Consider the following 57,671-nt stretch of genomic DNA (forward strand, 5'->3'; position numbering starts at 1 on the left):
ATTCAATACTAGCGCCTTCGTCACCTTGTAACCTGTGTACAAAGATCTGCTGGTCTTTTGCAACCTTGAATTGCTGTCCGGCTATACTTACTATTGCGTACATGTTTGTTAATTATTGTTTTAAAATTCGAGGTGCAAATATAGGGATTGATTATTTAATAAACAACATACCTATACTTTATTTTTTCAGCCTATTTTCGGCTGTTGTTAAACTTTGATCTATCTCCTTGATCAATTGTTTGTTGGCATCAATTAATTTAGGGTCGCCGGCAAAATTTGAATCAAAGGTAACCTTCTTGGTTTTGGTTTTATATTTAAACTCAATAACATAACGCGTAGGTTTATCTGCAGATGTAGTATCACCTCTTTCATTTGCCGGGAAGTCCCAAAAGCCCAGATCTGCCGCTTTGTGGTGCAGGTATAACAAATCATCGTCAGTAAGTCTGATATGTACTTTCACCAACGAGTCCCTTTTGTTAAGGTATTGATAATCTCCTGTCTTTGAACTGAATTGATTGATCAAACTATCCTTAGGACCATACTTAATAGATATCGACTGAAAATCAGAATATCTGTATGGTGCGTTCTTAATCATCATACCATAATAGTAAAAACAGTATAACAGGAACGGAACTACAATTGTAAAAATTAAAAATATTTTTTTAGTACGACTGGTCATATATCAATTAGTGAATTTGCGAGTTAGTGAATTAGTGATTTTAGAATTATTTATTATATAGTTATTTATTTAAACCGTCATTGCTTCGTGTATACCTATGTCGTTTTTTGTAAAAAGAACTTTTTGTCATCCTGAACGTAGTGAAGGATCTATTATTCGCCATACTTCTTCGCCCTGTAAGGTCTGCGAATAGATCCTTCACTACGTTCAGGATGACAAACCTTTTAAAACGTCAATTCTCCTTCAGCGTCTCCGGATTTTACACCTCGCAATGACGCTTTATTATTTGCGTTGCGGGTATTATTCCAGCTCTCCCTCCCATTTACTTACCACTGCCGTTGCCATCGCATTGCCCAGCACATTTGTAGCCGATCTGCCCATATCCAATAGTGGATCAATGCCTATCAGCAGGAACAACCCAGCTTCCGGTATATTAAACATCGATAGGGTGCCCGCAATAACCACCAGCGACGCCCTGGGCACGCCAGCTACACCTTTACTGGTAAGCATGAGTACCAACAGCATAGATAATTGGTTCCCCAACGACAAGTCAATATCGTAAGACTGCGCCAAAAACAACGAGGCAAAGGTCATATACATCATTGAACCATCAAGGTTAAATGAATAACCCAATGGCAAAACAAAACTTACAATTTTATTGCTGCATCCAAAGCGCTCCAGTTCAAGCAAAACCTTGGGATAGGCAGCCTCACTGGTTGAGGTACTAAAAGCAACCAGCATGGCATCCTTAATATTATTTATCAACCTAAAAACCGGCCTGCGTAATACTACAAAGCCAGCCAATATAATGATCAGCCAAAGTAACACCAGCGAAAAATAAAATTCACCAATAAAAATACCATAGGTTGATAACACACCAAGTCCCTGTTTAGCTATTACTACCGTAATAGCACCAAATACAGCAACGGGCGCCAGCTTCATTACATAACCTGTTATTTTTAAAATAACATGGGCAATGGCATCCATGGCTTTGATCACTATTTTCCCCTGTTCGCCAATAGCAGCGGTAGCAACACCAAAAAACAGTGAGAACACTACTATTTGCAGTATTTCATTATCGGCCAAAGCTTTAATAAAACTTTGAGGAAATACGTGCCCTATAAATTCGGTTAATGACAATGCCGATTTTTTTATACCGGTAGTTAAATGACTATCGGGCAATGGCAGGTGCATGGCTTTACCGGGTTGAAACAAGTTTACCAGTAACATACCCAATAACAACGAAACCAGGGTAGCGCTAACAAACCAAAGCATGGTTTTACCGCCAATACGGCCAACCGCCTTTATATCCCCTACCTTGGCAACACCAACAACCAATGTGGTAAACACCAACGGCGCTACAACCATTTTAATAAGATTAAGGAAAATCTTACTTAAAATAGTGTACAGTTCCAGCTTGTCCTCGCGCAAGTTATTGTTATCCAGTTGTATTTTTGTCTGTGACTTTCTTTGTAGCTTTAAGCTTTTAAAAACTTCGGTTGTTGTATCTGTAGATGCAAGCAGGTTTTTATCGATGGTTTTTATAGCAGCATCTGCAGTACTGATGTTGGCATTGATGGTATTAATTACATTTGTATTGTAAATATATCCCATTACAACACCAGAAATAAGAGCTATAAAAATATAGAGCGTTAGTTTGCTTTTTTTTTGCATCGATTTTATTGAGGGTGTAAAAGTACAAAATTTACTGTTTTAAGAGTTATGAATCAGGACACAAGAATCAAAGCTTTTAAATTAAGCCGGTTTGCTCGGGAAAAACTTGTCCGTGGCTTAATTCTTGTCTCTTGATTCTAATTAGTATTTTGCCCAACTTTTAACACAGTATGACGGTTACCACTTACGGATTACAGCACATAAAAAAAGAAATTCAGCACATGCCGCTTGAGCAGTTGTCTGAGTTAATTCTTCGTTTGGCCCGTTATAAAAAAGAAAACAAAGAGTTGCTGGCTTATTTATTATTTGAGGCATATGACGAAACCGCCTTTCTTGAAAAAGTGAAAGCTGAGGCTGGGTTTATGTTTAGCCAGTTACCGGCTTTAAGTTACCATGCAGCTAAGGGCATGCGTAAAATTTTACGGTTACTCAGCAAATACACTAAATTTACAGGATCAAAAGGGGCCGAAATAGAATTGTTACTGAACTTTTGCAGCAATTACCTTGAATATGCCGATAGGCGTACATCCTACAAACCTATCCGCTTAATTTTGACAAGAACAGTAGAGAAAATAAAAACGCTGATAAACAAGTTGCATGAAGATCTTCAATTTGATTACGCTGAGAATTACAACAATTTAATCACCGATGCAGAAAAAAAACTTTCCTGGTTTAAAAAGAGTGATTACTTGTTGTAACATATTTAACCATCGTCAATCTAAACTATAAAAAATCTATTAATTGTGGCCAACAAAGAAGCAGCGTTCAAGCAAATATATGAAGCTAATTCTAAAAAGATATTCCATTTGTGCTATGGTTATACCGGCGATGATGATGCCGCGAATGATCTTTTACAGGAAACCTTTTTAAAAGTATGGCAAAACCTCGACAAATTCCGCAACCAGGCCATGATCTCCACCTGGATATATCGCATTGCTGTAAACACGTGTTTAACCTACCTGCGATCGGAAAAGCGACAGGCAAAAGACGAACTTACTGATCAAATAGCTGAAACTAAGCGAGAGGAATTTTCTGAAAAGAATGAGCAGGTTGCTTTACTATATAAGTGTATATCAAAATTAGAAGAATCAGAAAGAATAATCATAACATTGGTACTCGACGAAGTACCCTACCCCGAAATAGCAGATGTTTCGGGCATATCGGAAGGAAATTTGAGGGTGAAAATTTATCGTATAAAACAAAAGTTAACAGAATTATATAACCAGTATGAAAGACTTTGATCATTTGATGTCGGTTTGGCAGGGACAGCCAAAGCAAGATCAGCTTTCAGTGGATGAGGTGCTGAAGCAGGTAAAGAAGGGGATTCGCAGCATAACTAATAAGTTGTACTGGACTATAGTGGCTATGGTGGCTATCACCATATTTGCAGCCATTGTTACATTTTTTCTGGCATTTAAGTCGGGAGTTACTACGGCGGGTATATTAATTGTATTGGTTACCATGCTCATGTACCTTTCATTAACTGTAAGGCATTATCATATACTCAGCAAGCGCGATGCAACAATAAATCCAGCTGAGTACCTTGAAAGCTTAAAGGAATACCAAAAAAACCGGTCGAAAGTTATCGGCTGGTTCTATTACATTTATATATTGATGATAAGTGCCGGGCTTGCGCTTTACTTTATTGAAGTATTGGAAAGTTCATCGCTGATATTTAAAATAGTCACTTATGGCTCCATTATCATTTGGTTTTTATTCACTACGTTTTATTTAAAGCCAAGAATGTTTAAGAACGAGGAAGAAAAACTTAACCTGATGATAGATCGCCTGGTACGCCTGAAAGAACAATTTGATTAATTATTATTGTACCGAAATTTTCATTTTAAAATGACGGACAATTCTATTACACTTCAAAAAGTAACCGCGGCTGATGTTGACACCTTGCTGACCATTAGCAGGGATACATTCTTCTATTTTTTTGCTCCGCTGAATAAGGCTGACGATATGGAAGCCTATGCAGTTAAAGCATTTACTACAGAACGAATACGCGCCGAGATCGAAAACTCCGGCTCTCAATTTTACTTTGCGCTGTTTAACGGCCAAATAGCCGGTTACCTTAAATTGAATTTTGGCGATGCCCAAACTGAATTTAAAGAGCCCGATGCCCTTGAAGTAGAACGCATTTATGTATCAAAAGAGTTTCATGGTAAAAAGATTGGCCAGGTGCTTTTAAATTTCGCTATTAAAACGGCAGTTGATCATCATTTTAAATACATCTGGCTTGGTGTTTGGGAACACAATCATAACGCCATCGGCTTTTATGAACACCATGGCTTTAAGGTATTTAGCAATCATGAGTTTTTATTAGGAAATGATTTGCAGAACGACCTGTTAATGAAGAAGGAATTAGCCTGAAAAGCATTTTACTTCCCCTGATTGATCAACATATACATTACCTGCTCCCTTAATTGCCTGCTAATAGGGATTTGGTATTGCCCAACATTTAAAGTATTCCCCTCAATGGAGCTAACCTTATTGTAAGCAACGATATAGGATTTATGTGTTTGCAGAAACCTGCTTTGTGGCAGCTTATCGGCAAACGCTTTTAACGTACTATGGGTGATGATCTTTTTATTAAGGGTTTGTATCACCACATAATTTTCCATGCCCTGCACAAAAAACACTTCATCAAAAATAACTTTCTCCAGTTTGCCTTCGCTTTTTACAAACAGGTAACCAGCCTCGCTCCCATTACTTTTTTGGTCAAAATAATCTTTAGCCTTAAAGGCAGCCTTCATGAAGCGTTCAAAAGAAATAGGCTTAAGCAGGTAATCCAGTATATCCAGGTCGAAACCATCGGTGGCATATTCTTTAAAAGCGGTAGTAAATATCACCTTTGGCGGATTTTGAAGTGACTTTAAAAAATCCACACCCGTTAAATGCGGCATTTGGATATCCAGAAAAAGCAGGTCGACCGGTTGTTGCTTCAACACATTGCTCAGCTCCATGGCATCTTCGCATTGGGCTTTCAGATCAAAAAAGCCTGCTTTTTCTATATATCCCTGCAGGCCTTTTCTTGCAAAAGGTTCATCATCGGTTATAATACAATTAATCCGGCCCATCCTATTAAAATTTCAATTCAACTTCGGCTATAAACCTATTTTCATGCCGGTTAACAACCAGCTTATTTTTATCGGGATAAAGTAATTGCAGGCGTCTTTTCAAATTTTCCAGCCCTATACCGGTATAATTATCTTTGGCTTGTATTTGTGCCGGCACGTCATTATCAACAACAAAAATAAATACGCCATCTGTAATTTTTGCCGTGATATTAATTTCGTAGTCGCCGCCTGCATACTTAAACGCATTCTCAACCAATGGCAATAACAGCAATGGATATATTGACTGATCGGTCAGCTTCGTATCAAAACAAACATTTAAGCACAGCTTATTGCTTGCCCTTATTTTTTGAAACTCAATATAATTTTGCAGGTATTCCAATTCCTGCCTTATGGGTACCTGCTGTTGCTGATCATAAAGTTGATACCTAAGCAAACTGGAAAGCAATTCGGTACTCTTTTTGGCCGCCGGCACATCCTCATCCATCTGAAAATAAATGGTATTTAAAGCATTAAACAAAAAGTGCGGATGATATTGGGCTTTCAAAAACTTAAGTTCGGTTTCCAACTGATCGGTAGTCAACTTTTCCAGTTGTACCTTGTTGGCAATGTAGGCCTTTAACCATGTGCTGCTACGCGCTATGCCATAATAAATAATGGCATATAAGGTTGGTATCATGGTGAGGTCTGCCAGATCACCCCAGGATAGGCCGTCGTCAGTCAATGCAGCCATTGGAGTAAATATCAGGTTCACCAAAACCAGGTTAGCAAACACCAGTATAATTAATTCTCTTACTACTCCCCTATAATTAAATTGCAGTGGCCAGCGCCTGTCATAAAACCGAAAGAGCCACTCAAATATATATATGCCTGCATAGCCCACCAATACACTGCAACTCATTTCAAGAACATTTAAACCCCAGTCTCTTTTCCAAAACATTTCATCATGTTCAGTGTCATGCAGCAGCCTTACGGTAAAATATACCAGCAGGCCATACAACGCGGGGGAAATATATTTCCGAAAGAATTTCATATCATTAAATTACAAGTCACATGCAGCAAGCGTTACAACCGGTTTTACTTCTTTAAGATCCATTTTCGTTACAGAATCGGCTTTATCCTTTGGTTTCATGCCGAATAAAAAACGGGTTAAAGCATAGGGGCGTACCAATAAATGATAAATAAGAACCGTTATAAAAAAGGTGATCCCAACGGTATAAATATACTTAGATAGGATGCTTTCGTTAGGTACCTGCACAATATAATAAACTATTAAAACTATTACCGTTTGGTGCAGAATATAAAAAGGATAAACGGCCTGGTTTAAATAGTTTAATGCTTTATGCGTACGGTTAAGGTATTGCTTGCCATAGCCAACCAGTGCCAACACCCATCCCCATGCAATTATTGGCCTTAAAGCAGTAAAAGCATAGCTAAAGAGCACATTTTGAAAAGGCCAGCGGGCCTCACCGGGTTCAATTCCATTCCACCTTAAACATTCCCATAACATCAGGCTCAAAAAGCCAATGGTTAAAGCAAAGCGGCGGTTTCGTTGCAGGCTATCCATCAGTTTCGGCTGCACAATGCATATGAAACCCGCCAAAACAAAAAACAACCAGTAAACAAAATAGCAGCCATCATGTACCAGGTCATTGGTTTCGGGCAATTGCCAGCTCAATAAGGTAAACCAGACTACACCGGGCAGCATTAAAAGGTAAACCCATTTTCCGTTGGCTAATACAGCAAGCTTTTGTTTAAAACCATCACTTTTAGCTGATACCATCCAGGCAAATAGAGGGGCAAACATTAAATCGTAAATAAGCAGATATGCGATAAACCACAGGTGATGCCAGCTAAAACTGCCTTTAGGATAAGGTATAAAATTAAATACCGTTGGATAAAAATCCAAAAAGCTTCCTTTGTATCCATGCGCCAGCCGCTCCATATAGATCTGGGGTGGCACAATGATAAACATGCCCACCAAAAGCGGTATGAACAGCCTGCGGAAGCGTAAACCGATGAAGTTTAAAGTAGATCGCCGCTGCATCATGTAGTAACTCACAGTACCAGAAATAAAAAAGAGCAGCGGCATGCGAAAAAGGTGCAAAAAATGATTTGATTCCATCAGTAAGTTACTGGTCTCCGCATTTTTAATATGCCATCCATCTTCGGCAACATAAGGCATGGCCGAGTGAAAAAATAATACCCCCAGTATGGATAAGATCCTTAACCAATCCAGGTAAGTTTGACGTTGTGTGGTTTCCATAAAGTTTTTCTTTTTTTATCAAAAGAAACAACTCAAACTGCCGCTATAAAATTAGTTTGACCAATGGTATTAATGCTTTGACCAATGGTAAAAATTCCACTGAGGCAACCAATCGCAAAGCCGGCCTCCTCCCGCTTTCTCTATCAAAACAACAGCGGAGGCAGGTTAGTATTCAGTCTTTCAAAAACGGATTGAAATTCCTTGTGCCAATTTCCATTCCGGCTGCCCGGCAAACTGTTTTATCGCCAAACTTAAAGTTGATATTATCCATAGCCTGGTAAAGCCTGATGCGCTCTTCATTATCCTCAAACAGGTTAATCTGGTATTTCCCGGTACATAAATCACTTAATTTAATCCCTATCAACCTGATGGGCCGGTGTTGATTCCAGGCTTTTTTAAGTAGATTTTTTACGCCGGGCAGTAATATATGCTCGGCTGCAGTAAAGGCTATTTTTTGTTGTTGCGTGTGTGTTTCAAAATTAGCATAACGGATCTTGATGGCTACGCACGAAGCGAGCTTATCCTCCCGGCGCAGTTTGGATGATAATTCTTCTGTCATAGATACCAGGATGGTTTCTAACGTACGCAGGTCATTCACATTTACATCAAATGTGTGCTCGATAGATATAGATTTACGATCGCTATGCGGAATGATCTCACTGTGATCAATACCATGGGCCTTTTCCCACAGATAAGTGCCCGCTTTACCAAAAACCGTTTCCAGGAAACGAATATTGGTACGTTGCAGGTCGCCAATTTTTTCAATGCCGTACTGATACAATTTTTGGCTGGTGCTTTCACCCAGGCCGGGGATTTTGCCGATTGGCAGCGGGGCCAGAAATTGTATTTCTTCCCCGTGTTTAATATAAAGCTGGCCGTTAGGTTTAGAGGCATTAGTAGCCATTTTAGCTACCGTTTTGCCAGATGCCATACCAAATGAGATAGGTAACCCTGTTTCCCTGATCACCCTTTGGCGCAGATTACACGCTATCTGGTAACAATCATAAAAACGATCCATCCCGGTGAGGTCGATATAAAACTCATCAACGGACGACTTTTGGTAAAGCGGCACCGAGTCCCGGATAATCTCCGTTACCTCACGTGATGCCTCTGAATAGCGCCCATGCGTACCATGAACTATAATAGCATGCGGACAAAGCTTCATAGCCTGTTTCATAGGCATGGCAGAGTGAATACCAAATTTACGCGCCTCATAACTGCATGAAGCCACTACTCCCCTTTCTGCCGAGCCGCCAATAAGCACAGGCTTGCCAATGAGCGCCGGATTAAATTTGCGCTCCACAGATACAAAAAATGAATCTAGATCGATATGTACGATATGCCGCTTTTGATCCATGAAACAAAAATGCTAATAAATTTTGCATTTTACTAATTTAATTAGCATTTTTGAAAACACAAAAACACATGATTATGCGGATGTATGAGGACTATCTGATGCTGCTATCACCGCCCGAAACGGTGAAACAGGAAATTGCCCGCTACAAAAAAGCATCGGCAAAACTTATAGGTGATTTCAAGAGCATGGATTCGCCGGCACATATCTCTATTATGCACATGGAACGCCAGAAGCCGTTTATGGAAGATAGAAGTATGCAGATGATGGAAAGCAGCTTAGCGGCACTCCCTCCTGTGCTGCTGCATGTAGATGGGTTTAACTATTTCCCTCACCTGCATAACAAAATGACCATTTACGCCCATATCCGTTCTACACCATCGGTTGAGCAGTGGTTCAGGCATTTAAAGGCCGTTCTGAAGATTAAAAAAACACTTTTGCCCCATATTACTATTGCCAGGAATATCCCGGAGGATGACTTTAATATCCTTTGGCCAAACTTTAGGCAAAGGCACATGGTAGAACCATTTTGGATCAACGAATTAAAAGTTAAAAAACGCGAAACTTTTGGCTATTCGCCCAAATGGGAAGATTTTAAAACATTCCGATTTAAAAACCCCATTGGGTTTGAGCATCAAATTGATACACTTATTAAAAAACATATTCAACCGGGAAATCAAAATCAAATCAATCTTTTTTAAACCTAAACCTTATTACTACCATTTAAACCTTATCCCTACCATTATTTATTTTATTACTTAACCCTAAAATCACAAAATGAAAAAAGTTCACTTAACACTGATGTTATTAGCCGGCCTTACAACATCAGTACTGGCCCAAAAATTAGAGAAACCTGAAATTGACAAGATCAAAGGCGATACAACCTGGAGAACTTCAGATGAGCGTATCTATACCCAGCTTGGCCTTGTTACGGGGCGCTTGCTTTACGTGTACACACAAAAAATAGGCAAAAGCTATGTGCTTGCATTCAGATTAGATAATGTGAACGGCCCGCGTGTATTTTCGATAGGTCCGGCTGACATAACCAACATTAAATTTACCGATAACAGCGTTCTTGACCTTTCACCAACTGTTGGCGGCGATCCTCATGTAAGTTATAATACGGAGGCCAACCGGGTTATTACCCTGATATATTACGATCTGGCAAAAGAAGATATAGAGACTTTAAAAACAAAGTCGATATCAATTATCCGGATTGCGACCGAAGGCGCCGGAAACTTCGATTATGAGATAAAACCTAAAAATTCAAATCTGGTAAAAAAAGATCTGGAGTTAATATTGACAAAGTAAAGCAATCAGCCACAATGATGGCTTTGAAATCGTAGGTGTTTGGAAGATATAAAAAGGCGGGGCAATGTGCGATTCCTTCCTCGGGGGAAGGAGGAGGTAGGGGTTAAATCAGGCGTTCAAGCACCGTTGTATGAGGCATGTCGCCCCCCTCCCTACCATTGTGCACTTTTTAACCCCACCCTGCCATTTGGAGAGAATTAAAGGACTGTTAACAAACCTTACGAACACTGATGATTTGAAATCCATCCTTATGAAAAATATTGCCCTCGTATTTTAAAACGTTTTCACATATATACAATAACAAATGCGGCTGAAATAAGCCGCATTTGTTATCATCTTTTCTCTTTGTTCACACCGGATTCTCTCCAAGTAAATCATCCTAATCATACAAAGGCTCCTAAATAATCCCAGAAATGGAGTTTAAGGAAATAATAAAACATGATACACTTTCATCAAATGGTATTTTATTGGCGCAATTGAAAAACTATCAGCTTCACTATCAGTAGCTAAGCTTTTTTTAACAATTTATTAACCAAAAACGTATCATTTTTCTATATTTGCGCCGGGGTAAGTCTTTTACGGCCAGCTCCTCTTGAACTCCCCCAGGGTGGGAACACAGCAAGGGTAGAGAGTTGAGCGGCGCGATAAAAGTAGCTTACCCTTTTTTATTTTTCTATTTTTGCCAATTGGCAACAGGCTTAAAACCTTTCCACAGGTTTTGCATTCTATCAAAGTCTTAATATAAATTAAATGCTCGATATACTCATCATAGGTGGTGGCCCTATAGGCTTAGCTTGCGGACTTGCAGCACAAAAAGAAGGTTTAAGTTTTGTTATTATTGAAAAAGGCTGCCTGGTCAACTCACTGTACAATTACCCTTCAACCATGACATTCTTCTCCACATCAGAAAAACTGGAGATTGGCGGAGTGCCATTTGTAACTGTACATAATAAACCAACCCGTAATGATGCACTTGAATATTATCGCAGGGTGGCCCTATCAAACCACTTACCCCTTAATTTATTTGAAGAAGTTACCAATGTAAAAGCCGAAGACAGCGGTTATACCATCACCACCAGCAAAGCAACTTACCATGCAAAAAAAGTGATTGTATCAACCGGCTTTTATGATATCCCTGTTAAGCTCAACATTACAGGTGAAGACCTGCCCAAAGTGAAACATTATTACTACGATCCGCATTATTACACATCGCAAAAAGTAGTGGTTGTGGGTTCAAGCAATTCAGCAATAGATGTGGCTTTAGAAACCTACCGCAAGGGTGCCGAAGTAACGCTTGTAGTGCGTGGCCCGGAGATCAGCAGCAGGGTTAAATACTGGGTAAGGCCAGATATCATTAACCGGATAAAGGAAGGTAGCATCAAAGCATACTTTCACTCCAACCTGGAAGCGGTACGGGAGCACGAGGTGGATATAAATACACCCGATGGCCTGATCACCATTCCTAATGATTTTGTGATGGCCATGACAGGTTATAAACCCAATTTTGATTTCCTAAAAAAGTTGGGCATCATTTTATCCGAAGACAAGTGCATCCCACAATATAATCACCAAACTATGGAAACCAATTTACCGGGCCTATACCTTGCCGGTGTAGTTTGTGGTGGAATGGATACTCATTTATGGTTTATTGAAAACTCGCGCATTCATGCGGATATGATCCTGAATGATATTGTGCAAAAAGTGAATAGTTGATTAAGTGAAGCTTATTTCAGTTGTTTGCAGTTGCATTTGCAGCATTAAAGAGTCTTCTTAAAATGCCGTAATTAATCTTCAAACTTTCAAATTCTCAAACCTTCAAATTAACTTCCATCAACTAAATCATTTTTTTCTTGTATAAGTAAAAATTTATGCGATAATTTGCACCCAAATTAAAAACACAGTAATACAATCGAAAAAATGAATCAACCAAGCTTAAATAAGCCCGCAATAAGAGCAACATTTGCTCCGGTTGCCGCTGCTTTGGGTTCAACTGTTTTTTTATGCTGCCCTCCCCGACGAAGGCCCTATATGCCACGGGTTTGAATTAATTTCTCGCACTAAGCCCTCACAAAAGAGTTATTAAACTTCTTTTAAGAAAAGCCATCTAATTATTAAGGCCTTTAAAAGCCAATTAATTTAACGGTAATCATCTATTTAAATGACCATACAAGATTTTGATATTCAGGTTGCTACAGCACAGCATGTAGATTTTGCCCCAATGATATGTGATGAAATGGCCGAATCGGCCAAAGCGCGCGGAACGGGTATTGCACAACGTTCACCAGAATATGTTGCCAATAAAATGCTGGAAGGCAAAGCAGTTATTGCCTTACATAAAGACGGTACCTGGGCCGGTTTCTGTTATATAGAAACCTGGAGCCATGGCGACTTTGTGGCCAATTCCGGTCTTATTGTAAACCCGCAGTTTCGTAAAGTAGGTTTGGCGAAAGCCATTAAACATGCCATTTTCCAGCTTTCACGCAAAAAATATCCCAACGCTAAAATATTTGGATTGACCACAGGTTTGGCGGTAATGCGTATCAACTCAGAAATTGGGTATGAACCTGTTACCTATTCTGAACTTACCCAGGATGAAAATTTTTGGGCCGGCTGCAAAAGCTGCGTTAACTACGATATCCTGATGAGCAAAGATCGTAAGAATTGCATGTGCACCGCCATGCTGTTTGATCCCGCCGAAAAACAAAAACAGGACGAGGAGAAAATGAAAAGAATTACGCACAAAGCTACCTTGCTTGAGCGAATTGAAAATGCCATTAAAAAGCGGATGGGGCAAGATTAGGTGAAAGGGCGATAAGCCAGGTTGATAAATAAACTAATAAAAAGCACATACAAATTGAAAACATAAAAAGCTTTAAGCCTTTCGCTTTTAGCTTTAAGCCCACAAAAAATGAAAAAGAAAGTAGTATTAGCATACAGCGGCGGATTAGACACCTCATTTTGCTGTATATATTTAACACAGGACCTTGGTTACGAAGTTCACTCGGTAATTGTTAACACGGGCGGCTTTAGCGACGAAGAGTTAAAAGGGGTTGAAGAACGCGCTTACCAAATGGGCGTTACATCGCACCACGTAGTAGATGAAACTACTAATTTTTACAATACCTGTGTTCGTTTTTTGATTTATGGCAATGTTTTAAAGAACAACACTTACCCACTTTCTGTAAGTGCCGAGCGTGTGAGCCAGGCAACCGCAATTGCCAACTACGCAAAAGAAATTGGTGCTGAATTTGTAGCACACGGCAGTACCGGCGCCGGTAACGACCAGGTGCGTTTTGATATGATCTTTAATATCCTGGTTCCGGAAGTAAAGATCATCACCCCTATCCGCGACTTGAAATTAAGCCGCGAAGCGGAGATCCAATACCTGAAAGATCATGGTGTGGAGATGAACTTCGAAAAAGCAAAATACTCTATCAATAAAGGAATCTGGGGTACGTCAGTTGGTGGTAAAGAAACGCTTACTTCAAACTTAGGTTTACCGGAAGAAGCATGGCCTACACAAGTTACCGAATCGGAAGTTAAAAACCTGGAATTGGTGTTTGAAAAAGGCGAGCTGGTTGGCATTGATAATGAAAAATATGATCATCCAACCAAGGCAATCCAGGCATTACAGGCTATTGCGCAGCCTTATGGTATTGGTCGTGATATTCATGTTGGCGATACTATTATAGGCATTAAAGGCAGGGTTGGTTTTGAGGCAGCCGCGCCGATGCTTATTATCAAAGCCCATCATACTTTAGAGAAACATGTGCTTACCAAATGGCAGCTTTCATGGAAAGACCAGCTATCTGCATTTTATGGCAACTGGTTGCATGAAGGTCAGTTTCATGACCCAATTATGCGCAACATAGAAGCATTCCTGAGCGATACTCAGCTAAATGTAACTGGCAAAGTGTTTGTACAATTGCACCCTTATCGCTTTCAGGTAATCGGTATTGAGTCTACTCATGACCTGATGTCGAATAAATTTGGCAGCTATGGCGAAATGAACAATTCATGGTCTGGTGAAGATGTTAAAGGTTTCTCTAAAATATTTGGCAACCAGGTGATGATCTATCACAAGGTTAATCAAGATGCGAAATGATAAACACCATCTTTTCAAAAGGCGAATGTTTAAAGCATTATAAATGGGGCGACGACTGCTACGGGTGGACATTTATTGATACCGAAGAGCTATCTGTAAAACAGGAGTTGATGCCGCCTGATACTGCCGAGCAATTGCACTACCATGAAAAGGCTAAGCAGGTATTTTTCATTTTAAAGGGACGAGCGACGCTCCATATCAACGGGGAAACAACCGTTTTAAAGCCAGAGCAAGGCATCGAAATATTACCGGGTCAAAAACACTTCATCAGTAATAACGACAGAAGTGACCTGGAATTTATTCTATATTCTTATCCATCAACAAATAATGACAGGATCAACATTAAATAAAGTACGGGCAGGTATCATTGGCGGGGCAGGTTATACTGGTGGCGAAATGCTGCGCATTCTTATCAACCATCCCAATGTAGATATTGCTTTTATTCATAGTAACAGCAATGCAGGCAATTACGTTTACGAGGTACATACCGATCTTTTTGGTGATACCGACTTAAAATTCGCGGCTGAGTTTTTTACCGATGTTGATGTGCTTTTTCTTTGCGTTGGTCATGGTGATGCTAAAAAGTTTTTAGAAGCGAATGACATCCCCGATGCAGTTAAGATCATTGACTTAAGCCAGGACTTTAGGTTAAGTCAAAATTCAAAATTTAAAACTAAAAACTTTGTATATGGCTTGCCCGAATTAAATCGGGAGGCGATTAAAACAGCTGATAACATTGCCAATCCGGGTTGTTTTGCTACCTGCTTACAATTAGGATTGCTTCCTTTAGCATCTAAAGGATTGCTGAATAACGAAGTTCATATCACAGCAACAACGGGCTCAACTGGTGCCGGCCAAAGTTTGGCCGCTACCTCGCATTTTACATGGAGAAACGATAACCTTTCTGTTTACAAGGCCTTTAGTCACCAGCATTTAAATGAGATTGGGCAGTCATTAAAACAATTACAACCTGATTTTGGTAAAGCGATTAATTTTATTCCATATCGGGGCGATTTTACCCGTGGAATCATAGCTTCCATGTATACAGAAAGTGATTTGAGCGAAGAAGAAGCTTTATCACTTTACCAGGGTTATTACGACGGGCATCCATTTACACATGTTACTAACCGCAATATTGATTTAAAGCAAATTGTAAATACCAATAAATGCTTTATTCAAGTTAAAAAACACGATAATAAAATATTTATTATCAGCATAATGGACAACTTACTTAAAGGCGCTTCGGGCCAGGCTGTACAGAACATGAATTTATTGTTCGGTTTGGACGAGCGCACAGGACTACGACTTAAGGCGACCGCTTTTTAGCTAAAAGCCGAAGGCTGAAAGCAAAAAGCTGTTGCCCTGAAAAATAACTATGAGGGATTACAAAAAGTATGAAGTATGGAAAAAAGCACATGAACTTAATATGTTCATTTACCTAACAGTACTTCCAAAATTCCCTAAAAGTGAACAATATGATTTAATGAGTCAAACAAAACGAGCTTCGTATTCAATTCCCTTAAATATAGTTGAAGGGTGCGGAAGAAATACAGAGCGTGATTTTGCTCATTTTTTAGATCAGTCGTTAGGTTCGGCACATGAACTTGAATATTGCTGTTTAATGTGCAAAGATCTCTCGTACATCACTGAAGATTTGTTTCAGCAAACAAATAAGTCAATAAACGAAGTTAAGGCAATGCTGATAGGCCTGATTAAAATACTTAGAAAATAAAGCTTTATGCCTTTGGCCTTTAGCTTTCAGCTTAAATGATATGAAACTATTTGACGTATATCCAATCAATCCAATAAATATAGTAAGAGGGCTGGGCAGCCTTGTTTATGATGCCCAGGATAATGAATATCTTGATATGTATGGCGGTCATGCCGTTATATCTATCGGCCATACCCATCCTCATTATGTAAAACGACTGGAAGATCAATTACATCAATTAGGGTTTTATTCAAACTCCATTGAGATCCCTATTCAAAAAGAGCTGGCGCAGAAACTGGGTAAGGTATCCGGTAAAGAAGATTACCAGTTATTTTTATGTAACTCAGGTGCAGAAGCTAATGAGAATGCTTTAAAACTGGCGTCTTTTTACAACGGCAAAAAGAAAGTTATCGCGTTTACAAAAGCCTTCCATGGCCGTACATCGTTAGCTGTGGCCGTTACAGACAATCCCAAGATTGTTGCGCCCATCAACCAAACCGACAACGTAATCTTTTTACCATGGGCCGATGAAGCCGCTTTAGCGCAGGCTTTTGCCGATAACGAAATTTCGTCTGTAATTATCGAAGGTATCCAGGGCGTTGGTGGTATCCAGGTAGCCCCTGAAAGCTTCCTGCAAAAGATCCGTTCGCTTTGTGACGAATGTAATGCTGTTTTTATTGCCGACTCTGTGCAATGCGGTTACGGGCGTACCGGTAAATTCTTTTCCCAGGATTTTGCAGGTATTGATGCTGATATTTACAGTATGGCAAAGGGAATGGGTAATGGCTTTCCGGTTGGTGGTATCATTATTTCGCCAAAAATACAACCTGCTTATGGCATGTTGGGCACCACTTTTGGTGGCAACCATTTGGCTTGTGCAGCTGGTTTAGCGGTGCTTGAGGTAATGGAGCAGGATAACCTGATGCAAAATGCTGCAACCGTTGGCGAATACCTGATAAAAGAGCTTAAAAAGCTGGAACAAGTTAAGGAAGTTAGGGGTCGTGGTTTGATGATAGGTATTGAATTGCCGGAAGAATTGGCGCATGCACGTAAAGAACTCTTATTTAAACATCATATTTTTACCGGTGAGGCCAAGCCAAATGTGGTAAGATTACTGCCGGCACTTAACCTGACTAAAGCACATGCCGATAGGTTCCTGGAAGCATTTGTAAATGTTTTAAATCAATAAGCTCTTTCTAAATCATCCCCTGTTGGCGGCGACTTTTAAATAAATATTAATTTGCTAAATCATTATTAAATAAGGCTCATGAAATTATTTTCTTCTGTAAATGATGTTACTGATATCAACGCACTTGTAAAAGAGGCGTTGGCTCTTAAACAGAATCCTTATGCTCATCAGCAATTGGGTAAAAATAAAACACTGGCTTTAGTGTTTTTAAACCCAAGTTTGCGTACACGTATGAGTACTCAAAAAGCAGCGCTTAATTTGGGTATGAATGTGATGGTGCTTAATATAGATAAGGAAGGCTGGGCATTAGAGCTACGCGACGGCGTGATCATGGACGGATCAACAGTAGAGCATATCCGTGAAGCAGCCGGTGTTATGGGGCAGTATGCAGACATTATAGGCGTGCGTTCATTCCCCGGCCTGCGCAACCGCGAGGAAGATTACAGCGAAATGATTTTTAATAAGTTTGTGGAGTTTTGCAAAGTGCCCGTGGTGAGCCTGGAATCGGCCACCCGCCACCCCTTGCAAAGCTTGGCAGATTTAGTCACCATAACAGAATTAAAAACTACTGAGCGCCCTAAGGTTGTATTAACCTGGGCGCCTCATATAAAACCATTGCCACAGGCTGTTCCTAATTCATTTGCTGAGTGGATGTGTAAAGCCGATGTTGATTTTACTATAGTTCAACCTAAAGGATATGAGCTTTGTGCCGATTTTACACAAGGTGCCAAAATAACCTATGATCAGGACGAAGCTTTAGCTGGCGCTGATTTTATCTATGTCAAAAACTGGTCGGCATATGAGCCTTACGGTAATATACTGGGTAAAAATGAAGAGTGGATGCTAACTACCGAAAAGCTGAAGGCAACCAATGATGCCAAAGTAATGCATTGCCTGCCTGTACGCCGTAACTTGGAGCTATCAGATGAAATATTAGATGGCCCAAATTCCATTGTTGTACATGAAGCCGGAAACCGCGTTTGGGCTGCACAAGCTGTGTTAAAGCAGATGTTGGAAAGTTTGTAATATCCTGTGCTGATTTTATGAGTAAAGTTTATGATATCTTACTTGACAATATTAAAATCGGCACAACTGTATTTGAAAATGCGGATCCAACTATGGGAGTCGTTTTTGGTAGGATTAACTTTTTAAATATTGGATATGACTTTAATTTTTTTAGAGCGTATTGCTTATTAAATGGCGTTGATTTTCAGAAATACATTGAAGATAAACTGATAACAACCAGTACAATTCCCGGTTTACGTGTATATAACCGAAGCGGGGATGAGGTTAAAGGAGATGCCTGTTCAATATCAGGGATGGACGGCGATTTTTTTGATGTAACTATCTCAGGAATACCATACCCGTTTTACGAAGAAGAGTTTCCTCAACATCCCAAAGCAAAAGAGTAAATTTAAGGATTGGCATTTTGTAAATCCTAAAATCAACTTCATAAAATGTATATTCCGTCTTTCAATAAATTCCCCAACCAGCAGGAAGCCATCAGCTTTATGCAACGGTACAGTTTTGCAGCCATAGTTACGGCAGAAGATGATGTGCCGGTAGCCTCACACCTCCCCTTTTTGGTTGAGCTTCGTGAAGATAAAATAGTTTTGCTCTCGCATTTTGCAAAAGCAAATCCCCAGGCTGGTCAAATTGTAGGTAAATCTATTTTGGTAATATTTACCGAGCCTCACGCCTATATATCACCCACAAATTACGAGAAAGAAACCAATGTACCTACCTGGAATTATTTAGCAGTACACGCCTATGGTAAAGCAACACTGATACCAGAGGGTGAAGAAACAGCTACCCTGCTTGCCAAAATGATAAGCAACTACGAGCCGGGCTACCTTCAACAATGGAATAGTTTGCCTGATGAGTACAAACAAAAGATGATGAAAGGCATAGTAGCTTTTGAAATTGTTGTTGATGACCTGCAGGGCAAACAAAAGCTAAGTCAAAATCGCTCGGCGATAGAGAGAGATAATATCATTAATTCTTTAGATAAAAGTCCAGACACTAATGAGAGCGAGATCGCTAAATATATGTCAAAATTAAAATAGGCTTAACCTATAAATTTGGCGGACCTGTTAATCATGGCATTAAGCGTTAATCCCTGCACAATTACCGAAAATATCACAATAAAATAACTGCCGGATAATATCAAATGGCGGTAAGGCGTATCGGGCAATGTTAAAGCCAGCGCAATGGAGATCCCTCCTCTTAGTCCGGCCCAGGTCATTACATTGATATTGCTATAGTTTACCTTTAAAGAGTGGCGCAAAAAGGTAAGCGGCAGCATAATGCTTAACCAGCGCGCCAATAATATAAATACAATAGATATACTGCCCGTTACCCAATAATTATTTACAAATGGTAAGTTGATAAGCTGCAGGCCTATCATTACAAACAGGATGGTATTCAGCATTTCATCCACCAATTGCCAGAATTTCTCCAGCGACTCGTGTGATTTTTCTTTATTATCCTGGTTTATGGAGTGGCTGCCGGCAAACAGGCCCGCGGTTACTATCGCTAAAGGTATCGAGAAACTAAAAATAGTTGCCAATACCGATAGGCCCATAACCAGTGCCAATGAGATTAATACGATGGTTTGAAAATCTTTAACCGATTTCATTAATCGCTGGGCAACGTAACCCAGGAATGCACCGGCCAATATCCCCCCCAAAACTTCTTTAACGATGAGCAACAAAACTTGTGATGCCTCGATATTGCTCTCTCCAACTTTTGTTATCTCCAAAATAATTACAAACAGGATCAATCCTATACCATCATTAAACAGTGATTCGCCCGAGATAATGGTTTCGAGGTGAGCCGGAAGTTTGGAGTTTTTTATGATTGCCGATACCGCCACCGGATCTGTTGGTGAAACCAATGCCCCAAATAACAAGCAATACATAAGGGGCATATGAATATGAAAAAAAGGCGCCAGGAAATACAGAAGAAACCCAAAAACAGCAGTTGATATGATTACACCCAAAGTACTTAATACAAATACAGGGCGCATCTCTTTTTTCAGCTTTTTACCATCAAGGTTAAAAGCGCTTGAAAAAAGCAGGAAACCCAACATAACATTAAGTACTACTTTGGAGAAATCGATGTTCTTGGCGAGTGTAGTTAAATATTTAGCAGTATGAGGATCTAACTTATCAACAACCAATATAACTATCGAAACAATGGTTGCTATCAAAACGGTTCCAATAGTACCTGGAAGTTTAACAAAGCGCGCATTTATATACGAGAAAAAGGCACTTACAATAACCAACAAAGTAATTACAACAAACAGATCCATAGGCGTTTACTTATTCAGTAAGAAAACAAAAGCCATAATGTTTTAAAAAATAATGCCTTTTTACTTCGACTCGGGATCTGTCATGCGGGTTTCTAAATTAAAATACCGCACTATCAACCTGTTATCGCTGTTCTTGGTGAAATAATTGATAGCCCAGCTAAAAAATACAGTTCCCTTATTGGTAAAACCGGCTAAGGACATTAAATGCACAAATCCCCAAAGTAGCCATGCAAAAAATCCCTGGAAATGAAGCCTCCCCAGATCGGCCACGGCCTTGTTACGGCCTATGGTAGCCAGCGAGCCTTTGTCTTTATATTTAAACGGAACAGTGGGTTCATTTTTTAAAATTCGAACCAGATTTTTGGAAAGCCATTCGCCTTGTTGCATAGCCGTTGGTGCTACACCCGGATGCCCGTTTGGCGTTTCTGGAGTTATCATGGCGGAAACATCACCTATGGCAAAAATATTGGCATAACCATTTACCTTGTTTATTTCATCTACTTGTATCCGGTTTCCCCTCACAATACTTTGTTCTGGCAAACCTGCAGGCACCTCACCCTTTACCCCGGCAGCCCATAAAACGTTGCGGGTAAGTATGGTGGTGCCATCGTCTATTTTAAGCAGCGCACCATCGTAACTCTCTACGTGTACGTTGTTAAAAATAGTTACATCCATATCCTTCAGGAACTTTTTGGCTTTGGCAGATGCCGCGGGCGAGAAAGCAGCAAGTAACTCCGCCTTACCTTCTACAAGGTAAACCTTCATGCTATGTTTTCTTAAACCATGGTAATCCTTCATCAGTATCAGCTGCCGCATTTCTGCCAGTGCACCAGAAAGCTCAACACCTGTGGGGCCTCCTCCTACTACTACAAAGGTCATTAGCGCCGCCTTTTCTTCCGGATCTTTGGTTATTAATGACATTTCCAGGTTTTGAAGAATCAGGCTGCGTAAGTTTAGCGCCTCGGGTATATTCTTCATGGGCATGGCAAAATGTTCAATTTCCTTATTGCCGAAAAAGTTGGTATTTGATCCGGTAGCTAAAACCAGGTAATCATAATATACAGTGCCCACATCGGTTGTAAGGGTATTGCTCTCAGGATGAATTTCCTGAACCTCAGTTAGCGCAAAACGAAAATTATCCTGTTTGGTAAAGATCCTGCGAATAGGGAAGCCGATAGAATCGGCAGCAATTGAACCTGCAGCCACCTGGTAAAGCAAAGGCTGAAAAGTATGGTAATTATGTTTATCCAGCAATAAAACATCTACTGGCGCATTTTTCAAATTTTTAGCTAATTCAAGTCCGCCAAATCCACCGCCAACAATTACTACACGGGGCTTGGCACTTTTCTTTTTATCCATAAGTAAATTTTACAACAAGTTTAATGCCTTAATTTCAAGTTTACTAATTATTTCATAATCAAATTGTAAACTTATAATACTGTAAGTAAATAATCATTTTTTAGTCATTTCAGTAAAAAATACACGATAATTTCCTATTTTTAACAGATTTCTATTTAAAATGGTAGTAAATTGGCAAAGCTGGTGTTAAATTAATGTGAAGAATGAACAAAAGTGTGACAGATCCTATAAAATCGACTAAAATAACAACTAAAGAAAGCCTGTACGTTATAAAAATAGGCGGAAACGTTATAGATAACTCAGAAAACCTATATCATTTTTTAAAGGACTTTGAAAAGTTAGATGGTTTTAAAATATTGGTACATGGCGGCGGTAAAGTTGCTACCCAAGTTGCTGAGGATTTGGGCATTGAGGCACGACTGGTTGATGGCCGGAGAATAACTGATATTGAAACGTTAAGAGTGGTAACCATGGTTTATGGTGGCCTGATTAATAAGAATATAGTAGCTCAGTTACAACGCTTCGGCAATAACGCCATAGGTTTAACCGGGGCCGACGGTAATTTTATACGTGCCAAAAAACGCCCGGTAAAAACTATAGATTATGGTTTTGTAGGAGATATCGACGAAAACTCCATCAATCCGGATAATATAAGTCGTTTGATGGAAGCAGGATTTACCCCTGTTTTTTGCGCGATAACACATGATGGCGAAGGCCAGCTATTAAATACCAATGCTGATACAATAGCATCAGCGTTGGCGGTTAACCTATCATCATTATATGAAACAACCTTAATTTATTGTTTCGAAAAAAGAGGGGTTTTACAGGATATTGATGACGATGATTCGCTGATCAGGGAAATTAACCCCGCGCATTATGAAGAATTAAAAACACAACGGATTATACATAGTGGAATGTTGCCAAAACTGGATAATGCTTTTACCGCTATCGCATGCGGTGTACAGGCAGTTATCATTGGCAAAAGCGACGAATTAGGAAATTTAAAGAATAACAAACCATTTGGAACACGTTTAAGTAAAAACGCATGAATGCATCACAGCAAATAGCCATTTTAGGCTCTGGAAATATAGGGCTGTCATTAGCCAAAGGGTTGGTAAAAGCTGGCATCTGCAAGCCCCAGCAAATTACGCTTACACGCAGAAATGTGGCAGCACTGGCAGAATATGCACAAGAAGGCTATGCTACAACTGATAACAACTTAAAAGCGGTTAAAAAATCAGATATCATCGTATTGGCAGTACTTCCGCAACAACTTAACAAATTATTAGATGAAATAAGGCCATCTATAAAGCCCGAAAAACAATTGTTGATATCTGTTATTTCGGGTGTGAGCTGTAATGATATCCGCCAGCAGCTTGATCTTAACGTACAGGTAATTCGCGCTATGCCAAATACAGCTATAGCCATAGGGCATTCCATGACTTGTATTGCTACTGATAACGGCACCAATAAAAACATCAACCTGGTTAAATCACTTTTTGATACAGTTGGTGTAAGCATCCAGATCAATGAGGAACTGATGACATCAGCCACTGCGCTTTGTGCCTGCGGCATCGCTTTTTTCCTGCGCTCCATTCGCGCCGCATCACAGGGAGGTACCGAAATTGGTTTCCACGCGGGTGATGCCTTAAAAATGGCTGCTCAAACAGCCAAGGGTGCCGCCGACCTGCTGCTACAATTGTCATCACACCCCGAGCAGGAAATTGATAAAGTTACTTCGCCAAGCGGATGTACCATTGCAGGCTTAAATGAGATGGAACATAACGGTTTTAGCTCGGCAATGATAAAGGGTATTAAATTATCCGCCGAAAAAGCCGGTGATCTTTACAAGAAGGACGTTCATTGATTTTGATAACCAGTCTATCAATTTGATAACCCTCTTAAAATACTAACCAATTATAAAAATCTAATATTCAATTTCTTAAAAGTGCCTATACCAATGCTATCGCATTGGTATAGTTTTTAGCACATACACTTATACAGTGTTTATTTTTTAGCATGTTAACAGTAGAAAAAATCGGCGGCACATCAATGACCGCATTGGGCGATGTTATTAAAAACATCGTTCTGTTTGAACGCAGCGGGCAGCAATTGTACAACCGCATATTTGTAGTATCTGCATTTTCGGGAGTGACCAACCTCCTGTTGGAGAATAAGAAAACCGGTGCTCCGGGGGTTTATCACCGCCTGGCAACCTATAAGGATTTTCATAAGCCCTTAAATGCGCTTATTGTTAAGCTAAAACAGATCAATAAAAGTTATGAAAGCCTTGGCCTAAACATTGCCGAAGCCGATGCGTTTATTGAGCAACGCCTTAAAGATGCACAAACCTATCTTGAAAATATAGCTAATATCCTGGCATCGGGTTATGTAAACAAGGATGATATTTTACTGGCGGCACGGGAAATCCTGGCATCAATAGGCGAAAGTCATTCGGCTTTTAACTTTGCCAATATTTTGCAAAACATGGGCATCAATGCCACATTTGTGGATTTAAGCGGTTTTCATGACCACCGGTCTTTTACCATAGATCAACGGATCAAAAAAGACTTACAAAACATTAATTTTGAGGATACTATCTCCATCGTCACCGGTTACGCCAAGGGCACAGAAGGTATCATGCGCGAGTTTGACCGCGGCTACTCTGAGGTTACCTTTAGCAAAATCGCTGTAGCTGTAAAACCGCAGGAAGCCATCATCCACAAAGAATATCATTTATGCACTGCCGATCCTAACCTGGTTGGTGTTGAAAACTGTTTTCCGGTAGGCAACACTAATTATGATGTAGCTGATCAATTAGCCGACGTAGGCATGGAAGCTATCCATCCAAAGGCGTCAAAGCCACTGGAGATTAATGATATAGACCTGCGTATCAAAAACACTTTCCAGCCAGAGCACCCCGGCACACTGATAACCCGCGAATACATTTGCGATAAAAAGCGTGTTGAGGTAATTACAGGTACCGAAAGAGTAATGATGATAGATATTTACGACCCATCAATGGTGGGCAATGTAGGTACCGACTTTCATATCATGCAGCTGTTTTATAAATATGGCGTTAGCTACACCTTTAAGGCCACCAGTGCCAATAGTATCTCCATTGTGATATGGGATAAGGACTATAACAAAAAACTGATACAGGAACTGGAAGATGATTACGAAAAGGTAACCGTTGAGAAGATGGCCATGGTTTGCCTAATAGGCTCCAACATGGATCAACCGGGCTTACTGGCCAAATCAGCAACAGCCTTGGCCAAGCATGGCATCAATATAAAAAGCTGTGGCTTTGCCCTGCGTAAAGTAAATATCCAATTCCTGGTAGCCCGTGAAGATTTTGCGGAGGCCATTAAAGCGTTAAATAAGGCGATGATATAAGGCGTTGAAAGGCAAAGGGTAAAAGGCGAAAGGTAAAAGGTTGTTTAACATAATGCCTTTCACCTTTCACCTTTCACCTTTCACCTTTCACCTTTCACCTTTCACCTTTCACCTTTCACCTTTTACCTTTTACCTTTCACCTTTCTCCTTTCTCCTTTCTCCTTTCACCTTTCTCCTCTCACCTTTCTCCTTTCTCCTTTCTCCTTTCTCCTTTCTCCTCTCACTTTCTCCTTTCTCCTTTCACCTTTCTCCTTTCTCCTTTCACCTTTCTCCTCTCACCTTTCTCCTTGTTTGTAACTTTCCCGTGGCTAATTTTAATAAACCGGCTATTTTGAGCATATTTAATGCTTAACAAGGTTGATATGGGTAGAATTTTACTAATTATTTGTTTATCAGCAATCTGCTTTAATGCATCTGCCCAAAAGACCTCTAAAAAACCATTAGATCATTCTGTATTCGACGGATGGCAAAGCATTAGCGATCAGCGCATCAGCAATGATGGTAAATGGATTTTATATGTGATAAAACCGCAGGAGGGCGATGCCGAACTGGTGATCACCAGCTCAAAAAACACCGGCAATGTTCATATCCCAAGGGCTGATACTGCACGTTTTACCAGCGATGGCAAATTTGCAGTATTCCGCGTGAGGCCGTTTTATAAAGATACCCGCCAGGCTAAAATCAAAAAGAAAAAACAGGCAGAATTCCCCAAGGATACCCTGGGGTTTATCTCGCTGGCAACCAAAACCATTACAAAAATCCCCGCTGTGAGGAGTTTTAAAATTGCCGAGAATGCTGATGTTATCGCCTACCTCGCTGTAGGCGATACGTTAAAAAAGCCGTCATCAAATGATACTTCAAAAAAAGCGATAAGTACAACAATTACGCCGCCTACCCGCGAGGGTACTGATCTCACCGTAAAACAATTAACGGGCAACATAATCCATACGTTTAAATATGTTACCGACTACCAAGTAAGTAAAAATGGCAAACTGGTAGTATTTGCCATTACTGCTCCGGTAAAACAAAAGGAAATTATCTCGGGATTATATGTGTTTGACATTGATAAAAACAAAGTTAAAGCCATCAGCACAGGCAGGGGCAATTATCATAGTATCGCTATTGATGATGCCAGCCGGCAGGTAGCTTTTGCGGCAGAGAAAAATCCAGAGAAAGCCCTGGTGAAACCATTTAAACTATATTACTATAACTTAACCAGGGACAGCGCTACGGTGATTGCCGCTGAAGGCCTGGAAACTATGCCCGCCAAATGGGCGGTGAGCGGAGACGGAAAGGTTTATTTTAGTAAAAGCGGTGCCAATTTATTCTTCGGCACTGCCCCTATCCCCAAACCTGCGGATACCACCATTGTTGATTTTGAAGTGGCCAAACTTGATATCTGGAATTACAAGGATGATTACCTGCAGCCGCAACAGCTTAAAAACCTCCAAACCGAACTGAAGAGAAGTTACCTGGCAGTTATCCGTCCCGAAGATCCGGAATCTAAACAAGTGCAATTAGGCAGTAAGGCCATACAGGAAGTTTTTGTAGCCGAAAATAAAAACGCCCGGTATGTTTTAGGAGTAACCGATACCGGCGCACGTGTACAATCGCAATGGGAAGGCGATACCAAACAACAGGCCATTTTAATAGATACAAAAAGCGGCAATAAGAGATTAATCAGTTCGGGGGTAAAGGCCCGATACAGAATCTCCCCGGATGGCCGGTATGTAATCTGGTTCAATTTTAATGACCAGCAATGGTACAGTTATACCATCAGTACCGGTACCAAAACCAACCTTACAAGTTCAATCGCCACCAAACTGGGCGATGAATTGAATGATGTTCCCAATTATGCCTCTGATTATGGTTTGGCCGGATGGACAAAGGACGACAAAGCGGTACTGATATATGACAGGTATGATATCTGGAGTATTGACCCTGCGACTGGTGTTGCAACCAATTTCACAAATGGCATCGGTCGTAAAAATAAATTGATCATCAGGTATAACATGACCGATCCAGAACAAAAATTCATTCCCTCAAAACAGGTAATGTGGTTATTGGCCCAGGATGAGGAAACCAAACAATGGGGATATTTTGTAAAAACTCCCGAAAGCAAAAGTGCCTCCGAAAAGGTGAACATGGGTAAATTAAGCTATAGCGATTTAACCCGGGCTAAAAATGCAGCCATTTACATCTACACTAAAAGCAACTATGAGTTGCCTCCCGATCTTTATGTATCAACCGACTTAAAAAAGGAGATAAAGCTAAGTGACATCAACCCCCAACAGGCCCAATACAACTGGGGTACAGCAGAGCTGGTAACGTGGACTACTCCAAAGGGCTATAAATCAAAAGGCATTTTATATAAACCAGAGGATTTCGACCCAAATAAAAAGTACCCGATGATCGTTTATTTTTATGAAAAACTATCTGAGGGCCTTTATAATTATATAGCTCCTGCCCCAACCCCTTCGCGTTTACCTATTTCTTTTTTTGTGAGTAACGGGTATTTAGTTTTCGCACCGGATATCAGCTATGAAAACGGCCATCCAGGCGCGTCAGCGGTTGAATTTATTAACTCGGGTGTTGAATCATTAAAGAAAAATGCATGGGTTGATGGCGCCCATATTGGCCTTCAGGGACAAAGCTGGGGAGGTTACCAGGTGGCATACCTTATCACCCAAACCAATATGTACGCCGCGGCATGGGCAGGTGCACCAGTGGTAAACATGACATCAGCATATGGGGGCATCAGGTGGGAATCGGGCGTTAACCGGCAGTTCCAGTACGAAAAAACACAAAGCCGCATAGGTGCTACACTTTGGGAAAAACCAGAACTATATATTGAAAACTCACCGTTGTTTCAGTTACCCAAAGTGCAAACCCCGGTCATGATTATGAGCAATGATGCCGATGGCGCAGTTCCGTGGTACCAGGGAATAGAAATGTTTACTGCCTTGCGCCGCCTTAATAAGCCTGTTTGGCTATTGCAATACAATGGCGAAGCCCATAACCTGGTACAACGCCAAAATCGTAAGGATATCACTATTCGCGAGCAGCAGTTTTTTGATCATTACTTAAAAGGCGCGCCTATGCCGGTTTGGATGGCTAAAGGTGTGCCCGCCGTGGATAAAGGGAAAGATTGGGGATTTGAGTTAGTGAAATAGTATGGCAAATAGAGTGTTGCGGACACTTTTAACAAAAGCTCTATAATGCAAAAAACAGGCTGATTTAGCCTGTTTTTTGCATTATAGATAGTGATGAATTATATCTCTCTGTTCAAATCCCATTTCTCAAGGTAATCGGCAACTCTGCGAACAAATGACCCGCCCAATGCACCGTCAACTACACGATGATCGTAGGATAACGACAGGAACATCATATGCCTTATTGCGATAACATCACCCTCGGGAGTTTCAATTACAGCCGGTTTTTTCTTGATGGCGCCAACAGCCAGGATAGCTACCTGCGGCTGATTGATAATTGGGGTACCCATCACATTACCAAACGAACCTACGTTTGTAATAGTAAAGGTTCCGTCTCTTACATCATCCGGTAACAGCTTCCCGATCCGGGCCCTGTTTGCAAGGTCATTAACCGCTTTGGTTATTCCAAGCAGGTTTAATTGGTCGGCCTTTTTTATTACAGGCACAATAAGGTTACCACTTGGCAAGGCCGTTGCCATGCTGATATTGATATTAGCCTTTTTTATGATCTGCGTACCACTTACCGTAATATTGATCATCGGAAAATCCTTGATCGCTTTAACAACAGCTTCAATAAATATCGGGGTAAATGTTATTTTTTCGCCCTCCCGCTTTTCAAAGCTGTTCTTTACTTTTTCGCGCCACAACACCAGGCTGGTTACATCAGCCTCAACAAAAGAGGTAACATGCGGCGAGGTTTGCTTACTCATTACCATATGATCGGCAATAAGGCGGCGCATCCTATCCATTTCAATTATTTCATCACCACCCGAAACCGAAGTTGCCGGCAATGACTGGGCTATACCAGCTTTTTCTGTTTCAGGTTCGGCAGCTTTTTGCGGCGTTGCAACTGGTGCCGGTTCATTTACAGGCAAAGTTTCCCTTTTGGGTTCAACAGAACCATTGGCACTGATGCCTTGAATTAATTCCGCAGGCCGTTCTGTATTTTTAGCTGTTGCAAATACATCTGGCTGTATCACAGTTTGCGCAGCAGGCGATTGCTTATGTTGAATATAACTTAACAGATCATCTTTAGTTAACCGGCCTTCCGAACCAGTTCCGGGTATACGATCAAGTTCATGAACGCTAATACCTTCCTGGCTGGCAATATTGCGTACCAGTGGCGAATAAAATCTGCCTTCGCTTTTGAACGTTTGCTCCTGGGCCGAAGTGCTTAATTGCTCCAACTGAGCAATACCAGGTATATCAATAGGTGTATTGGATTCTTGTTCTGGTGCTACAGCCTCTTGAACTTCAACAATCGGAGTTACGGGAGCTTGCTCAGTTACTGTAACAGATGGGGCTAAAGGGGCTTCATGAACCGGCGGCGCAGGAGCTATTTCAGGCTCAGCGGCCACTTCTTTTTCTTCAGTTTCTATAATTGCAATTACCGCACCTACCTGCACTACATCATCAACCTGGTAAAATTGTTGAACCAATTTACCAGATACCGGGGAGGGCACATCTGAATCAACTTTATCAGTTGCAATTTCCATTACTGCTTCGTCGGCATCAACATGATCTCCTGGGCTTTTATTCCATTTAATTACGGTTGCTTCCGCAACGCTTTCACCCATTTTTGGCAATAACAGTTGGTATTTGGCCATTTTTACAGTTTATACTTTTGCTCAAAATTATGAATTTTGAGCCTTAATCTGCAACTTCTGTTAGTAAAGTATTCAACATTGATAAAGCCATTACAGCACTCCGTTCAATGTTTTGTTGCCTTTTATTGCCGAATGTGTATTTCTTTATTAACATTTTACCCATGCCAGAAACCGCAATCCACACTGTACCAACGGGTTTATCAACAGTACCTCCATCCGGCCCCGCCACTCCTGTTACGGATATGGCAAAATCCGACTTGAAATTTAATAGCGCGCCGTCTACCATTTCTTTCACGGTTTGTTCACTTACGGCCCCAAATTGCTCAATCGTTTGGTGTTTTACCCCCAGTATATGTTCTTTTAATCCGTTGGAGTAAGTAACTCCACCGCCCAAAAACACTTTTGACGAGCCTGGGTGCTGTGTAAATAAATGCGAAATATATCCGCCGGTACAACTTTCGGCAATGGATAAGGTGAGGCCTCTTTCGGTCATCTTATCAAGGATAGCTTTTTCTAAGGCAATATCCTTATCAACCACAAAAACAGCACCTATCCGTTCAATGATCTTACCGGCAAAAATATCAACTTGCTTTTGAAGTGATTCCTCATCTTCGCCAAAAGCGCTTAAACGCAGTCTAACCTGACCTAATTTAGGCAGATAAGCCAATTTAATATAAGGGGGGAGCTCGTTTTCGATATCGGCAATCCGTTCGGCTAAAAATGATTCCCCCTCGCCCACTGTTAAAAGTGTTGTATGAATGATGGATGGCAGCTTAAAATTAGCCATTATTTTAGGTAACACCTCACCTTCCATCATGTACATCATCTCGAAGGGTACGCCGGGCATTGAAATATAAATAACACCTTCATGGTTAAACCACATACCCGGTGCTGTGCCGTTCTTGTTTAATATGATCTCGCAATTAGCAGGAACCTGAGCCTGCAGCCTGTTAACATCAAGTAAAGGGCGGTTGTATTTAGCAAATATGCGCTCCACATTTTCAAGCGCCTCCTTGTTTTCAACAAAACCAACACCAAAATATTCGGCCAGTGTTTTCTTGGTGATATCATCCTTTGTTGGCCCTAAACCACCGGTAATAAATATGATTTTTGCACGTGTGGCAGCTTCGGCCAGGGCTTTCAGTATATGATCTTTATCGTCAGATACCGATGAAATTTGTTTAACCCTGATACCTATTTTATTCAACTCCCTGGCCATCCAGGCCGAGTTGGTATCAACAATTTGCCCAATAAGTATTTCGTCGCCAATGGTTATAATCTCTGCCAGCATATTTATTAATAAAAATTCCTGCTACTTGAATAATCGTTTCGTTTGCTCAGTTTTAAATCCTGTAAAATAGTTGATTTAACCTTTAAGGTAACATTATATGATTTTAAGTAACCAAATGGCACCCATTGAAACGAAAGATCCCAGCAATGCAAATCGCGATAAATAGAAAATGATGTTGCGCTGCTTAATTTGGCCGCCTTAAAATCATAGTTAGTAGAGTACTGTATTTTCCATTTTTGCGTGATACTTACATCACCGCTAATCATAAGCGTATTACTTGTTGATACCTGGTTAAGAAAATTACTATAGCTGTAGCTATAATTTAAGGAGATATTCCATGGCACATTAAAATCCACATAGGAGTTAGGATCGCTGTTAATCAATGCTAACCGTTGAGCTTGTTGCGCGCCTATATTTTGCAAGGTGTTAACATTAGGCGTTCCCGGAGCTTTTGCCGAAGTGGAATTTAAACTGCCGCTCATAGAAATACTAAGCGCGTTTAATTGCGGAAACTGACCGTTAGACCATCTGTACTTATTAACAAGAGTGCTGGTACGTACTATAGTATTATTTGAAATAGAATCACGAACGTTAACCACATAGGGGTTAAATGAACCGCTGAAACTAACATTCACCTTTTGTTTAAACAATGCGGTGTGACCAGAAAATTGAATATTTGACAGTTTAAGTGAATCCGCAGCGAAGTTATAAAAGGTTGAAAAAGACAAACCCTGCAGCAGCGTTATCTTCCTATCTGTACCTGATGTATCGGTACTTTTAGCTTTTAATTTGGCCTCAATGGTGTTATCCAATGCAAAGCTGATACCAGCCTGCTTACCGCTTGATGGATAGCCGTAAACCCCGTTTTCAAAAATAGAGTATTTTTGATAGGTGTAAGGATAAGGGATACTTGCCGTACTTACAGCGGTTTTATAATATCCATAACTTGGGTCCGAAAAATCGGGCGTATAGCCAAACCCGAGGGATGGCGTCATTACGTGCCTGATAGCTTTTAAATTACCATGCTTAAAATTCATGGTTCCGTATAACTTGGTTGATAAGCCGGTGCTCAGGCTGTAATTCCCGGCACGTTTAAACCCTTGCAAGGTATCAACAAGCAGCACATCTGAGCTGGAAATACTGCCACGCTCAAATCTTTTGTTAACTGATTGAAAATACCAGCGTTCGGTATAATTTACACTACTGTTAAACTGAAAATATTTAAGCACATTTAAACCCAAACTTACCGGGATCTGATGTTGAAAGCCATTTTGCAAACGCTTGGTAACCGTGCTTTTAAACAACTCCGATTCGGGAATATCATTTACTTTATTGGTAGCATTTAAATTATAGCTAACGGTTATTTTTTGATACCATTTTTGTTCTCCCACCCTATCTTTTGAATCGAACGGGTTGATTGACGACATACCAAAGGCTATTGTAGGTAACTCAATGGTAATTGTTTTACGGGCAATATCCTGGCTGTGCCCGATACCTACACTTAAGTTAAAAGGCGTACCGGCCCATGTTTTCCCGTAAGATATACTTGAACGCAAACTGCTTTGCGCGGCAGTCACCACGTTATAATTTGAGGTTGACGGGTTGCGGGAAAAATAACCCGAAGTACCTGCATTTACCGATGCGCTGAATGTTGAACCGGGATTGGCATTAGGATCCTGTGAATGGGTCCAGTCAATATGAATATCCTTCACCGGGGGATCGCCGGGCAACTGGTAGTTATGCGAGCCATAACTCAATGATAAATTACCAGTATATTTATAACGTACCAGGTATCTTGCAGTGGAGTTTACTTCATATGACCCTTTGGAGTAAATTGTACCCGTTGTGGTTAAATCCATATAATCGCTAAGGCCCAGGTAATAACCAAAACCCGCCAGTTTAAAGCCCAGCTTGGCATCTTCGCCAAAAGTAGGTAATATAACCCCGGATGTTCGCTGGTTGGGCTTTGGAAAAAAACCGAAGGGGATGGCCAAAGGCAGGGGTACTCCCTCGATCTCCAGGTAAGCCGGACCGGATATGATCTTGTTTTTTTCGCCAATACCCTTGGTTATCACAATACCAAAGTGTGTATCGGGATAAGGCAAATCGCAGGTACTGAAAATCACATTGCGATAAGCAACCTCGGTTTCATTTAATTTTTTTGCCTGCCCGCCAGATATAAAGTTACCTTCCTGCTCTGATGCGGGATTATAAAGTTTCCCTTTTTTGGTTGTGTAATTAAATAACAACGAATCTGATGCTATAGGCTTTTCGTTTTTTGATTTGGATAATGGCCTGCCAACGTAACGCTTGGTGCGGGGATCAATACTCCCGCTTGCAAAAATCAGGTGATTTTTCTGATCAACCCTTATATAATCTGCATCCAGCTCAAAATCTTCATAGGTTACCCTGGCCCGGCCATACAGGTATAAAATATCATGCTCGTTGTCAACAACGGTTGAATCCTCGGCTACAGCCTTAACTTCTGATTGTATGCCCCCACTTTTTTTAGTGGTATCATTTGCCGGCAACGCGCCTTTGCCTACAGGTGCAAGTTGCTTTCCATCTGCCTTTTTAATTTTAGGCGTATCTGCTTTACGAACGGTATCACCCGCGGGGGTTATATTGAAGGTATTGTTTAAGCCCTGGCCGTCGGCATTTTGAGTTGCCTTACTTTGCTTAGATTTCTTAACTTTAAGAAGTTTCCTATCTCTTGCCTTATTAGTGTCAAGTTTGATAATAGTATCTGCTACAGATTTGTGGCTATACCTGTTATATGTACCTTTGCTTTCAGCAACAAGTACATTTACCGTCAAAATAATTGCAAGCAGAAAAAAAAGAGATATGAATTTCAAAATTGATTATGAATAGTATTTTTGCAGATATAGTTAACAGCGTTCAAAAATAATGAAAAATAGGGCATTGAAAAGATTCATTTATAGTTTATCGGTTTTGCTGGCACTTGTTTCATGTTTTCCGGTTACATCTTATGGTTTTATAAAAGCAGATACTGTTATTAATAGCGGTTTTAAAATAAAAACTATTGTTATTGATGCGGGGCACGGTGGCAAACCTTCAAGCACAGAAGGTCATTTCTCTCATGGTGCATCCGGCTCTTTTTCTTCAGAAAGAAATGTAACGCTTGCCATTGCCTTAAAATTGCAAAATGCCATAGAAAAAGATATGACGGGCGTAAAAGCAGTTTTAACCCGTACAACAGAAGATGACGTTTCTTTTGAAAGACGCGCGGAAATTGCCAACGAAAACAAGGGAAATATTTTCATATCCATACACTGCAATTCATTATCTGACAGGCGCGTAAGGGAACAGGTGGGCACCAAACATCATAAACCAGTTTACCGAACGGTTAGCTTACCAGACCGTTCTGGCAAAGGGGTTTTATTATTGGTGTACGGATTGCACCGTTCTAAAGAGGAAGAAAAGACGATTATACACAACCAGGTTGAAGAAGACTCTGGAATGGATGCCGGCTTAGACCCCGATGACCCTATCACCATCATTTTAACCAATGAGTATAAAAGAAAATTCAGGCAGCAAAGCATAAAGCTGGCCACGTTAATTAACAACGAGTTTGTGCAAACAGACGGCCGCCCAAGTGAAGGCTTAAGGGAGCAGGGTATATATGTGTTATGCCATACCGCAATGCCCTCGGTTTTAGTAGAAACCGGTTATATAAATAACCCTAAAGACGAAGAATACTTAAACTCGGAAGATGGACAAAATGAAATTGTAAGTTCAATAGTACGCGCTTTATTAAACTATAAAAACGAAGTTGAAAAGGTATCGCAATAATAAAAGCATTTACTTTGCGTTTTCTGCCAAACTTAAGTAGCAGGTTAAACGTATATTAAAAGTTAACAAATATTGCTCCTGGTACAAGCAAGTGCCCTCAAAGAATTTAAACAACATCACAATCTTACTTAATGAAAATTTCAAACGAAACAAAAATTGGAGCACTTACGGTAATTTCCATTACTATACTTATTTTAGGATATAGTTTTTTAAAGGGTAACGATGTTTTTTCGGGATCAAATAAATTTTATGCAGTTTATAACAGTGTTGAAGGCTTAGGCGTATCAAAACCTGTGCTGGTTAATGGATTCCAGATTGGTAGGATCTCTAAAATGGAACTTCAACCAGATGGCCGCACCATCGTAGAATTTAAAATTGAAGAAAAATACGATGTACCAAACAACACCCTTGCAAAGCTGGAAAGCACCGACCTGTTGGGGAGTAAAGCTATAGTTTTTGAACTGGGCAACAGTAAAATACTTGCCGAAAACAAAGACACCTTGAAGGCTGATATACAGGGAAGCCTGGCCGAAAGCCTGCAGCCAATTCAAAAAAAGGCCGAACAGTTAATGACAAAGCTGGATTCATCCCTGGCAGCTATCAACAAAATATTGAATCCAAACTTTCAAAAAAATGTTGACCGCAGCTTCATGAGTATTGCAAACTCATTGCAAACATTAGAAGGTGTTACCAAAAAGATCGATAATTTGGTGGGTACGCAAACAACCCACATTGATGCCATACTTTCAAATGCCGAAGTTGTATCTGCTAATTTAAAAACCAGCACGATACACGTAAACGGCATCACATCCAATTTTGAAAAGGTTAGTAATGATGTTGCCGCATCAAACATTAAAAACACACTGGATAACGCTAACAAAGCCATGGCCGATTTGCAGGCTGCTATTGCAAGGATAAATACCAACCAGGGTACACTTGGTTTGTTAATGAATGATGATAAGGTTTATAAAAACCTGGCTGATGCATCAAACAACCTGAATAACCTGTTCATTGACTTGAAAGCGCATCCAAAACGCTATGTAAGTTTCTCTGTTTTTGGTGGTAAAAAGGACTAAAAACAATATCGCGATATAAGATAAAAAGCTGAACAGACGATATCTGCTCAGCTTTTTATTTTTTAGTTATAGGCTGTATGGGCCTCTTTTACAAACAACTTTATAAAAGAAGGCTCTGGGACTTTGCAGGGTCAGGATTGTTAGCAAGAGTCAAGATTGCTTTTTTAATAAATCAGTGGCGTAGCCACGGCTCATATTGTAACAACGGATTTTAATCCGTTGAAAAAGAAGCAGCACATAAAAAGAACCATAGCTTCGGCCCATATACTCTGCTGTTAACTGTTATTTAGCATATAATCAATGGGAAATTCCGGTATCTACTTAAATATGCACCGTGCCTACGGCACTCATTTTTATTTGGTTTATAAGCAACGGATTAAAATCCGTTGTTACAATATCTTTGAGCCAATGGCTCTTTAAAAAAGATAATTAACCGGGCATTCGAATCTTAGAGGCTGTCTAAAAACAAATAAATAGATCGTCATTACTGTAAGGTACGAAGCAATCTCTACATAGGCAGATTGGCCCTGTAGAGCCCCTCTGTACAGCTTAGAGATTGCTTCGTGCCTCAGCAATGACGTGTAGATATGTGCTTCATTAGAAGTATAAAAACATTAATAAATCAAATTTAAACAGCTTCTTAGAGCCCGTTAAAGAATGACTTTTAATGTCCAACTTTCAAACAGTTGAAAAGGGCGGATTAAAGTTTAATTTTTAGATTTCCCTGATTGTGCGAGAGCCGTTTCAGGTCTGTTATATATTAAATATTCTTCCTTCAATGGCCAGTTCAGTTTCGGGGAAAACGCTCTTAGCTTCATCCAATAACTCATTCAGGGTTTTATACCGGGCAGAGAAGTGGCCAATCACCAATCTTTTGGCATTTGTTTTTAATGCAACTTCACCGGCCTGTAATGCGGTAGTATGATGGGTATCATTTGCCCTATCCAACATATCATTTAAAAAGGTAGCCTCATGGTATAGCAGTGTAGCGTTCGCTATCTGTTTAAAATATTGCTCACCGTACAAAGTATCTGAACAATAAGCATAAGATTTAGGCTCGTCAGAATCAATGGTTAGGTCCTCATTCTTATAAACCTTCCCGGATGGTGAAGTATAATCGGCACCTTTTTTTAGGGCAGTAAAATACGGCACCGGGATCTTTATTTCTTCTATTACCTCCTTACGCAGCTTCCTTAACCGTTTCTTCTCTCTGAAGACAAAACCGGTGCAATCGATGCGGTGATTTAGCGGAATTGTTTCTACAACGATATCATTATTATCTACAATAACTTCGGCTTTTTGAGCGTTGGTTTGTGTAAACACCAAAGGGAAATGCAATGTAGTTTCTGAATATTTTAATTGCAGATCAATGATCTCCATTAAATGCGGAGGGCCAAAAAGATAAAGATTTTTTTTTCGTCCGTTTAGATGCATGGACGACAGTAGTCCTACCAGGCCCAGGTAATGGTCGCCATGCAGGTGGCTTATAAATATATAATCGATACGGCTTGCTTTGATATCAAAACGCAGCATTTGCTGTTGAGTACCTTCGCCGCAATCAACTAAGTACAAGTGCTCATTAATATTGAGCACTTGTGCTGAAGGATTTCTGTTAAAAATGGGAGTGGCCGAACTGCTTCCAAGTATTGTTAACTCAAATTTCATACCCGGGAAACAATCATTGGATTATCTTGATTCTTTTTTTAGTTCCTTTTCAATCTCTTCCATAAAAATAAGGTCGATGCCTTCTTCAGAAGTTGGAACTATAGTGAGTACGTTATCCAGTTGAGATATAGTTATTAAACGCGAAACAGCGTCATTTAAACCAGCGAGTATAAAAACGCCGCTGGCGTTTTTACATAAACGATGACCTACCAACAAGCTGCTTAAGCCGGATGAATCCGCAAATTTTACTTGTGAAAGATCAAGAATTATATTTCTTTGTCCTTCCGTATTGATCAATATCAACTCGGATTTCAACTGAGGAGTTACTAATGAATTCAATTTTGATTCATTGAGTTTCACCAAAATGTATTTCTCGTGTTTATCGACAGCAAATTTCATTCTTCCTGGGATTATTAAGCTAAGATAAGATTATTTTACGTGGAAATAAAAATTACATATTATTAAGCGCGAGCTTTATAGCCCCTTCAACCCTGGCTAAAACATTCTCCGTGTCTGATTTTATGAAGGCCTCGCCTGTAATTTGCTCGTATAGCTCAATGTACCGTTCAGATATAGACTCTACAATTTCTTCCGTCATAACAGGAACAACCTGCCCGTCTTTACCCTGAAAACCGTTTTCTATAAGCCACTTCCTTACAAACTCTTTTGAAAGTTGTTTTTGCGGCTCTCCTTTTTGCTGCCGCTCCTCATACCCTTCCTTGTAAAAATACCTCGAAGAATCGGGCGTGTGGATCTCATCAATCAGATAGATATCATCACCAATCTTACCAAATTCATATTTGGTATCAACCAGGATCAATCCTTGCTTCGCTGCTATTTCGGTTCCGCGTTTAAACAGCGCTTTGGTATAGGCTTCCAGCTTTTCGTAATCATCTGCGGCTACAATATGCTGAGCCAGTATTTGCTCTTTTGAAATATCCTCATCATGCCCTACTGATGCTTTAGTGGTTGGGGTGATGATAGGCTCAGGAAGAATATCATTTTCCTTTAAGCCTTCTGGCAATGCCTCACCACAAACCTGCCTGCGGCCGGCAGCATATTCGCGCGCGGCATGGCCGGCCAAATATCCACGAATTACCATCTCTACCTTAAAAGGCTCGCAAATACGACCGATGGTAACACTTGGGTCTGGAACGGATATAACCCAATTGGGTACAATATCACTTGTTGCCTCTAAAAAACGGGCTGCTATCTGGTTAAGCACTTGTCCTTTATAAGGAATAGCTTCTGGCAGTACAACATCAAATGCCGATATCCTGTCAGATACCACCATAGCCAGGTACTTATTATCAATAGTATAAACATCCCGTACCTTGCCTTTATAGTAGCCGGTTTGCCCGGGGAAATTAAAATGTGTTTCTTTTATTGCGTTCATATGAGAGTCAAGAATTTAGAATCAAGAATCAAGACAGGAAATTGCAGCTTCTTGATTCTTGACTCTTGATTCTTATCTCTTTATTTTATTGGATATCCCTTTTATTGTATATCTCCGTAAGCTGCTAATATTTTACGTACCAGTTTATGGCGAACTACGTCTTCGCCGCTTAGGTATACTATTTCTATTCCACTTATATCCGTTAGTATGCGTAACGCGGTATGTAAGCCCGATTGTTGTTTTTTTGGTAAATCTATCTGGGTAACATCGCCTGTTACTATAAACTTAGCCGATGGCCCCATACGTGTCAGGAACATCTTGAGCTGCATATCGGTAGCATTTTGGGCTTCATCCAATATCACAAAACAATTATCAAGTGTACGGCCACGCATAAATGCCAGTGGTGCTATTTCAATGGTTCGGTTCTCCAGGTAAAACTTCAATTTCTCCGCCGGAATCATATCATCCAAGGCATCGTACAGCGGCCTTAAATACGGATCAATCTTTTCTTTAAGGTCGCCGGGTAAAAAGCCGAGGTTCTCCCCTGCCTCAACAGCCGGCCGGGTTAAAATAATTCGTTTTATCTCTTTGTTTTTTAGTGCGCGCACGGCTAAAGCTACCGCGGTATAGGTTTTACCGGTACCTGCGGGCCCAATGGCAAAAAGAATATCGCTCGTATTAATACTATCAACCATTTTGCGCTGATTGGCTGTACGGGCTTTCACCATTACGCCATTCGGGCCAAAAACAATTACCTCGCCACTGGCAAATTTATCGGCTACCTGGTCTGTAGATGGCCCGGTATTAACTTTTGATCCTAAAATACGTTCAAGATCGGTAATGTTCAGGTTCTCGAATTTTTCTACATGTTGCAGCAGATGCGAGAATTTTTCCTGGAAAACATTTAGTTCGTGATCATCACCCAAAACTTTTATTTCATTGCCTCGTGCAACTAATTTAAGCTTGGGATATTGTTTCTTAATGATCTCAAAATGATCATTATTAGGCCCCCACAATACGGCTGGATTTACGTTTTCAATTGATAGCTTAAGTTCGTTCAATACTAATTGATTTTTTAGTTACAGATTTTTATGAATTAAAAATTGAATATTTGTAGCTTCAAATGCTATTACAAGATTAGCAATAAATATTATAAAATTAATGGCAATAATAACATTAACTACTGATTTGGGCGATAAGGACATTTATCAAGCTACTTTAAAAGGAAGCATCTATAAATTATTGCCTACAGTGAATATTGTTGATATTACCAACAGTGTAGCGGCATTTAACGTACAACAGGCTGCGTTTATATTAAAAAATAGTTTTTATTACTTCCCCGAGGATACTGTGCATCTTATTGGTATTGATACTGTTTATAGTGATCATACAAAGTACCTGGCAGTAAGGTACAAAAAACATTATTTTGTAGGGGCCGATAATGGAATTTTCTCGCTGATGTTTGATACCGACCCTGAAGAGATTGTAGAGATCAACATTATGCAGGACCTTAAATTTCTTCATTTTCCGTTGGCTGATATTTTTGTTAAGGCGGCGTGTCACCTGGCAAAAGGTGGAAAACTTAACGAGATTGGCATACCTACACACGAAATTGAAAACAAAATGAACCTACAGCCTGTTATCGAGAAAAACCTGATAAAAGGCGTGGTTATTTATATCGATTCGTTCCAAAATGTGATCACCAATATTACCAAGGAATTTTTTAATAATGTGCAACAAGGCCGGCGTTTTGTACTCAATTTTAAGCGGAACGAAACCATTAACCACCTCAGCTGGCATTATAATGAAGTCCCTATCGGTGAAAAATTATGCCTTTTTGGCATCAGCGATCATTTAGAAATTGCTATAAACAAAGGCAACGCGAGTGGTTTATTAGGTTTAAACCTTAATGACAAAGTGATCATTGAATTTCAGTAAAGTATAATATATGAAGAAACTAATACTGCTTGGCTTGCTGTGTTTTTTTGCAGTGGGCGATCTTTTAGCGCAATCTCAGTTTAATGCAGATTCAATTGCATACCAGCTTCAGCGCAAAAAAATTAATTCCATGCTGGCCGTACGCAAACAAAAATTTGGGCAGTACAGCCAAAGTTTAAGTCAGCATACCGGAATCTTCGGTTTACAAACCAAAGATGATATCCGCCGGTCAAACAGTATTTTGATGGACATCGTAAAAACGGACGATAACATTTATAAAGAGCTAAAGATATTACTGGAGTACCGCGCTTTTCAGCAAAGGCAGATTCAAAGCCACAGCAAAGAGGCAGAAACCATAAACCAGGGTTTTATAGCTACCATAAAAAAACTTAGCGCGCAAAATGCGCAGCTTAAAGCCGCTGCAGAGCAAAAGGGAACCTCAAACTTTATCTATATAACTATAATTGCGCTCATGCTTGCGTCAATTTTATATCTTATTTACAAAAAAAATAAAGTTTAGGTGTAATTTCGCGCTCGTAACTATAAAACTATAAATGGCAAGAGGACGACTGAACAGTGGCGCTAAGACCGAGACCGAATTACCTAAAGCAAAAATAAACAGGCAAAGCATCCAAAACATACGGAAACTGCTCACCTACATAAAACCTTACCGGGGTAAATTTATAGCCGGTATGCTATTCTTATTTATATCAAGCCTGGTTGGCCTCGCATTCCCCGCTATACTGGGTGCTTTGATTGATGCAGCACAGGGCAAATTTAAATACCCTTATTTACCGCACAGCTTAAATGCAATTGCCATTGCCGGTTTTATCATATTGTTTGGGCAGGCATTTATATCTTTTTTTAGAGTGGTATGGTTTGTACAGGTTGCCGAGCGCTCACTGGCCGATATCAGGCGGGATACCTATTTTAAGCTGATCACCCTGCCTATGAACTTTTTTGCCAACCGCCGCGTTGGTGAATTGAACAGCCGTATATCTGCCGATCTTTCACAAATACAGGATACCTTAACAACTACCATTGCCGAGATCATCAGGCAATTAGTGATCATGGTGGGCAGTGTTATTTTACTGGCAATAGTATCTATTAAATTGACCCTTGCCCTGCTGGCTATTTTGCCATTCCTGGTAGCATTTGCAGTATTTTTCGGAAAATTTATTCGTAAACTTTCTCGCCAGGCCCAGGACAAGCTCGCCGAATCAAACACCATTGTGGAGGAAACACTTCAGGGTATTGCCAATGTAAAGGCATTTGTAAATGAGGCGTATGAAGCCACGCGCTATGATAAAATTTTGCGAAACGTTGTTGACATAGCTGTAAAAGGGGCCAAATTCCGCGGAATTTTTGCCTCATTTATTGTATTTTGTTTGTTTGGTACATTTGTGGGCGTTATTTGGTATGGCTCGGTATTGGTTAGTCATGGCGAAATTCTGGTAGGTGATTTAACCACGTTTATCATGTACTCCATATTTGTAGGTGCAGCCATGGGTAGTTTCCCTGATCTTTATGCCAACCTGCAAAAGGCCGTAGGCGCAAGTGAGCGTGTGCTGGAGATATTGGCCGAACATGGCGAAGATATCTCAATGGTTGAAAACAACAACCAGGTTGATCAACTAATCAAAGGCGATCTATCTTTCAACAATGTGGTGTTTGCCTACCCTTCCAGGTCAGAACTTACTATTTTAAAAGGTATTTCTTTTGATGCCTCTGCCGGACAAAAAGTGGCTATTGTTGGTCCAAGCGGCTCGGGAAAATCAACTATGGCTTCGTTGATCCTGCAGTTTTATCATCCGCAAAACGGCACAATTTTATTTGATGGCCGGCCGGCAGCAGATTATTCTATTACCGATATCCGTAACCAGGTGGCCATTGTTCCGCAGGATGTATTGTTATTTGGCGGATCGATAATGGAAAACATCGCCTACGGAAGGCTCAATGCTTCAAAAGAAGATATTATACAGGCTGCTAAACGTGCAAACGCGCATCAGTTCATTACATCTTTTCCGGAAGGCTATGAAACCATTGTTGGCGAGCGTGGTGTAAAACTTTCTGGCGGTCAGCGCCAGCGGATTGCCATAGCGAGGGCATTATTAAAAAACCCATCAATATTGATTTTGGATGAGGCCACGTCATCATTAGATTCTGAATCAGAACGCCTGGTTCAGGAAGCTCTTGAGGAATTGATGAAAGACCGAACTTCCATTATCATTGCCCACCGCCTGTCAACCATCCGCGAAGCTGATAAGATCATTGTGCTGGAAAAAGGCGAAATCATCGAGAGCGGCAGCCACCAGGAACTGATTGGCAACGAGCAGGGACTTTACCGGTATTTAAGCCAGCTGCAATTTGAATCGCAGAGTAACTAATTCGTAATTATCTTTCACGGATTATCATTATTTAAATAAAAGTTCGGATATTAAACCGAAAACCCAAAAAGGTATTTAGAGGCTATGGTATAATGATCATTGCCCATGGACTTATAAAATGAAATTAACCATACACGGGGCAGCCCAACAGGTAACCGGAAGCATGCATTTGCTGGAGGTTGACCAATATAAAATATTAATAGATTGCGGGCTGGATTATGAGAAGGACCGCAGCATACAATCAAACGAGAACTTCCCTTTTCGCGCCGAAGAGATTGACGTTGTAATACTTACACATGCACATATCGATCACTCCGGAAATTTGCCTACCCTGGTAAGGTTAGGATTTAACGGACAGATCCTTTGCACCCCTCCTACTGCCGATCTTACCGAATTGCTTTTACTTGATTCTGTAAGTATCTTCATGAACAAGGCTAAAGGTAACCGGAAACGTGGTAAAGGGAAATTTAACTCCGGCAACGGCCAGCAACCCCTATACCTGCAAAAACACGTAATGGATACGGTTGACCGCTTTGTTACCATAGGCTTTAACCGCCCTTTCAGGATAAACGGCAATATCGAACTTACTTTTATCCCGGTTGGGCACCTGTTGGGTGCAGCAGCAGCAGTTTTAAAAGTGATCGAGAATGGCGAAGAAAAATCTATTGCCTTTACCGGCGATATTGGCAGGAAAAACTACCCGGTATTAAATGATCCGCAGGAATTACCTCCTGTTGATTTCCTGGTATCAGAATCAACCTATGGCGGTCGTTACCACACCAAAGGTAAATCGGTAGAGGAAACATTGATAGAGGTTATTGATAAAGCCTGTGTAAGAGAGCAAGGACGTTTAATTATCCCGGCTTTTAGCATAGGGCGCACCCAATCATTAGTATACTCTTTAAACAAGATCTTTAGCGAAGGCTTGTTGCCCCAGGTTAAGGTTTTTGTTGATAGCCCTATGGCTACCATAGCAACCGGCATCTTCAGAAAATATCATAGCCTGGTAAACCAGGAAGCTCAGGATTTTTATAAGGATAAAGGCGATGAGTTTGAATTTGATAATCTTACCTACGTTGAAAACCTGAAAGATAGCCGGCAGATCTCGAACTACTACGAACCCTGTATCATCATCTCATCAGCTGGAATGCTGGAAGGTGGCCGTATCCAGGATCACCTGTTTTATAACATCCAGAATTATTACTGTACTATCCTCTTCATTGGCTATTGCGCCAAGGGAACTTTAGGCCACCGTTTATTGCGCGGCGATCCCATAGTTCACATTAAAGACCGCGAACTGGCCGTTTACGCCACCATTAAACAAACGGATGTACTAAGCGCCCACGGTGATCACCAGGACCTGTTAGACAACGTAAAACAGCAGAATAAAGCCAAATTGAAGAATGTATTCCTTGTCCATGGCGAAGGCGAAAGCATGAAACTACTGGCTAACTCATTGGAAGAAGAAGGATATACGGTTACGATACCTGAGAAGGATTTGACTTACGTCCTCTAATACACTATGTCGTTGCTGTAAGTTTTACTATCCGGGGACACTGAAAGGAAAATGACGTTTGAAAAGTTTGTCATCCTGAGGAACAAAGGATCTATTTGCAGACTGTACAGGGCGAAAAAGTATAGCGAATAATAGATCCTTCACTATCGTTCAGGATGACAAAAAGTTTTTTTAGACATTCTGTTTAACACAAATGGCACGAACTCTTTAGGAATTCGTGCCATTCGTTTTTATTCGTGAAATTCGTGCCCGAATCAATTCGGGCTATTCGTGTCAATTATTTCTTAAAGTGATCTATGATCAGATTAGCCAATTCAACACCTATTCTTTCCTGGGCCTCGTTGGTGGCAGCACCAATGTGAGGAGTTAAAGAAATTTTAGGGTGCTTTAATATTTCTTCACGGGGAGTTGGCTCGTTATCAAATACATCTAAAGCAGCAAACGAAACCTGACCGCTGTTTAAGGCGTCGATCAAAGCAAGCTCGTCAATTAAACCACCACGTGAAATATTTACCAGGCCAACACCTTTTTTAGTTTGAGCCAATTCTTCGGCGCCAAAAAGAGCTTTGTCGATAAATGGAGTATGCAGAGTAATAAAATCAGCGGTTTTGATGATCTCATCTAAGGTTGAAGTTTTAACAGCTACTTTTACTGTTGTACCACCACCTAAAACAATATCCAACTCAGGGTTAAAAGGGAACAAATCGTAAGCCAAAACTTCCATACCTACGCCAATAGCTATTTTAGCTACTTCTTTGCCAATACGGCCAAAGCCAACAATACCTAAAGTTTTACCACGCAGTTCAATACCTTTTGCATAAGCTTTCTTCAGATCGTTAAATTTGGCACCACCTTCAACAGGCATTTTACGGTTGCTATCTGGCAAAAATCTTACCGCGCTAAATAAACTTGCAAAAACAAGTTCGGCTACTGATAATGATGAAGATGCAGGCGTGTTATAAACGCTAAGGCCTTTTTCCCTTGCGTATTCAACATCAATGTTATCCATACCAACACCACCACGACCGATTACCTTAAGATTAGGGCAAGCGTCAATTAATGCTTTACGCACTTTGGTAGCACTACGCACGGTAATGGCATCGTACTCTTGTAATTTAACAGATAGTTCATCCTGTGGGATGTTATTAGTATCAACAAAGAAACCAGCTTCTTCTAAAAGTTGTTTCCCAATTGGGTCGATACCGTCATTAGCTAATATTTTGATCATCTTGTTAGTTCATTGGTTCATTAGTTCATTGGTTCATTGGTATGTTGCGTTAAATATTTAACAACCTGATGAACGAACGGGGAACTAATAAACGATTTAGAGTTAATTTATTTAGTTTAATAGTTCACCGGCCTTATTCATCAAGTCCTAATGAACTAATGAACCAGTGAACTAATGAACGACGACTACTTATTTAATTCAGCAAACTCCTGCATTACATCAATCAGCGCGTAAACGCTGGTTATTGGCAATGCGTTATATATTGATGCTCTGAAACCACCAACACTTCTGTGGCCTTTAATACCAACTATCCCTCTTTCGTCGCATAGTTTAAGGAATGGTTTTTCCAATTCTGGATTTTCCATTACAAAGGTAACGTTCATGTGTGAGCGGTCTTCAACAGCACAAACAGGTTTAAATATAGGGTTGCGCTCAATTTCTTCATACAACACCCTTGCTTTGGTAATGTTTTCCTGCTCAATAGCTTCAACACCACCTTTGGCCTTTAACCAGTTTAAGGTAAGCATAGAAACATAGATAGCAAATACCGGTGGAGTATTGTACATAGAACCACCTTCAATTTGTGTTTGGTAATTCAACATAGCCGGGATCTTACGATCAACTTTGCCCAGGATCTCATCCTTAACAATTACCAAAGTAACACCTGCAGGGCCCATATTTTTTTGAGCACCGGCATAAATCAAACCGAAATCGGCAACGTTGATTTTGCGGCTAAATATATCTGACGACATATCGCAAACAACCGGGATTGGTGATTTAGGGAACTCCTGTAACTGTGTACCATAAATGGTATTGTTTGATGTAATGTGGAAGTAAGCCGCATCAGCAGGGATAGTATAATCTTTAGGGATGTAAGTAAAGTTGCTTGCTTTTGATGAGGCAACAATCTCCACTTCGCCAAAATATTTAGCTTCTTTTAAAGCTTTGTTTGCCCATACGCCTGTTTCAAGGTAAGCAGCTTTGCCATTCGATGGCAGCAGGTTATAAGGAGCCATTGCAAATTGTGTACTTGCGCCGCCCTGTAAAAATAATACCGAATAACCTTCTGGTACACTGAATAATTCTTTTACCAATGCAACAGCTTCATCCAAAACTGCTTCAAATTCTTTTGATCTGTGAGAGATCTCCAGCAATGATAATCCTGTACCATTAAAATCAATAACCGCCTCTGAAGCTTGTTTTAAAACTTCGTGAGGTAAAATGCCTGGTCCGGCACCAAAATTATGTTTCATATAATTAACGAATTGTAGGTTCTGAATACTTGATTAGGAACTTTGTATTTAGTTGGGCCGAAGTTAATTAATTTGACAAAATATATAGAGATTATTTACATTTTTTGAAAAAATATACAATTAATCAACAAAAGCCTTTTTGATTGCAAATTTTAAATTAATCCTATTGGGTTAGTAGTAATTATTACAATTGTAATAACTTTTCGGGGTATTTAAGGTTTGATATAGCACCCAGCTGATTGGCCGAGGAGAACACAGAATTGCCTGCAACCAGCACATTTGCACCAGCATCTAACAATTTTGTTACATTATGCTCACCAACTCCGCCATCAACTTCTATCAGTAAACCTGGATTTTTCTTTTGGCTAAGTTGTTTTAAGTCGTTGAGTTTCTTGTAGGTATTATCAATAAATTTCTGTCCGCCAAAGCCTGGGTTTACAGACATGATAAGCACCATATCCAGGTCGGCGATGATATCCTCAAGCAAGGCAACCGGAGTATGCGGGTTAAGGGCCACTCCTGCCCTGCAGCCAAGTTCTTTGATGGCTTGTATAGTACGGTGCAAATGAGGGCATGCTTCATAGTGAACGGTCATACCATCCGCGCCGGCATCCTTAAAAGCCTTCAAATAACGGTCGGGATCAACAATCATTAAATGTACATCCAGCGGTTTGGTGGCGTGCTTTTTAGTGGCTGCAACAACCGGGAAACCAAAGGAGATGTTTGGCACAAACATGCCATCCATAACATCAACGTGCACCCAATCGGCATCGCTTTTATTGATCATTTCAATATCACGTTGCAAGTTGGCAAAATCGGCAGCTAAAATTGATGGTGCTATTAGGTGGTTCATATGCAAATATATAAAACCCAAGGTCGGCAAAAAGTAATTATTTGTAAAGTTTTTGGCAGCCCGTCCGCCTCAACTTGTTTCAGGATCACACAGGGCTAGTGTCAGCATGAAATATACCTTACAAGGGGGGATGCCGAAATAAATCGGCATGATTGATCTTTATGAAAGAAATATGCTTATCATTCCCCCTTTAGGGGGTTAGGGGGCAACTTAATCACAGTTAAGCAACAGATCATAGTATTTTTTCATCAGTACCGTATCGTAATTAACTAAGGAGCCATAAGCCTCTGCTACCAGCTCATTCAAAATTGACGAGCCAAGCTGACCACCTCCATTGGGAATGGAATCGTAGTACAGTATTAATTCTTTAACGCGGATGATCTCATATAATAATTGCTGGACCAGATCGGTATGTGCACCTGACTGCTTTCCATGCGGATTATTGTTGAGAAAATCTAAAGGATCGTTAGTAGCAGGAGTCATGTTTTTTACAAGCAGGATCGAACTTTAAGGTTTTATCAACTATTTATTAACTGATATAAAGTTTAAATAAATGCCTTTTGTTTTAATTTATTTAAAAAAAGTGTAAAAAACACAAGTTAAATAACAAAACCCTCATAAAGAGGGTTTTGTTATTTATTTAAAACTGGAATTATTTATCTGTTTTTGGAGCTTCTGGTCTTGGCAATAATGCCTTACGGGATAACTTTAATTTACCTTGTTTATCAACATCAAGTAACTTAACCCTTACCTCATCACCTACTTCAAATATACCATCCATTTTCTCAATCCTGCGGTGATCTATTTCAGAGATGTGCAACAAACCATCTTTACCTGGCATGATTTCAACAAATGCACCAAACGGCATAATTGATTTCACTTTACCTTCGTATATCTCGCCAACTTCTGGTTTAGAAGCAATATTGCGGATACGTGATAAAGCCTGATCGATAGATGCTTTGTTATCGGCAAAAATTTGAACGATACCCTGGTTATCTTTTTCTTCGATAGAAATAGTTGCACCGGTTTCACGTTGCATTTCCTGGATAATTTTACCACCGGGCCCGATAACAGCACCAATAAATTCTTTATCAATTTTGATGGTAACGATACGCGGAGCATGTGGTTTTAAATCAACACGTGGCGCAGTAAGGGTCTTAGACATTTCGCCTAAGATATGTAAACGACCATCTTTTGCCTGGTTTAAAGCGTTAGTTAACACTTCGTATGAAAGGCCATTGATTTTCAAATCCATCTGTACGGCAACAATACCATTAACAGTACCTGTTACTTTAAAGTCCATATCACCTAAGTGATCTTCATCACCAAGGATATCAGACAGGATAGCGTATTTAGTACCCATTTCATTGGTGATCAATCCCATCGCGATACCTGATACCGGCGATTTGATCTTTATACCCGCATCCATCAAAGCCAATGTACCGGCGCAAACCGTAGCCATTGATGATGAACCGTTTGATTCTAAAATATCAGAAACGATACGGATTGTGTATGGGTTTTCATCCTCAGATGGCAATACTTGTTTTAATGAACGCATGGCCAGGTTACCGTGACCAATTTCGCGGCGACCAGCACCCCTGTTTGGACGAACCTCGCCGGTTGAGAAACCTGGGAAGTTATAGTGCAACAGGAATTTTTGGTAACCGTTGATGAACGCGCCATCAATCATTTGCTCATCATCCTTAGCACCTAATGTTACGGTGGTTAATGCCTGAGTTTCACCACGGGTGAATACTGCAGAACCGTGAGCAGATGGTAAATAACTAACTTCGCTCCATATAGGGCGAATCTGGGTAGTTGTACGACCATCTAAACGTTTGCCTTCATCTAATACAAGGTTACGGATAGCATCATACTCTACATCATGATAGTATTTTTTAGCAAGGAATTTAGTGATATCATCAATCTCGCCTAAAGTAGCGATATAAGCATCACGAACTTCTTTGAACTTGGCAGAACGCTCATCTTTTGCAGATGCAGAAGATGCGATAGCGTAAACCTGGTCATAAGTAGCAGCGTAGATAGCTTTTTTCAAATCTTCATTGCTGTGCTCATGGCTGTAAACACGTTTTTCGGTTTTGCCAACTTCAATGGTTAATTCTTTTTGAGCTAAACACTGTAATTTAATAGCAGTGTGTGCAAATTTAATGGCTTCAACCAATTCAGCTTCCTGAATCTCTTTTGATTCACCTTCAACCATGTTGATGTCATGCTCGCTACCTGCTACAATAAATTCTAAAGTAGCACGCTCAAGCTGGCTTAACGTTGGGTTGATCACTAACTCGCCATCAATTTTAGCAACACGTACTTCAGAGATAGGGCCATTAAATGGAATATCAGATACAGCCAATGCTGCTGATGCTGCCAAACCGGCAAGGCAATCAGGCATGATGTCCTTATCTGCCGAAATTAAAGAAATCATCACCTGTGTATCAGCGTGATAATCTGAAGGGAACAACGGACGTAAAGCACGGTCAACCAAACGCGAGATTAAAACCTCATAGTCTGATAAACGCGCCTCACGGCGTAAAAAACCACCCGGGATACGTCCGGTGGCAGCGTATTTTTCCTGGTAATCAACAGAAAGAGGTAAAAAATCAACTCCTTCTTTTGCTTCCCGTGATGATACTACAGTAGCCAATAACATGGTATCACCCATTTTAATAACTACAGAGCCATCTGCCTGTTTAGCCAGTTTACCTGTTTCGATCTCAATGGTGCGGCCGTCACCTAAATCAATAACTTTTTTAATTACGTTTAAACTCATCTTCTTTTGTTTGTGGTGCACTTTTCATCTTTCGGAGCACACCGGTTTTTTATGTGTGTAATATTAGTTTCAGTATATAATTGCCTGTTACCGGCAATGATTTATAAGCTTTTTAACAGGTGGCCTATAATGTATGCAAAAGTAAAAAAGCCATCCCCAAACTTGGGATGGCTTTTAAATAAAAAAGGAGAGAATTACTTAATGATATCCCTTAGCTGTAAAGCTTTGATGATAGCACGATATCTTTCAATGTCTTTTTTGAATAAGTATGCCAGCAATGCACGGCGTTTACCTACTAATTTTTGTAGTGACAACTGGGTTGAAAAATCATGTTTGTTCTTTTTCAGGTGACCAGTTAAATGTGCAATACGGGTGGTGAATAATGCTACTTGTCCTTCTGCAGATCCTGTGTCTGTAGCACCTTTACCGTGTTTTGCAAAGATCTCAGCCTTTGCTTCTTTACCTAAATACATTACTTGAATAATATTAAAGCGTTAAATATTCTGTTAATTGTGGGTGCAAAGATAGCGTGAATGTTTCATATATGCAAGGGAAATGACAAGATGCTTTTAGGATAAAACCATAATATTTAGCCTGCCTTTTGATAAGGGATATTGAAGTAAAAACAGCTACCTTTTCCTGCGTCACTCTCCACGCCGATGTTTCCTTGTTGCAACACAAGAAGCTGGTGGCAAATATAAAGACCAAGGCCGGTACCCGGTTTACCCATTGAACGATCGGCCTGGTAATATCTTGTAAATAACTTGGCTTGTTTTTCTTTAGGGATGCCTGTTCCGGTATCTATTATACGCACTAACAGTTTTTGCTGCTGTTCGTCAATCGACCGCAAACTAACCTTAACGGTTACGCCTCCGCTTTCTGTGTATTTAATGGCGTTACCCAATAAATTAATCATCACCTGTTTTAGCCGGAAAACATCTCCAAGAACCAATACTTCTTCATTCCCATCAAATTCTGCAGTTAAATAAATTTGTTTATTCTCTGCAAGAAAGCTCATGGCCGCTATCGCCTGGCTAATTTCCAGGCAGGGGTTAAACTCAGATAAGTTAAGTACTTCATCTTTCTGATGATCTATCTTACTGGCATCCAAAATATTATTAATGGTTTCCATCAGCATTTGCGCCGCGTGATTCATGGAAGCCAATCGTTTTTGCTGATCAGGTGCGCGAATGGTCTTGTTTAAAATATAAATTGTTCCTGTAATGGTTGTGAGCGGATTACGGATTTCATGACTCATAATGGCCAGCAACTCAGATTTTTGCTCGGCAAGAGCAACGGCTCTTTCATTTTCTGAAAGATAAAGATCTTCTGCCCTTCCTGCTTTGCGGATGTAAATAAGCAACAGGATGATAAAAACAAGGACCATAATAATGGCCACACCTGTAAAATTATTAAGCTCGCCCGTTGCCATCTGGTATTGCGCCAGTGCTTCATTCCGGCTTATATCCCAGGCGTTAATGTGCATATCCTTCAATTCCTGTATGAGCTGATGAAGCTGGATAACCAGGTCAAGATTAGCACCAATCAGCTGTTTGTTTGATTGGGTAAGATGATTGTTTTCTTCATTGAGTTCCTTCACCAGTTGTTCAACCGATAAATTCTGCTTTTTAACCAATGATCGCGTCACAGAATCGCTGATCTGTTTTACCCGGTTAACTGTAATCACCCTAACGGTATTACCCGCCTGGTTTTTATTGCTAAAGGCATCCCTAAGCCGCTTAAAGAACCCTTTTTTACTGCCGGGCGCTTTTATATCTTTTACCAATGTATCAGCTTTGGCTTTTGTTATATTAGTATGGTGCCGGTGTTGATAAGCAGCCACAATAGTTTTATTGCTCTCCCCTTGTATGCCCCTAATGGTTGTTACCGTTAAAAGAGAATCAAACCGGTGTTTAAGTTCTAATACCTCTTTTGATATTTGTAATTTACGGTTAAATGCTTTTTCAAGCTGCCCCTTACCCTGTGGAAAATATTGAGGGATATTAGATTTATACTTATCGAGTATGATATTGATCTGGCTAAAAACATTGGTGAGTTTTGTTTTATAGGTTTCCAGTTTATCGCTGCCACCATATAAACTTGCCTTCTGAAAATCATTTTCTGCGCTGTTTAAATCCAACAGAATATTATTGATTTCCTGTGCCTGCAGCGGGTCTTTGTAGTGCTGGCCTACGTATTGCAGTTTTTCTGAAATGGAGTTTCTCAAAAACAGCGAGCCAGAAGTGAGGAGGAAAATAAATACCAGGAATATAATAAATATCCTACGGAGATAATGTGTTGATCCCGCTTTTGTAATTCCCGTATTTATCAGCATCGTTTAATCATTATAATAAGGAAAAATTAATTGGTTTAGGAGCTTATTAGTAACAGATTACCTACAGATGCCTTGCCATTTTAAATAGCCAATAAAATTTTCCAAATATAGGAATTTCATCCTTATTCATTTTTTAAAATAAGTTCAAATAAAAGTAAAATCAATTACAAACGATTGCGTTGTGTGATAAACAATTGAAAATAAATAACATATACCTACATCACAAAATAAGCGCTGCCGGTCATAAACACTTTTACACGCAGTTTAAAGAATGAACTGAAGTATTTTTATAGATAATGGTATAAGGGAAATACTTTTATAAATGTACAGGATAAGCGGTTTCCTGCTTTGTTTCCGACAATACAAAAAAGCTTTGCATATTCAATACATCAGGCAACCCTGTTAGCTTTGTCATGAGCAATACATTATATTCGTTCATATCACTTATGGCTATCCGGAGTAAAAAATCAAAGTTCCCGGTCATATGGTAGCATTCCATAATTTCGGGCAACTTAACCACCTCCAGCTGAAAGGCCAGCAAAGCATCCCGGGAGTGCTCTTTTAACTGTACGTGGGTATAAGCGATAAGCCCGCGGCCAACCTTTTTAGGATCAACAATGGCCACATAGCGCTTGATGTATCCTTCATCCTCCAGGCGCTTTATCCGCAGATGGATGGGCGTAACACTTTTGTGCAGCAGGTAGCCTATTTCTTTATGCGTTATTTGCGCATCCTTCTGCAATAATTCTATAATAGCAACATCTGTATCGTCAAGTTGATTGTTCTGCATGGAAATATAAGCTATACTTTAATTAAAAATGGTTCAGCTTCATTAAAAGAAAGTACACCCGCTTCCAGCATAAAGTGCTCGGCCTGTTTTACCATATTTACCGAACCAATAAAAATTGGTGAACGCTGGTGTAGTTCCATTACATCAAGCTCCAAAATCCTGTAGTTGCCATTAGTTGCCCTACCCCCAGCCTGTTCTATAATAAATGCCATTGGGTTACACTCATAAACCAGCCGTAGTTTGCCATTGGGAGCGGCGGCGGTAACCGGGTAAATAAAGATGCCTCCCTTAATGAGGTTACGGTGCAGATCGGCCACCATGGAACCGATGTACCTTGAGGTGTAGGGCCGTTTAGTACTTTTATCCTCCACCTGGCAGTACTTAATGTATTGCTTTACCCCTTTAGGAAAATGCACATAATTCCCTTCGTTAATGGAGTAAATGAAACCATCTTCGGGGATCTGCAAGTTGGGGTGCGATAAGCAAAACTCACCAATGGATGGATCAAGGGTAAAGCCATTAACGCCTTTTCCCGTAGTGTAAACCAACATGGTTGATGAGCCGTAAATTACATAGCCTGCCGCCACCTGGGCCGTACCCGACTGCAGTACATCAGCCAGCGTGGCAGGCCCCTCCTGCGATAATCTGCGGTAAATTGAAAAAATAGTACCTATGGGCACATTTACATCAATATTAGAAGAACCATCCAAAGGATCAATGGCCACAATATATTTGGCGTTATTTGCCACCGCCGCATCTATCCTGATGATATCTTCATTTTCTTCTGATGCTACTATGCAACATTCGCCACCGCTCGCCAGTGCAGATATGAATTGCTCATTGGCAAAAACATCCAGTTTCTGCTGACTTTCTCCCTGGATATTTATGCTCCCGGCTTGCCCCAGGATATCCATCAGGCCCGCTTTGTTCACCTCTCTGTTGACAATCTTAGCCGCGATTCCAATGTCGCGCAGCAGCCTGGAAAGCTCTCCTTTGGCGTACGGAAAATCGGCCTGTTTTTCAATAATAAACTGGCCCAAAGTTTTAACTATCGGCATATACTTAGTGTAAAGTTTACGTTTTAAATAATAATAATTGGTGCTTCCAAGTTAAGTACTTAAATCCTTAAAAAACAACATTTAAGTATAATTTTTTTATAAATCGTCAAAATATGCGCATTATGCAAAAGATACTAAGTGTAAAATAGGCCAATTTTCAAACCTGTTATTTTGACATTAAACAGCGGGCAATAGCCGTTTTTTTTAAAAGCGATACAAATTGCCCCTTCTTTTAATCTTATCAATCACCAATTGCTGCATTTTTAGTTCTTTTTTCTAAATACTGCCAATCCTATAGTTTCAGAAACTAAATACACCAACCTTTACAGTATTCAGGATGACCAACATCCTCAGCTAACCAATTATAACAATTATAAACCAATGAAGCCTGTAAAAATCCTGGTGATTGGTGCCTGCGGACAGATCGGCACCGAACTGACCCGTGCCTTAAGATTAAGATATGGCAGTAACAATGTCATTGCGGCCGACCGTTTTTTCCGTAGTACGGATGATGGTCTTTACCGGCAACTGGATGTTTTAAATATTGACGCATTAACGCATCTCATCCGCGAGGAGCATATAACGCAGATATACCTATTGGCTGCCATGCTCTCGGCAAGCAGTGAGCAACATATCCATACCGCGTGGGAGCTTAACATGAATGGCCTGCTAAATGTGCTTAAAGTAGCGGCTTCCCAAAAGCTGGACAAAGTTTTCTGGCCAAGCAGCATTGCCGTATTTGGCCCCGGATCTCCTAAACACCTTTGCCCGCAGGAACCAACTACAGAACCAAACACGGTTTATGGGATCAGTAAACGGGCGGGCGAGTACTGGTGCCAGTATTATTTTGATAAATACGGACTTGATGTACGCAGTCTCCGCTATCCCGGTCTTATCTCTTACTCATCGCCTCCGGGCGGCGGCACCACCGATTACGCGGTTGATATATTTTACCAGGCCGTTGAAAAAGGCCATTATACCTGTTTCCTGCAGGAGGACGCCTGCCTGCCGATGATGTACATGCCCGATGCTGTGCGCGCCGCGATAGAGTTGATGGAAGCTCCCGCCGAACAGATTAAAATACGCACCTCCTATAATCTTTCCGCATTAAGCTTTTCACCATGCGATTTAGCCGCAGCAATTCAAAAATACATACCGGCTTTAGAGGTTACGTACCAGCCCGATAGCCGGCAGGCTATTGCAAGTAGCTGGCCGGCCAGTGTTAATGACCAATGCGCCCGCACCGATTGGGCCTGGCAGTCACGGTTTGATCTTAATATGATGGTAAGAGATATGCTAAAAAACCTGAAACACAAAAAAAAGGCAACTGAAGCAGCGCAGATCTGGCTCAACGATGATAATTGTGTTTTTACAAGAATAGATGAAGCATGAGAGAACTGCAAATAACCCAAACCATTACCAACCGGGAAACCCGCGCGGTAGAAACCTATCTTCAGGAACTTGGCAAAGTGAACCTCATCAGCTCTGAGGAAGAGGTAACGCTAGCCAAACAAGTGAGGCAGGGAGATAAGGCAGCACTTGACAGGTTGGTTAAAACCAACCTGCGTTTCGTAGTTTCTGTAGCCAAAAAGTACCAGCATCAGGGTATGCCCCTATGCGACCTGATTAGCGAGGGCAACCTTGGCCTAACCAAAGCGGCCAAAAAGTTCGACGAAACCAGGGGCTTTAAATTCATCTCTTTCGCGGTATGGTGGATAAGGCAGAGTATCCTTGCGGCCCTTACAGAAAACTCACGCATGATAAGGTTACCGATGAACAAGATTCACGATATATCAAAAATCAACAAAGCGATGGCCGTGGTTGAACAGGAAACCTTACGCAAACCTTCTGCAGAACAGATTGCCGAATACCTGGATATATCACCCGAAAAAGTTAATGAAGCTTTGTCTGTAGCGCCGTGGATAACCTCACTGGATAAGCCATTTGGGGATGACGATGACTATTCGCCTTATGAGCGGCTTTACGAAAAAGACAACAGAACTGATGCGACCCTTATGGCAGAGGATG

General features: G+C 40.4%; 53 protein-coding genes and 1 other RNA gene (1 of these 54 running past the window's edge). 29 read left to right on the forward strand and 25 right to left on the reverse strand.

All coding sequences use genetic code 11. From position 1 onward, the window contains the following. From Q0R88_RS09130 to Q0R88_RS09140, 3 genes are all read right to left on the reverse strand, one after another. Positions 1-103, reverse strand: a 103-nt coding sequence (locus tag Q0R88_RS09130; RefSeq protein WP_295715477.1) for a bL21 family ribosomal protein, incomplete at its 3' end; no start/stop codon positions are given. Between the two features lie 75 nt (positions 104-178). Continuing rightward, the gene (locus tag Q0R88_RS09135; protein ID WP_295715285.1) at positions 179-598 is read right to left on the reverse strand and encodes a hypothetical protein; all 420 of its coding nucleotides are present in this window, start codon (positions 596-598) and stop codon (positions 179-181) included. Positions 599-979: 381 nt separating this feature from the next. Further along, the gene (locus Q0R88_RS09140) at positions 980-2,353 is read right to left on the reverse strand and encodes a dicarboxylate/amino acid:cation symporter (RefSeq protein ID WP_295715287.1); all 1,374 of its coding nucleotides are present in this window, start codon (positions 2,351-2,353) and stop codon (positions 980-982) included. Positions 2,354-2,523: 170 nt separating this feature from the next. Between Q0R88_RS09140 and Q0R88_RS09145 the strand changes: the two genes are divergently transcribed. The 4 genes from Q0R88_RS09145 to Q0R88_RS09160 are packed head-to-tail and all read left to right on the forward strand — an operon-like array spanning position 2,524 to position 4,729. Next, positions 2,524-3,051 carry a hypothetical protein gene (locus tag Q0R88_RS09145; protein ID WP_295715289.1) on the forward strand — a complete coding sequence of 176 codons (528 nt, stop codon included), beginning with the start codon at positions 2,524-2,526 and terminating at the stop codon, positions 3,049-3,051. A gap of 45 nt (positions 3,052-3,096) precedes the next feature. Continuing rightward, positions 3,097-3,594 (forward strand): RNA polymerase sigma factor, encoded by a 498-nt coding sequence (locus tag Q0R88_RS09150; RefSeq protein WP_184543351.1) that lies wholly within the window; start codon positions 3,097-3,099, stop codon positions 3,592-3,594. Continuing rightward, on the forward strand, positions 3,581-4,171 hold the full coding sequence (locus Q0R88_RS09155) for a hypothetical protein (protein WP_295715294.1): 591 nt from the start codon (positions 3,581-3,583) through the stop codon (positions 4,169-4,171). The genes Q0R88_RS09150 and Q0R88_RS09155 overlap by 14 nt, the downstream gene beginning before the upstream one ends. Positions 4,172-4,201: 30 nt before the next feature. After that, positions 4,202-4,729 (forward strand): GNAT family N-acetyltransferase, encoded by a 528-nt coding sequence (locus tag Q0R88_RS09160; protein ID WP_295715296.1) that lies wholly within the window; start codon positions 4,202-4,204, stop codon positions 4,727-4,729. An 8-nt stretch (positions 4,730-4,737) separates the two neighbouring features. Here Q0R88_RS09160 and Q0R88_RS09165 read toward each other — a convergent pair whose 3' ends face one another. The 4 genes from Q0R88_RS09165 to dinB all read right to left on the reverse strand — a co-directional run bounded on the left by Q0R88_RS09165 (position 4,738) and on the right by dinB (position 9,056). Further along, positions 4,738-5,436, reverse strand: a complete 699-nt coding sequence (locus Q0R88_RS09165; protein ID WP_295715298.1) for a response regulator transcription factor — start codon at positions 5,434-5,436, stop codon at positions 4,738-4,740. Between the two features lie 4 nt (positions 5,437-5,440). Beyond that, entirely contained in the window at positions 5,441-6,466 is a 1,026-nt protein-coding gene (locus tag Q0R88_RS09170) for a histidine kinase (protein WP_295715301.1), read from the reverse strand. A gap of 9 nt (positions 6,467-6,475) precedes the next feature. Beyond that, positions 6,476-7,699 (reverse strand): acyltransferase family protein, encoded by a 1,224-nt coding sequence (locus Q0R88_RS09175; protein ID WP_295715303.1) that lies wholly within the window; start codon positions 7,697-7,699, stop codon positions 6,476-6,478. Positions 7,700-7,871: 172 nt separating this feature from the next. Next, on the reverse strand, positions 7,872-9,056 hold the full coding sequence (gene dinB, locus Q0R88_RS09180) for a DNA polymerase IV (protein WP_295715305.1): 1,185 nt from the start codon (positions 9,054-9,056) through the stop codon (positions 7,872-7,874). Between the two features lie 50 nt (positions 9,057-9,106). Between dinB and Q0R88_RS09185 the strand changes: the two genes are divergently transcribed. The 13 genes from Q0R88_RS09185 to Q0R88_RS09245 all read left to right on the forward strand — a co-directional run bounded on the left by Q0R88_RS09185 (position 9,107) and on the right by Q0R88_RS09245 (position 19,435). Further along, positions 9,107-9,754, forward strand: a complete 648-nt coding sequence (locus Q0R88_RS09185; protein ID WP_295715307.1) for a 2'-5' RNA ligase family protein — start codon at positions 9,107-9,109, stop codon at positions 9,752-9,754. A 76-nt stretch (positions 9,755-9,830) separates the two neighbouring features. Further along, positions 9,831-10,364 (forward strand): hypothetical protein, encoded by a 534-nt coding sequence (locus Q0R88_RS09190; RefSeq protein WP_295715309.1) that lies wholly within the window; start codon positions 9,831-9,833, stop codon positions 10,362-10,364. Between the two features lie 565 nt (positions 10,365-10,929). Continuing rightward, positions 10,930-11,028, forward strand: an RNA gene (ffs, locus tag Q0R88_RS09195) — signal recognition particle sRNA small type. Positions 11,029-11,114: 86 nt separating this feature from the next. Continuing rightward, entirely contained in the window at positions 11,115-12,077 is a 963-nt protein-coding gene (locus tag Q0R88_RS09200; RefSeq protein WP_295715311.1) for a YpdA family putative bacillithiol disulfide reductase, read from the forward strand. A 445-nt stretch (positions 12,078-12,522) separates the two neighbouring features. Further along, the gene (locus tag Q0R88_RS09205) at positions 12,523-13,164 is read left to right on the forward strand and encodes a GNAT family N-acetyltransferase (protein ID WP_295715313.1); all 642 of its coding nucleotides are present in this window, start codon (positions 12,523-12,525) and stop codon (positions 13,162-13,164) included. A gap of 108 nt (positions 13,165-13,272) precedes the next feature. Further along, on the forward strand, positions 13,273-14,469 hold the full coding sequence (gene argG / locus Q0R88_RS09210) for an argininosuccinate synthase (protein WP_295715315.1): 1,197 nt from the start codon (positions 13,273-13,275) through the stop codon (positions 14,467-14,469). Then, entirely contained in the window at positions 14,466-14,819 is a 354-nt protein-coding gene (locus Q0R88_RS09215; RefSeq protein ID WP_295715317.1) for a cupin domain-containing protein, read from the forward strand. The genes argG and Q0R88_RS09215 overlap by 4 nt, the downstream gene beginning before the upstream one ends. Then, positions 14,797-15,795 carry an N-acetyl-gamma-glutamyl-phosphate reductase gene (argC, locus tag Q0R88_RS09220; protein WP_295715319.1) on the forward strand — a complete coding sequence of 333 codons (999 nt, stop codon included), beginning with the start codon at positions 14,797-14,799 and terminating at the stop codon, positions 15,793-15,795. The genes Q0R88_RS09215 and argC overlap by 23 nt, the downstream gene beginning before the upstream one ends. A gap of 49 nt (positions 15,796-15,844) precedes the next feature. Further along, entirely contained in the window at positions 15,845-16,201 is a 357-nt protein-coding gene (locus tag Q0R88_RS09225; protein WP_295715321.1) for a four helix bundle protein, read from the forward strand. Positions 16,202-16,241: 40 nt separating this feature from the next. Beyond that, positions 16,242-17,369: an aminotransferase class III-fold pyridoxal phosphate-dependent enzyme gene (locus Q0R88_RS09230; protein WP_295715323.1), complete on the forward strand. Its 1,128-nt coding sequence runs from the start codon at positions 16,242-16,244 to the stop codon at positions 17,367-17,369. A gap of 78 nt (positions 17,370-17,447) precedes the next feature. Further along, the gene (locus Q0R88_RS09235) at positions 17,448-18,395 is read left to right on the forward strand and encodes an N-acetylornithine carbamoyltransferase (protein ID WP_295715324.1); all 948 of its coding nucleotides are present in this window, start codon (positions 17,448-17,450) and stop codon (positions 18,393-18,395) included. Positions 18,396-18,412: 17 nt separating this feature from the next. Next, a complete protein-coding gene (locus Q0R88_RS09240; RefSeq protein WP_295715325.1) occupies positions 18,413-18,781 on the forward strand; it encodes a hypothetical protein in 369 nt (122 codons plus the stop codon). A gap of 45 nt (positions 18,782-18,826) precedes the next feature. Beyond that, positions 18,827-19,435, forward strand: coding sequence for an FMN-binding negative transcriptional regulator (locus Q0R88_RS09245; RefSeq protein WP_295715327.1), 609 nt, complete (start codon positions 18,827-18,829; stop codon positions 19,433-19,435). 2 nt (positions 19,436-19,437) lie between these two features. Here Q0R88_RS09245 and Q0R88_RS09250 read toward each other — a convergent pair whose 3' ends face one another. Both Q0R88_RS09250 and Q0R88_RS09255 read right to left on the reverse strand, forming a co-directional pair. Further along, entirely contained in the window at positions 19,438-20,682 is a 1,245-nt protein-coding gene (locus Q0R88_RS09250; RefSeq protein WP_295715329.1) for a sodium:proton antiporter, read from the reverse strand. Between the two features lie 60 nt (positions 20,683-20,742). After that, a complete protein-coding gene (locus Q0R88_RS09255) occupies positions 20,743-22,041 on the reverse strand; it encodes an NAD(P)/FAD-dependent oxidoreductase (RefSeq protein ID WP_295715331.1) in 1,299 nt (432 codons plus the stop codon). Positions 22,042-22,244: 203 nt separating this feature from the next. On the opposite strand from Q0R88_RS09255, the gene argB reads away from it, so the two are divergent. From argB to Q0R88_RS09275, 4 genes are all read left to right on the forward strand, one after another. After that, positions 22,245-23,090, forward strand: a complete 846-nt coding sequence (gene argB / locus Q0R88_RS09260; RefSeq protein WP_295715333.1) for an acetylglutamate kinase — start codon at positions 22,245-22,247, stop codon at positions 23,088-23,090. Then, complete coding sequence (proC, locus tag Q0R88_RS09265; protein ID WP_295715335.1) at positions 23,087-23,908, forward strand: pyrroline-5-carboxylate reductase; 822 nt, start codon at positions 23,087-23,089, stop codon at positions 23,906-23,908. Before argB ends, proC begins: the two co-directional genes overlap by 4 nt. A 152-nt stretch (positions 23,909-24,060) precedes the next feature. Then, a complete protein-coding gene (locus tag Q0R88_RS09270; protein ID WP_295715337.1) occupies positions 24,061-25,437 on the forward strand; it encodes an aspartate kinase in 1,377 nt (458 codons plus the stop codon). A gap of 362 nt (positions 25,438-25,799) precedes the next feature. Next, positions 25,800-28,610 (forward strand): prolyl oligopeptidase family serine peptidase, encoded by a 2,811-nt coding sequence (locus Q0R88_RS09275; RefSeq protein ID WP_295715339.1) that lies wholly within the window; start codon positions 25,800-25,802, stop codon positions 28,608-28,610. Between the two features lie 98 nt (positions 28,611-28,708). Here the strand turns inward: Q0R88_RS09275 and Q0R88_RS09280 are convergent, their stop codons facing one another. From Q0R88_RS09280 to Q0R88_RS09290, 3 genes are read right to left on the reverse strand one after another with little or no spacing between them, the layout of a single operon-like run. Then, positions 28,709-30,256, reverse strand: a complete 1,548-nt coding sequence (locus tag Q0R88_RS09280) for a dihydrolipoamide acetyltransferase family protein (protein ID WP_295715341.1) — start codon at positions 30,254-30,256, stop codon at positions 28,709-28,711. A gap of 43 nt (positions 30,257-30,299) precedes the next feature. Beyond that, positions 30,300-31,547: a competence/damage-inducible protein A gene (locus tag Q0R88_RS09285; protein ID WP_295715342.1), complete on the reverse strand. Its 1,248-nt coding sequence runs from the start codon at positions 31,545-31,547 to the stop codon at positions 30,300-30,302. Between the two features lie 5 nt (positions 31,548-31,552). After that, positions 31,553-34,402 carry a putative LPS assembly protein LptD gene (locus tag Q0R88_RS09290; RefSeq protein WP_295715344.1) on the reverse strand — a complete coding sequence of 950 codons (2,850 nt, stop codon included), beginning with the start codon at positions 34,400-34,402 and terminating at the stop codon, positions 31,553-31,555. Positions 34,403-34,454: 52 nt separating this feature from the next. Between Q0R88_RS09290 and Q0R88_RS09295 the strand changes: the two genes are divergently transcribed. Next, positions 34,455-35,360, forward strand: a complete 906-nt coding sequence (locus Q0R88_RS09295; RefSeq protein ID WP_295715346.1) for an N-acetylmuramoyl-L-alanine amidase — start codon at positions 34,455-34,457, stop codon at positions 35,358-35,360. Positions 35,361-35,491: 131 nt separating this feature from the next. Beyond that, positions 35,492-36,436 carry an MlaD family protein gene (locus Q0R88_RS09300; protein WP_295715348.1) on the forward strand — a complete coding sequence of 315 codons (945 nt, stop codon included), beginning with the start codon at positions 35,492-35,494 and terminating at the stop codon, positions 36,434-36,436. Positions 36,437-37,189: 753 nt separating this feature from the next. Here Q0R88_RS09300 and Q0R88_RS09305 read toward each other — a convergent pair. From Q0R88_RS09305 to Q0R88_RS09320, 4 genes are all read right to left on the reverse strand, one after another. Further along, the gene (locus Q0R88_RS09305) at positions 37,190-38,101 is read right to left on the reverse strand and encodes a ribonuclease Z (protein WP_295715349.1); all 912 of its coding nucleotides are present in this window, start codon (positions 38,099-38,101) and stop codon (positions 37,190-37,192) included. 21 nt (positions 38,102-38,122) lie between these two features. Then, the gene (locus tag Q0R88_RS09310; RefSeq protein ID WP_295715351.1) at positions 38,123-38,500 is read right to left on the reverse strand and encodes an STAS domain-containing protein; all 378 of its coding nucleotides are present in this window, start codon (positions 38,498-38,500) and stop codon (positions 38,123-38,125) included. A 52-nt stretch (positions 38,501-38,552) separates the two neighbouring features. Continuing rightward, positions 38,553-39,497 (reverse strand): phosphoribosylaminoimidazolesuccinocarboxamide synthase, encoded by a 945-nt coding sequence (locus tag Q0R88_RS09315; RefSeq protein ID WP_295715353.1) that lies wholly within the window; start codon positions 39,495-39,497, stop codon positions 38,553-38,555. A gap of 101 nt (positions 39,498-39,598) precedes the next feature. Then, complete coding sequence (locus tag Q0R88_RS09320; RefSeq protein WP_295715355.1) at positions 39,599-40,558, reverse strand: PhoH family protein; 960 nt, start codon at positions 40,556-40,558, stop codon at positions 39,599-39,601. A 100-nt stretch (positions 40,559-40,658) separates the two neighbouring features. Here Q0R88_RS09320 and Q0R88_RS09325 point away from each other — a divergent pair, with 100 nt between their 5' ends. The 4 genes from Q0R88_RS09325 to Q0R88_RS09340 all read left to right on the forward strand — a co-directional run bounded on the left by Q0R88_RS09325 (position 40,659) and on the right by Q0R88_RS09340 (position 45,338). Then, positions 40,659-41,435, forward strand: a complete 777-nt coding sequence (locus Q0R88_RS09325) for an SAM-dependent chlorinase/fluorinase (protein ID WP_295715357.1) — start codon at positions 40,659-40,661, stop codon at positions 41,433-41,435. Between the two features lie 10 nt (positions 41,436-41,445). Continuing rightward, complete coding sequence (locus Q0R88_RS09330; protein WP_295715359.1) at positions 41,446-41,955, forward strand: hypothetical protein; 510 nt, start codon at positions 41,446-41,448, stop codon at positions 41,953-41,955. Positions 41,956-41,989: 34 nt separating this feature from the next. Then, entirely contained in the window at positions 41,990-43,822 is a 1,833-nt protein-coding gene (locus tag Q0R88_RS09335; protein ID WP_295715361.1) for an ABC transporter transmembrane domain-containing protein, read from the forward strand. Between the two features lie 118 nt (positions 43,823-43,940). After that, the gene (locus Q0R88_RS09340; protein ID WP_295715363.1) at positions 43,941-45,338 is read left to right on the forward strand and encodes an MBL fold metallo-hydrolase; all 1,398 of its coding nucleotides are present in this window, start codon (positions 43,941-43,943) and stop codon (positions 45,336-45,338) included. A gap of 277 nt (positions 45,339-45,615) precedes the next feature. Here the strand turns inward: Q0R88_RS09340 and Q0R88_RS09345 are convergent, their stop codons facing one another. From Q0R88_RS09345 to fbp, 9 genes are all read right to left on the reverse strand, one after another. Continuing rightward, complete coding sequence (locus tag Q0R88_RS09345; RefSeq protein ID WP_295715365.1) at positions 45,616-46,566, reverse strand: D-2-hydroxyacid dehydrogenase; 951 nt, start codon at positions 46,564-46,566, stop codon at positions 45,616-45,618. A 185-nt stretch (positions 46,567-46,751) separates the two neighbouring features. Beyond that, entirely contained in the window at positions 46,752-47,819 is a 1,068-nt protein-coding gene (gene serC / locus Q0R88_RS09350) for a 3-phosphoserine/phosphohydroxythreonine transaminase (RefSeq protein WP_295715367.1), read from the reverse strand. A 184-nt stretch (positions 47,820-48,003) separates the two neighbouring features. Next, positions 48,004-48,672 carry a ribulose-phosphate 3-epimerase gene (gene rpe / locus Q0R88_RS09355; RefSeq protein WP_295715369.1) on the reverse strand — a complete coding sequence of 223 codons (669 nt, stop codon included), beginning with the start codon at positions 48,670-48,672 and terminating at the stop codon, positions 48,004-48,006. 210 nt (positions 48,673-48,882) lie between these two features. Then, the gene (locus tag Q0R88_RS09360) at positions 48,883-49,155 is read right to left on the reverse strand and encodes a hypothetical protein (RefSeq protein ID WP_295715371.1); all 273 of its coding nucleotides are present in this window, start codon (positions 49,153-49,155) and stop codon (positions 48,883-48,885) included. Between the two features lie 169 nt (positions 49,156-49,324). Continuing rightward, on the reverse strand, positions 49,325-51,460 hold the full coding sequence (gene pnp / locus Q0R88_RS09365; RefSeq protein ID WP_295715373.1) for a polyribonucleotide nucleotidyltransferase: 2,136 nt from the start codon (positions 51,458-51,460) through the stop codon (positions 49,325-49,327). Between the two features lie 194 nt (positions 51,461-51,654). After that, on the reverse strand, positions 51,655-51,933 hold the full coding sequence (rpsO, locus tag Q0R88_RS09370) for a 30S ribosomal protein S15 (RefSeq protein ID WP_076379122.1): 279 nt from the start codon (positions 51,931-51,933) through the stop codon (positions 51,655-51,657). Positions 51,934-52,049: 116 nt separating this feature from the next. After that, complete coding sequence (locus Q0R88_RS09375) at positions 52,050-53,795, reverse strand: ATP-binding protein (protein WP_295715378.1); 1,746 nt, start codon at positions 53,793-53,795, stop codon at positions 52,050-52,052. A 316-nt stretch (positions 53,796-54,111) separates the two neighbouring features. Then, a complete protein-coding gene (locus Q0R88_RS09380; protein WP_295715380.1) occupies positions 54,112-54,585 on the reverse strand; it encodes an Lrp/AsnC family transcriptional regulator in 474 nt (157 codons plus the stop codon). A gap of 11 nt (positions 54,586-54,596) precedes the next feature. Continuing rightward, the gene (gene fbp, locus Q0R88_RS09385; RefSeq protein WP_295715382.1) at positions 54,597-55,643 is read right to left on the reverse strand and encodes a class 1 fructose-bisphosphatase; all 1,047 of its coding nucleotides are present in this window, start codon (positions 55,641-55,643) and stop codon (positions 54,597-54,599) included. A 381-nt stretch (positions 55,644-56,024) separates the two neighbouring features. Here fbp and Q0R88_RS09390 point away from each other — a divergent pair, with 381 nt between their 5' ends. Further along, positions 56,025-57,035, forward strand: coding sequence for an NAD-dependent epimerase/dehydratase family protein (locus tag Q0R88_RS09390; RefSeq protein WP_295715384.1), 1,011 nt, complete (start codon positions 56,025-56,027; stop codon positions 57,033-57,035). Continuing rightward, positions 57,032-57,671, forward strand: partial view of a sigma-70 family RNA polymerase sigma factor gene (locus Q0R88_RS09395; RefSeq protein ID WP_295715386.1) — the 5' portion only. It continues 197 nt past the right edge of the window; only the first 640 of its 837 coding nucleotides appear in the window; its start codon is at positions 57,032-57,034; its stop codon lies off the right edge, out of view. Before Q0R88_RS09390 ends, Q0R88_RS09395 begins: the two co-directional genes overlap by 4 nt.

Source organism: Mucilaginibacter sp. (assembly GCF_025362475.1).
GTDB lineage: Bacteria > Bacteroidota > Bacteroidia > Sphingobacteriales > Sphingobacteriaceae > Mucilaginibacter.

Bases quoted from the DNA above. Each gene is read 5' to 3' on its own strand.
- Q0R88_RS09135 (WP_295715285.1), bottom strand. From the start codon at position 598: ATGATGATTAAGAACGCACCATACAGATATTCTGATTTTCAGTCGATA.
- Q0R88_RS09140 (WP_295715287.1), bottom strand. From the start codon at position 2,353: ATGCAAAAAAAAAGCAAACTAACGCTCTATATTTTTATAGCTCTTATT.
- Q0R88_RS09145 (WP_295715289.1), top strand. From the start codon at position 2,524: ATGACGGTTACCACTTACGGATTACAGCACATAAAAAAAGAAATTCAG.
- Q0R88_RS09155 (WP_295715294.1), top strand. From the start codon at position 3,581: ATGAAAGACTTTGATCATTTGATGTCGGTTTGGCAGGGACAGCCAAAG.
- Q0R88_RS09160 (WP_295715296.1), top strand. From the start codon at position 4,202: ATGACGGACAATTCTATTACACTTCAAAAAGTAACCGCGGCTGATGTT.
- Q0R88_RS09165 (WP_295715298.1), bottom strand. From the start codon at position 5,436: ATGGGCCGGATTAATTGTATTATAACCGATGATGAACCTTTTGCAAGA.
- Q0R88_RS09170 (WP_295715301.1), bottom strand. From the start codon at position 6,466: ATGAAATTCTTTCGGAAATATATTTCCCCCGCGTTGTATGGCCTGCTG.
- Q0R88_RS09175 (WP_295715303.1), bottom strand. From the start codon at position 7,699: ATGGAAACCACACAACGTCAAACTTACCTGGATTGGTTAAGGATCTTA.
- dinB (WP_295715305.1), bottom strand. From the start codon at position 9,056: ATGGATCAAAAGCGGCATATCGTACATATCGATCTAGATTCATTTTTT.
- Q0R88_RS09190 (WP_295715309.1), top strand. From the start codon at position 9,831: ATGAAAAAAGTTCACTTAACACTGATGTTATTAGCCGGCCTTACAACA.
- Q0R88_RS09200 (WP_295715311.1), top strand. From the start codon at position 11,115: ATGCTCGATATACTCATCATAGGTGGTGGCCCTATAGGCTTAGCTTGC.
- Q0R88_RS09205 (WP_295715313.1), top strand. From the start codon at position 12,523: ATGACCATACAAGATTTTGATATTCAGGTTGCTACAGCACAGCATGTA.
- argG (WP_295715315.1), top strand. From the start codon at position 13,273: ATGAAAAAGAAAGTAGTATTAGCATACAGCGGCGGATTAGACACCTCA.
- Q0R88_RS09215 (WP_295715317.1), top strand. From the start codon at position 14,466: ATGATAAACACCATCTTTTCAAAAGGCGAATGTTTAAAGCATTATAAA.
- argC (WP_295715319.1), top strand. From the start codon at position 14,797: ATGACAGGATCAACATTAAATAAAGTACGGGCAGGTATCATTGGCGGG.
- Q0R88_RS09225 (WP_295715321.1), top strand. From the start codon at position 15,845: ATGAGGGATTACAAAAAGTATGAAGTATGGAAAAAAGCACATGAACTT.
- Q0R88_RS09230 (WP_295715323.1), top strand. From the start codon at position 16,242: ATGAAACTATTTGACGTATATCCAATCAATCCAATAAATATAGTAAGA.
- Q0R88_RS09235 (WP_295715324.1), top strand. From the start codon at position 17,448: ATGAAATTATTTTCTTCTGTAAATGATGTTACTGATATCAACGCACTT.
- Q0R88_RS09240 (WP_295715325.1), top strand. From the start codon at position 18,413: ATGAGTAAAGTTTATGATATCTTACTTGACAATATTAAAATCGGCACA.
- Q0R88_RS09245 (WP_295715327.1), top strand. From the start codon at position 18,827: ATGTATATTCCGTCTTTCAATAAATTCCCCAACCAGCAGGAAGCCATC.
- Q0R88_RS09250 (WP_295715329.1), bottom strand. From the start codon at position 20,682: ATGGATCTGTTTGTTGTAATTACTTTGTTGGTTATTGTAAGTGCCTTT.
- Q0R88_RS09255 (WP_295715331.1), bottom strand. From the start codon at position 22,041: ATGGATAAAAAGAAAAGTGCCAAGCCCCGTGTAGTAATTGTTGGCGGT.
- argB (WP_295715333.1), top strand. From the start codon at position 22,245: ATGAACAAAAGTGTGACAGATCCTATAAAATCGACTAAAATAACAACT.
- proC (WP_295715335.1), top strand. From the start codon at position 23,087: ATGAATGCATCACAGCAAATAGCCATTTTAGGCTCTGGAAATATAGGG.
- Q0R88_RS09270 (WP_295715337.1), top strand. From the start codon at position 24,061: ATGTTAACAGTAGAAAAAATCGGCGGCACATCAATGACCGCATTGGGC.
- Q0R88_RS09275 (WP_295715339.1), top strand. From the start codon at position 25,800: ATGGGTAGAATTTTACTAATTATTTGTTTATCAGCAATCTGCTTTAAT.
- Q0R88_RS09280 (WP_295715341.1), bottom strand. From the start codon at position 30,256: ATGGCCAAATACCAACTGTTATTGCCAAAAATGGGTGAAAGCGTTGCG.
- Q0R88_RS09285 (WP_295715342.1), bottom strand. From the start codon at position 31,547: ATGCTGGCAGAGATTATAACCATTGGCGACGAAATACTTATTGGGCAA.
- Q0R88_RS09295 (WP_295715346.1), top strand. From the start codon at position 34,455: ATGAAAAATAGGGCATTGAAAAGATTCATTTATAGTTTATCGGTTTTG.
- Q0R88_RS09300 (WP_295715348.1), top strand. From the start codon at position 35,492: ATGAAAATTTCAAACGAAACAAAAATTGGAGCACTTACGGTAATTTCC.
- Q0R88_RS09305 (WP_295715349.1), bottom strand. From the start codon at position 38,101: ATGAAATTTGAGTTAACAATACTTGGAAGCAGTTCGGCCACTCCCATT.
- Q0R88_RS09310 (WP_295715351.1), bottom strand. From the start codon at position 38,500: ATGAAATTTGCTGTCGATAAACACGAGAAATACATTTTGGTGAAACTC.
- Q0R88_RS09315 (WP_295715353.1), bottom strand. From the start codon at position 39,497: ATGAACGCAATAAAAGAAACACATTTTAATTTCCCCGGGCAAACCGGC.
- Q0R88_RS09325 (WP_295715357.1), top strand. From the start codon at position 40,659: ATGGCAATAATAACATTAACTACTGATTTGGGCGATAAGGACATTTAT.
- Q0R88_RS09330 (WP_295715359.1), top strand. From the start codon at position 41,446: ATGAAGAAACTAATACTGCTTGGCTTGCTGTGTTTTTTTGCAGTGGGC.
- Q0R88_RS09335 (WP_295715361.1), top strand. From the start codon at position 41,990: ATGGCAAGAGGACGACTGAACAGTGGCGCTAAGACCGAGACCGAATTA.
- Q0R88_RS09340 (WP_295715363.1), top strand. From the start codon at position 43,941: ATGAAATTAACCATACACGGGGCAGCCCAACAGGTAACCGGAAGCATG.
- Q0R88_RS09345 (WP_295715365.1), bottom strand. From the start codon at position 46,566: ATGATCAAAATATTAGCTAATGACGGTATCGACCCAATTGGGAAACAA.
- serC (WP_295715367.1), bottom strand. From the start codon at position 47,819: ATGAAACATAATTTTGGTGCCGGACCAGGCATTTTACCTCACGAAGTT.
- rpe (WP_295715369.1), bottom strand. From the start codon at position 48,672: ATGAACCACCTAATAGCACCATCAATTTTAGCTGCCGATTTTGCCAAC.
- Q0R88_RS09360 (WP_295715371.1), bottom strand. From the start codon at position 49,155: ATGACTCCTGCTACTAACGATCCTTTAGATTTTCTCAACAATAATCCG.
- pnp (WP_295715373.1), bottom strand. From the start codon at position 51,460: ATGAGTTTAAACGTAATTAAAAAAGTTATTGATTTAGGTGACGGCCGC.
- rpsO (WP_076379122.1), bottom strand. From the start codon at position 51,933: ATGTATTTAGGTAAAGAAGCAAAGGCTGAGATCTTTGCAAAACACGGT.
- Q0R88_RS09375 (WP_295715378.1), bottom strand. From the start codon at position 53,795: ATGCTGATAAATACGGGAATTACAAAAGCGGGATCAACACATTATCTC.
- Q0R88_RS09380 (WP_295715380.1), bottom strand. From the start codon at position 54,585: ATGCAGAACAATCAACTTGACGATACAGATGTTGCTATTATAGAATTA.
- fbp (WP_295715382.1), bottom strand. From the start codon at position 55,643: ATGCCGATAGTTAAAACTTTGGGCCAGTTTATTATTGAAAAACAGGCC.
- Q0R88_RS09390 (WP_295715384.1), top strand. From the start codon at position 56,025: ATGAAGCCTGTAAAAATCCTGGTGATTGGTGCCTGCGGACAGATCGGC.